This window comes from Burkholderia sp. Se-20373, assembly GCF_017104705.1.
Classification (GTDB): Bacteria; Pseudomonadota; Gammaproteobacteria; order Burkholderiales; family Burkholderiaceae; genus Burkholderia.
The window spans coordinates 1-55959 of record NZ_JAAGPH010000037.1 but is presented as its reverse complement, the minus strand read 5'-3'; the positions used below and the strand labels follow the sequence as shown (position 1 = coordinate 55959).

Genomic DNA, 55959 nt, shown 5'->3' with positions numbered 1-55959 from the left:
CCGCGGCGGCCGATGCAGTGCGCCGGCTCAGGCCGGATACGCATCGTCGACTTTCAGGTTCGCGAGCCGGAACAGCGTGCGCAGCGTCTGCGGATGAATGTCGCGGTGCGCGGCGAGCGACGTCAGCATGAAGTCGAGCACTTTCGCGTAGCGGAGCAGCACGAGGCAGCGCGCGAGATCGGGCGTGCGGCCGCGCATGTCCTCGGCGAGGTGAACCATTTCGGTGGACAACGAGCGTGCCATCTCGAGTTCCATCTGCTGCTTTTCGGTCCAGTCGGGCAACGGCTGTTCGAGCACCTTCGCGAGAAAGAGCTGGAACGACGTGTCGGACGAATTGGGCAGTGCATCCATGAAGGGCCTCGTTACTTGCTCGGATCGTTCGGGCGTGTCCGCTGGATGCGCCCGACGGTGGGTTCGTGTCCGCGCGGTGATCGGCGCGGCGGTTACCCGAACGGGATGCAGGTTTCGTACCAGCGGCGCGAGACGATTGTTGAGTATTGTTGAGCCGCGAGGCGATGAGGGCCGCGAGTCCCGCCGGTACTGGGGGGTGGAGGGGGCCGAGGAGGCGGTCTACCGGCGCGGCGCGATGCATATCGAGTACGCGGAGCGGTTCGCCGAGGCGAAATGCTTCACGGATGTAACGTAACGCCGGGATAAATTGCGTAGCGCGTTCCCCGGCCGTCTGACGAAACGGGCCGGCCCGCGCGTGCCGCCTGCGCCTGTCAAGCGTTCGGGCCGGCGGAAGCGTTGGGACAGGGCGTCCGCCATGCTCGGCGAAAGCCGCCGGCGAATGTGCCGGGTGTTTCAAATCCGAGACGGATTTACCCGTGGCGATCCGGTTGCGCGCCCCGTCCAACTGGCCCAGCGAATTGTCGGCCAATTGTCCATGGGCAGACGGCGCGCGTTTGCCAACAATGCCCCGATCATCCCTGCGAGGTTCGACATGAGCGTCCACGCCTTCTTCTCGGCCAACCTGCTGCTGGCCTACACGGCCTACTTCATCGGGACGGCCAGCCCCGGGCCGAGCAATCTCGCGATCATGTCGGTCGCCGCGAACCAGGGCCGCAAGGCGGCGCTCGCGTTCGCGCTCGGCGTCATTTCCGGGTCGATGTGCTGGGCGACGGTGGCGGCGCTCGGCGTGTCGGCCGCGCTGCTCGCGTGGTCGAAGCTGCTGGTCGCGATCAAGCTGTTCGGCGGGCTGTACCTGCTGTGGCTCGCGTTCAAGTCGGGACGCACGGCGTGGTCGGGCAACGCGGCGGCGTCGACGAACGCGGCGGGCGAGCAGCGGCTGTCGCGCTTCTACGTGCGCGGCGCGATGCTGCACCTGACCAATCCGAAAGCGATCCTCGTGTGGGTGTCGATCGTCGCGCTGTCGTCGAACGGCGCGAGCGCGTCGCACGGTGCCGTCGTGCCGGGCTGCATCGTGATCGGGTGCCTGGTGTTCGGCGGCTATGCGCTCGTGTTCTCGATGGACGGTGCGCGCCGGCTGTACGTGCGCGGCCGGCGTGCGATGGAAGCGTGTCTTGCCGTCGTGTTCGGCGTGGCGGGGATCAGGCTGCTGGTGTCGAACGTCTGACGCGGCAGGCCCGCGCGTCTAGCTCTGGCGGGTGGCGCGTCGCTTGGGCGAACGCACGGCGTCGCCCGGCTGCTCCGCCGGACGCGTGAACAGCGACACGATCGTCTGCCGGAGCCAGCGGTGCGCGGGATGGCTGTCCCAACGCTGATGCCAGATCACGCAGTAAGGCCGCGCGGGCATGCGCACCGGCGGTTGCCGCGACACCAGTGCCTTTTCGTGGATCGACAGATCGAGCAGCGTGGTCGGCAGCACGCCGATGAAATCCGACTCCCGGATGATCGCCAGTCATGGGCTCGCCTATAGTCACGAAAGACTTCGGTGTCGAGGCTTGCTTCACGCCGAACATGGACACGCCGGGTGCTTCTCGGTAACAGGGTGCAGACAATGAAAGATATCAATGTGCGGGGAGGGTCGTGATGGCGCGTTTTGTTCGTTCGCTGCTCTTGCTGACGGGGCTGTGTGCCTGCTCGTTTGCGTATGCCGTGGAACCCGGGGTGAACAATCCGTTGTTATCGGAATTGCGTCCGTGGTGCATCGGTCGCCTGATGTTCGACCGGCCCGTCTCGAGCGAGATCTCGGACGAGCGTTACGAGTACCGCGGCGAAAAGCTGGTGACGACGCACGATGTGTCAGCGGAGGACTACGATGCCAAAGTCGCGGCGCGCGAGAAGGAACTGCGTACCAAACAGCGGGTGAATCCCGTTGATCTGCAGGAGCAGACGGGACGCATGTCGCTGGAAAAGGCCTTCTCTCCGGTGCCACACTCGCGGGTTTTCGTCTTCAACGATGCCGTGGCGAAAGCTGTCGCCTTGCCGTTCGATACGGAAGGCTATCTGTTCGCGAACCACACGCTCGTCCGGACGACGAGCTTGATCGGTGCGGATGTGCTGGACCGGGCCGAAAGCATCTATGAGGATACCTACCGCCGTATCAAGGTGCGCGATAACTGGGCCGTGCCGACGGAATCCGGCTTTTGCTTCGATGGCGGGGTCGTCGCCGGCCCTTCAACTTACTCGGAAGAAGTGAGCCAGTCGTTCGCGTTGATGCCGGGTCGCCTGGCGCTGCTTGTGATCAAGCTGCGGGATGCGGTGGACGTCGATCTGGAGCAACCGCTCACCCGCAATCTACGCGCGCTGCGCGCGACACTCAATCGCATGCCGGGACGCTACAGCATCCTGCGTCAAGGCAAACGGCAGGTCGCCGGCATGGACGCGGAGGAGGTGCTGTTTGCGCTCAGGAATGGCGCGGTCACCGTCTATCGCTTCTACTTGCTCGCGCCGGGGAATCCCGCGACGGTGGAGCAGCCGCATACATCGGTCGAACTGCTGCTGGGCGCGCCCGCGCGCGACGACTTGCCACCGGAAAAGGCCACCTCGCCGGTGGACGAAGCGGGCGCGTTGCAAGTATGGGACACACTGCTGAACAGTCTGCGCGCGAGGCCTGGTGCGATCTGATCGGAGGCGGACGAGGTGGGGCGCGCACTCAACCCGACGACTCCGCCGCACTGACGCGCGGCGGAGGGCACCCGAATCAGAGCGGCTTCAGAAAATAAAGCCCGTATTGATGAACTTCGAGTGGTGATCCGACACGATCGAATCGAGCAGCTGCTTGCTGCTGTCGGTCTGCTTCGCCGCGACCATCGAGCGGATCGAGAACGCGCGCAGCGCGTCGCTCACCGACAGCGTGCCTTCCGCCGAATCCTTGCGGCCCGCGAACGGGAACACGTCCGGCCCGCGCTGGCACTGGCAGTTGATGTTCACGCGGCACACCTGGTTCACGAGCGGATCGACCAGCGCGCCGATCTGCGCCGGATCGGAACCGAAGATGCTGACCTGCTGGCCGTGATCCGACGTGGTCACGTAGTCGAGCGCGGTGTCCACGTCGTCGAACGTCGCCACCGGAATGATCGGCCCGAACTGTTCCTCGCGGTACAGCTTCATCCCTTCCGACACCGGGTACACGACGGCCGGATAGAACAGCGTCTTGCTGAACTCGCCGCCCGAATGGTTGACGACCTGCGCGCCCTTGGCCTTCGCGTCGTCGATCGCGTCCGTCATGTAGGCCGTGCGATGCATGCCCGGCAGCGGCGTGATGCTGACGCCTTTCTCCCACGGCATGCCGATCTTCAGCTGTTCGAGCGCGGCGGTGAAGCGCTTCAGGAATTCGTCGACGATCGAGCGGTGCACGAGCAGCATCTTCAGCGCGGTGCAGCGCTGGCCGTTGAACGACAGCGCGCCGAGCAGGCATTCCTTCACGGTGAGGTCGAGATCGGCGTCGGGCAGCACGATCGCCGCGTTCTTCGCGTCGAGGCCGAGGATCGCGCGCAGCCGGTGCGACTTCGGGTGCTGCTTCTTCAGGTGGTCGGCCACCTTGCTCGACCCGATCAGCGCGAGCACGTTGATCTTGCCCGACGCGAGCATGTGCGGCACGACCACCGCGCCCGGCGCATAGATCGTGTTGATCACGCCTTTCGGGAACGCATCGCGGAACGCGTCGAGCAGCGGCTCGAACAGCAGCGTGCCGTACTGGGGCGGCTTGAACACCACGGTGTTGCCCATCAGCAGCGCGGGGATCAGCGTCGCGAACGTCTCGTTCAGCGGATAGTTGTACGGGCCCATGCACAGCACGACGCCGAGCGGCGTGCGGCGGATCTGGCCGATCGTGCCTTCGGCGATCACGAAGCGCGAATTCGCGTTGTCGAGCTCCTTCAGCGCGTCGATCGTCTGCGTCATGTACGTGACGGTGCGGTCGAACTCCTTCTGCGAATCGGCGAGGCTCTTGCCGATTTCCCACATGATCAGGTTCACCACCCGCTCACGCTGCGCGACCATCCGCTTGATGAAGTCCTGCATGCACGCGATGCGCTGCTCGACTTTCATCGTCGGCCACTCGCCGCGGCCGGCGTCGTACGCGCGCACCGCGGCGTCGAGCGCCGCGTCGCTTTCCGTTTCGCCCATCACCGGGTAGCTGCCGATCTCGACCTGCTCGACGCTGCCGTCCGCCTGTCGCACGCACACGGGCGACAGCACGGTCTTGGTCGCGCCGTCCCACGGCCGCAACGCGCCGTCGACGAGCGACACGCGCTGGTGAATCGGCGAAGCGAGCCGGTACTCGGCGGGGATGTCCTGAAAGGCGGGAAACAGCTGCTGCAGGGAGGCGGAATCGGGCATGACGGTCTCGTTTGACGGGGTGTCCGGGAAGGACGGGCGATGCGAATCCTGAGCGGGAAATCCTCGATCCTGAATCGGCATCATGACGCGCGGACGACGACACGTCACGCGTGACCCTGGCCGATTCAACGACTGGAACCAGTTCCATTAAAAAGGAACGCCGGCGCGAATGCAAGAATTGCCGAATCGTCCCACATGCGTTGAAAGCATTTGGAAAGAGTGTTTCCGAATCCTTGGTATAAGCCGCCAACAGCGCGCGCAAACGTTTCAAACGGGCCGGTTTCAGCGGATAATGGCCCGGCGCGGCGAAGAAAAAAATGAAGTGAGCCTGAGAGCATAGGTAGTGAAAAACGGAAGAAGGTCCGCCGCGCTGCCGATGCGAGGTCGGCTGCCCGGAGCGCCGGGTCGGGGTTGCCCGGTCCGGCGCGCACCGGACTTCGAATATGCGCCGTCTGCTTCGACGGATGCTTCGTGATCCTCTCCAGTCCTTTCGTCGTCGTCTCCCGAATCCCGCCTGTTGCCTGGCCCGGCATCGCCTGATGCGGCCGAAGAATTTCTTTCGTTTTTATTACGGTCGAGTCGCTTAAAAGCGCTAAATGGAAGGGTATTCGTCAGGAATGCAGAGCGCCATGCGCATGCACGTTGCGGGCAGGCGACACGTTAAAAATTAACTAAAAACACGAATCATTCTCGTTTAATATTTCGCTCCGTTACGAGCCGTGACGGAGCGTCATGGCCGCTTTCGTGCCGGTCCTGCCGGCCGGCTGCCACCCGCCGCCGGCCGTTCACCGGCCCGTCGGCGCGACGAGGCGATCCCTGCGCGCCGCTGCTTGTTCACGGAAAAGCTGTCGCCAGCCCGATTCGCCGCGTGGTTCGCGCGTGGGCCGGATGCGTTTCCGTTCACCGTTTTCCCTCAGCCTCTATTTCAACGATGAAACTCAACAAGAGCGCTTGCCATGCGCTGCTGATCGCCACGTCGCTGGCCGGCGCACGCACCTCCTTCGCACAGGCGAGCGACGCCGCGGCGACCTTGCCCGCGATCTCGGTCAAGGCGACCGCCGAGCATGCGTCGTACGACGGCGGCCGCTCGCGTGCCGCCACCAAGACCGACATGTCGCTGATGGACGTCCCGCAGACGGTGAACGTCGTGCCGCACGCGGTGATCGAGGACCAGAACGCGACGTCGATGCAGGATGCGCTGCGCAACGTGCCGGGCGTCGGCTTCTCGGTCGGCGACGGCCAGCGCGACCAGATCACGATTCGCGGCTTCAACAGCATCACGGACCAGTACGTCGACGGCATCCGCGACGATGCGCTCTACTATCGCGACCTGTCGAACGTCGATCACGTCGAAGTGCTGAAGGGGCCGGCGGCCGTGCTGTACGGGCGCGGCTCGGCGGGCGGCATCGTGAATCGCGTGTTGAAGCGGCCGGACGCGAACCCGGTGCGCGACGTGGGCGTGACGCTCGGCACGCGCGGCGAGCGGCGCGGCGAATTCGACCTCGGCTGGAATGCGAACGACGCGGCGCGTTTCCGCATCACCGGCGCGGCCGAGAACTCGAACAGCTTCCGCGACCAGTTCCAGCTCAACCGCCAGGCGATCGCGCCGTCCGCGCAGTTCAAGCTCGACAGCAATACGGTGCTGAACGTCGAATTCGACTACCTGCACGACCGCCGCACGTCCGACCAGGGGCTGCCCGCGTATCTCGGCCGGCCGGTCGACGTGCCGATCAACACGTTCTACGGCTCGGCCGACGCGGCGAACAGCTCGTACAACGACGTCTCCGCGAAGAGCGCGACGGTGTCGCTCGATCATCGCTTCAACGATTCGCTGTCGTTCCATGGCGCGATCCGCGCGTACGACTTCTCGCTCGAACGCAAGAACTACGTGACGTACGAGCCGATCAAGACGGCCGCGCACCCGGTCGTCACGCTCGACCAGTCGACGCGCCAGCGCACCGACCACGGCATCGACGGGCTGTTCGAGCTCACGCAGAAGACGTCGCTGTTCGGCATGCGCCACGAGCTGCTTTACGGGCTCGAACTGTCGCAGCAGCAGAAGTTCGACACGATCTACAGCGTGTCGAAGGTCGCGACCTACGATCTGTTCAATCCGCAGCAGGTGGTGCTGCCCGGCGTGCCGACCGGCGCGCGGGCAAAGACGAACGCGTCGACCGTCGTCGGGCTCGCGGGGGTGTACGCGCAGGATTTGATTTCGCTCACCGAGCACTGGAAAGTGCTCGCGGGGCTGCGCTTCGACTACCTGAACCAGATCCGCCACGACTACACGTCGTCGAACGTCAACCTCGACCGCACCGATCACGCGTGGAGCCCGCGCGTCGGCCTGATCTACGAACCGCTCGACTGGCTGACGCTGTACGGGTCGTTCAGCCAGTCGTTCTCGCCGCTGGCCGATACGCTGATCAGCTCGGGCGCATTCTCGAACGGCGCCGCGCTCGCGCCGCAGAAGACCACCGCGTATGAACTCGGCTCGCGCTTCGACCTCGCCGGCAAGGCGACGGCCAGCGTCGCGCTGTTCGACATGCGCCAGACCAACCAGCAGATCGGCGACCCGGCGAATCCCGGCTATGCGCTGCCGATCGGCACGCAGCACGTGCACGGGATGGAGCTGGGCTTTACCGGCGAGATCGCGCCGAAGTGGTCGGTGTATGCGGGCTACGCGTACCTGAACGGAACGGTCGACGGCTCGGCGCAATCGACGGCGGCCGGTGTCGCCGTGTCGAGCAATACGCCGGGGCTGATGCCGCGCCACAGCGCGAACCTGTGGGTGAAGCGCGAGCTGCCGTACGGCTTCTACGCGGCGGCCGGCATGCAGTTCCAGTCGGCGCGCTACACGTCGGCGAGCGATCTCGTCACGCTGCCGTCGTTCACCGTGTTCAACCTGGGCGCCGGCTATCGCAGCAAGAAGGTCGACGTGACGCTGACGCTCGACAACCTGTTCAATCGCCGCTACTTCATCGCCGCGCACGGCAATGCGGATCTGTACAACATGCCCGGCGATCCGCGCACGCTGACCGCCACGGTGAAGTGGCACATGTAATGCACGCGATGCATGCGCCGGGTGACAATGCGGGGCTTCGTCACGATGCCCCGCCCCTCATTGCCCATGATCCGCCAATCGATTGATGTGTCGAACCTGACCGGCCGCGCCCGCGTGCTGTGCGCCGTGTTGTGGCTGGCTTGCGGCGCGGCCGCGGCGCATGCGCAGACGATCCCGGCCGACGCCGAACCCGAATGCCATTCGGTGTACGTCGGCCGTGCGATCACGTTGTCGGGCCGTTACGTAGTGGATTACAGCGACGAAGAGAGCGGGGAGGACGTGTGGTTCGAGGAGGACGACGCGTCGGCGCGGCGCCTGCCGGACCGTTCGCAGCGAGCGGGTGTGATCCGGTTCACGAACCAGCGCGATGCACGGCGCAGTCTGCGGCTGCCGGCGGCGCAACCCGAAGGCGTGTGCCGCTTCGACGGGCGTGCGACGCTCGTGATTCGCGATCTGGAAACCGTGTGCCCGGGGCTGGAGGAGCCCGATCACGCGCGGCTGGTGAAGGTCATGAAGGCCAGCCGGCCGACGCCACACGCGTGCGAGGCCACCGCGCCATGAGGCGGCGCGACCGCGCCGTTACTCGACGTCCTCGTCGTCCTCCAGATCGTCGCCATCCGCATCGGGATCCGGCGATGCATACGCGCTCGCCTGCTCGAGCAGCCAGCCGCGAAACAGCTCCAGCGGCTTGCTGTGGCTGAACTCCGTCGGATACACGAGGTAGTACGCGGAATCGCCGACCGTCGCCGCATCGCACGGCACCACCAGCCCGAGCTGCTGCAACTGTTCCTCGACGAAGAACTTCGGCACGAGCGCGATGCCGAGCCCGGCCGCGGCCGCGCTGATCAGCATCGTGTGCAGTTCGTAGCGCACGCCCTGCATCGTGCGGATGTCCTCGACGCCGTGCGTCTCGAACCACTGCGCCCACGCGCCGGGGCGCGTCGTCGAGTGCAGCAGCGGGTAGGCGAGCAGGTCCTCGACGCCGTGCACGGGCCCGTCGAGCAGCGCCGGCGAGCAGATCGGCACGACTTCCTCGCCGAACAGGTAGTCGGACGACGTGCCCGGCCAGGTCGGCTTGCCGTAGTGGATCGCGGCCTCGAAGTGCGTGTCCTCGAACGAGAACAGGTCGGTGCGGCTGCCCATGTTCACGCGCACGTCGGGCGTGCGGTCGTAGAAGCTCTTGATGCGCGGGATCAGCCAGTGCGACGCGAAGGTCGGCAGGACCGCGAGCTCCAGGTAGCCGCCGCCGCTGCCGTGCGCGATGATCGACAGCGTGTCGCGGTCGAGCGCCTCCAGCGCGCGGCGCACCTGCGTGCCGTACAGCTTGCCGGCGCGCGTCAGCACGACGCGCTGCTTCACGCGGGCGAACAGCCGCACGCCGAGGCTCGCTTCCAGCGTCGCGATCTGGCGCGATACCGCGCTTTCGGTCAGGAACAGCTCCTTGGCCGCGTGCGTGAAGCTTTCGTGGCGCGCGGCGGCTTCGAAAGCCACGAGCGCGCCCATGTTGGGGATCTTGAATTTGCGCATGATGTTCGATTCGTCTGACGATACGGCCCGTACGGCACAAGGCGGAACGCGGAGCAGGGGAGCGGCTGATAATTCCAAAAACTCATCACATATCAATTTAATCTCGCTTTACGCCCGGCTGCAACCCTTTGAATAATGCTCTCCACGCAAGGTCAGGCGCCCGTGGGGCGGCCGGCCGACGAGTTGCCGGCACGTTTGCCGGCGGTCCCCCGAGACGAGAATCCTGATGCGCAATCCGAATATCGAGAGCTTGCTGACGAAGCTGCTGGGACAGGCGAAGACCGACGCCCTGTTCTCGACCCTGAACATGCCGGCCATCCTCGAAGAATGGGAAGACGGCGTCGTGACGCGCGCGGAAATCGCGCAGGCGATGAACATGGCGCTGTTCGAAGGGCTGCTCGAGCGTTCGGCGAACGGCCGCGCGTACACGGCCGAAGCGGTCGAAAGCGGCGGCTCGGTCTATTTCGATCACGGCGCGCTGCGCACGGTGCGCTGGCCGCACACCGGCGCGCTGCCGCCGGGCGAGGCCGCGTTCACGCGCATCCTGCGTCCGCTCGGCTTCCGCCTGAACGGCCGTTACCCGCTCGACAAGCTCGGCATGACCGGCCGCGCGTATGCGCATGAAGATGCACCGGACGAGATCGCGCAGTTCTTCGTCAGCGAGCTGCATCCGGAACGTTTCTCGAAGGAATTCCAGCAGGCCGTGACGAACGTCGTCAGCACGTCGCGCGATCCGCTGTCGCCGGCGGCCGTCGCGCTGCTGTGGGAGGTCGAGCGCGAAGGCTGGCTGCCGCTGGACGCCGCGCACGCGCTGCTGCCGGAGATCGTCGGCGCGTTCGCGCGCCAGCACGACCTGCCGAACGAACTCGACTACGAAACGCTGCTGCTGGAATCGGCGGAAATGGCGTGGATCGCGACCGAAGGCAACGCGTTCAACCACGCGACCGACCGCGTCGCCGACGTGTTCAAGCTGTCCGACGACGAGAAGGCGAAGGGCCGGCCGATGAAGCCGGAAGTCGAGCGCTCGCGCTCGGGCCGCGTGTTCCAGACCGCGTATCGCGCGGATACCGTCGAGCGCGAATTCCGCACGCGCGACGGCGGCACGGTGAAGCGCAACGTGCCGGGTTCGTTCTACGAGTTCATCACGCGCAAGCGCACGTTCGACCAGGCGGCGCGCCGCTGGGTGACCGACCTGCGTTTCGATGCGGGCAACGCGCAGGGCATCTTCAAGATGACGGCGAACGCGGCGAAGTAACGAAAGGAAAGCGGGGGCTGCGCCGGCCGAGACGGTTGGCCGGCGCACGCACGAACCGCGGCATGAAGCGCCCTGCGAATGCGGGGCGTTTGCCATTTCGGGGATGGGCCGTCATGGACGCCACGGCCGGACGCGCGGGATCAAGCGCCCGAGAAAATCTCATCGAGCCGTGTCATATCCGCCGGTATGGGACGACAAACGTCTCGCCAGTCGAACCATCATTCATCGGCCGATTCGTCGTAGCACGTGTCACGGAGACGCCTTTCGATCATCGGGTCGATGGATTGGACGAGGCCTTGAGGTCAGCTGGCAGTTCATGACACACGCTCAGGAAACCCGTGCATGCGACACGGGCGCTTCCCGACGTCCTTTCTTGACAGGAGAACCCGGATGAACCCGATTCGCAAGCTCATGCTGTGTGGCGCCCTTCCGTTCCTGCTCGTTGCGGGTGCGGCACAGGCAGACGGTGGCGGCATTGGTCGCAGCGGCACCTACACGTCGCATACCAGCGACTGGACCATGATGATGATGGACAAGCTCACGCCCGAGCAGCGTACTCAGGCCATCGGTATCCAGCAGAAAATGATGGCGATGGAAATGCAGCACAACGAAGCGATGGCGAAGCTGCAGATGCAGCACGACAAGGACATGATGGCCTTGCAGAGCCAGTTGCTCGAACTCTACAAGGGGCACTAAGTGTCGCGAGCCCGGTGTCGAACACCGGGCTCGTCCGTCATGGCGTCGAACCTGTCATTGTGAAGTTTTTTGACGGGGCGCTTCGCCCGCGCGCTCGATGACCTGTCACGTTGCGCGATTGAACAGGCGGATCACGAGCAACAGGATCACTGCACCGATGAGCGCGATGACGATCGAGCCGAGAATCCCGCTGATGCCGATACCGAGCAATCCGGCGAGCCAGCCGCCGATCACCGCGCCCAGAATCCCGACGACGATGTCGATGAGCAGGCCGAAACCACCGCCCTTGACGAGCACGCCCGCCAGCCAGCCGGCGATGGCGCCGATGACCAGCCATATGATCAAGCCATGCATATCCATGAACGATTTTCCCTCTGGACTGGCGAAATTATTGTAAATCCGGCGGTCACGCTTTCACCTGCGGCCTCCGGCGCGCGGCGCAACACCGGCGGTTCCGGCGAACGTCCACCGGGCCCGTCGTGACGCGTTCATTGCGACGCGGCCGTTGCGGCGCTTGCCGCCTTGGCTTTCTTTGCCGCGTGGTGGTGGCCGATCGCGCAACCCGCGGCGGCACCCATTGCTCCGTGGTGCCCCGCGACGTGGCCGGCGACCCCGCCCACGGCCGCGCCCTTCAGGCATCCTGCTGCAAATCCCGGGATCGAAGCGGTCATCAAGGCGATGCAGGCGACCGAGATCGAAAGCAATTTCATTGTTTATCTCCCTGAAAAACGAGTTGTTTTGATCGACTCCGATCGAACGGGCACGCTCAGAAGACGTGCGTGATCAGAAAGAACAGCACCAGCAGCCCGACCGGCACGCCGAGCAGCCAGGCGATCAGGTATTTGCCCATGTCGTTGTCCTGGTGGCCGCGACGCCGTGGGCGCCGCGGCGGTTGCATTGAAGCGCGATCGACGCGCTATCGCGTTACAGCTCGCGGTCGAAATCCTTCAACTGCTTCTCGGCTTCATCGCGTGCGATGCCGTAGCGCTCCTGGATCTTGCCGGCCAGATACTCGCGATTGCCGTCGGCCACCTTCAGGTCGTCATCGGTCAACTTGCCCCACTTGGCCTTCAGCTTGCCCGAGAGCTGTTTCCACTGACCCTTGATCTTGTCCTCGTTCATCATGTGCTCCTTGTCATGCAGGGATAAAAGGCGCGGCGGCGTGCCGCGCCGGGAGGTCAGGCCTTCGCCTTCAGGCCGGATGCGTCGACGTGCTTCACGCCCTTGATCGCGCGTGTCACGGCGACAGCCTTCTTCACGGCGACCTTGGTCGGCAGCACGCCGGTGAGCGTGACGACACCGTCGACCGTCTTCACGCTGATGTCAGTGCTCTTCACGCCGTCCGTGGTCGCGAGCTCACCCTTCACCTTGGTGGTGATCCACGTGTCGGTGACGGGCTGGTTCGATTCGGCCGTCATGCCGCTGTCGGTGGACGAGGCTTGCGCCTGCGCATTCGTGAGCGGTGCGGCGCACAGCAGGAAAGCCGCGCTGGCGGCGAGCAGCGTCGAAAGGTGCGAGGTCTTGTTCATTGATGTTCTCCTTCGATTGGCGTGGTGAATGGATTGACTGCCGAGCACGGCGCGTGCCCGGATCAACCGGCGATCGGCGTGTCGTAGCCGGGCTCGCGCGGCGGCATGTCCGGGCGCGGCACGTCGGGCGGCAGCGGCACCGGCGGATCGGTGCCGGGCGGCGGTTCGGGCGGATTGTCCGGGGCCGGTTCGGGCCGCGTCGGATCGGGTGTCTGATGCAGCTTCATCGTGCTTCTCCTCTGCGGTTCGGAAGGCAGCGCATGAGCGCCGATGCAGTACCAGCGTACCGATGCAAACGGGCGTCGACATCGCGCAAATTCACCTGATCGGCTAGTGCGTTTGCACGGGGCGGCGAGAAGGGGGAGGTGGTGCGCCTGTCGGCACGGGACGTGCGGGAAGCAGGCGCAGTGGATGCCTCGGGGAAAGGCGGGACACCGCACGATGGGGCAGGCCGTGCGCATGTACTATGACGAATAGTGCATCCGCGTCTGTCGTGCACCGGTGCGGCACGCGATCATCGCCGCACGCGCCGGCCGGCGCGTGGTATCGACGAAGCGGCAACCGGGCCGGCAGTCATGCTGACGACAGGGACAACCATTCGATGAACGAACAGGTAAACGAACAGGCGCTGAAGTCGCATACCGACCGGCGCCAGCTGCACCAGATCATCGCGGGGCTCACCGAGGGCGTGATCCTGGTCGAGCCCGACCAGCGGATCGTCTGGGCGAACGAAGCCGCGCTCGCGATGCACGGCGTGACCGAGCTGAAGGCGCTCGGTGCGACCGTCACCGATTACCGCGAGCGCTTCCGGCTGCGTTACCGGAACAACCATCCGGTGCGCGACGGCCACTATCCGATGGATCGCGTGATCGCGGGAGAAGAGTTCAGCGACGTGACGGTCGAAGTGGAATCGGCCGCCGACGAAACCGTGAGCTGGGTCCACCGCATCCGCAGCCTCGTGCTGACGAACGCGGCCGGCGAGCCCGACTGTCTCGCGCTCGTGCTGCACGACGCGACCGAATGGGCGAGCGCCGAGGAACGCTTCGAGCGCACTTTCAACGCGAACCCTGCGCCGGCCGTGATCTGCCGGCTCGACGACCTGCGCTACGTGAAGGTCAACCAGGGCTTTCTGGACCTGACCGGCCACGCGCGTGACGACGTGCTCGGCCGCTCGGTGTACGAGATCGACGTGCTCGACCAGGCCGACCGGCGCGACCTCGCGATCGAGCGGCTCGGCGAAGGCGCGACGATCCCGCAGATGGAGGCCGTGCTGAAGCGCGCGGACGGCAGCACGAAGGCCGTGGTGGTCGCCGGGCAGCCGATCGACATGAACGACGAGGCGTGCATGCTGTTCACGTTCATGGATCTCGAGCCGCGCAAGCAGGCCGAGCGCGCGCTGCGGCAGAGCGAGGAACGCTTCGCGACGGCGTTCCGGATGGCGCCGGTCCCCACCGCGATCGTCACGGCCGACCGCTTCGAATTGCTCGACGTGAACGACGCGTTCGCCGCGATGACGGGCCATGCGCAGGACGACCTGCTCGGCAAATCCGCGGACGAGATCGGGCTATGGGCCGAGCGCGGCGCATGGCAGCGCATCGAAGGCCAGCTCGCGCGCGACGGCAGCGTGCGCAACGCCGACGTGCAGATCCGCACGCGCGAAGGCGACGTGCGCGATTGCGTCGTGTCGGCCGATCCCGTCGCGATTCACGGGCGCGACTGCCTGCTCGTCGCGCTGCTCGACATCAGCGACCGCAAGCGCACGGAGATGGAGCTCGTCTACGCGATCGAGACGGCGATGCAGGATGCGTCGTGGTTCAGCCGTACGCTGATCGAGAAGCTCGCGAACGTGCGGCGCGCGAATGCGCCGGATGCGGGCGCCCAGCTGTCGGACCTGACCGCACGCGAGCGCGACGTATTCGACCTGCTGTGCCATGGCCTGGCCGACAAGGAGATCGCCGGCCGCCTCGGGCTTGCGCCGAACACCGTGCGCAATCACGTCGCGACGATCTACGGGAAGCTCGACGTGCACAGCCGCGGCGAGGCGATCGTGTGGGCGCGCGAACGCGGGATCGTCGGCGCGGCCGATGCGAATGGCGCGCGTGGCGAGAAGGGCGGCGCGAAGGACAAGGACTGACGCCGTCGGTACGAATGCACCATGCGCGCTGGTGCATCCGCATCTGCCGCGCGCGGCCTGCGCTTGCGATCCTGTCCACTCGGCGGTGCGGCGCAGGCCGTCACGCCGCCGGCTCTCCCCCCACCATCGCAGGAGACGACCATGGACAGGAATCGCATCGAAGGCAAGCTCAAGCAGGTCAGGGGTTCGGTCAAGGAAGCGCTCGGCAAGGTCACGGGCGACCGCGAGACGGAAGCGGAAGGCGTCGCTGAACAAGAAGCCGGCAAGATGCAGGAGCAGGCCGGCGAGGCGGCGGATGCGGTGCGCAAGCAGACGGGTACCGATCGGCACTGACCGATGACGCGGCGCCCGCGGGCGTCGCGATGGCCGGCCGGGCCGTCATCGCAACGATGATGCGCCGCCGGCATGACCGCGGCCGGCCTTGAGGGCCGGGCGCCGGCGCGGCATTCCACGGTAGCGATTTACCCGCGGCCCACCGTCGCGTGGGCCGCGGGCCGCCCGCGAACGCGGCACTTGATGACAAATCCTCACAACATAGTTCCGATATTTCGTTTGCTGCACGGGTATTGGCTATCCACAATCCATTCACCTCTTTCGCGATGAAAGGCTCTTCGGAGACGGAGCCGCGGCGATCGACCGGCTGGCAAGGGCGTTGCATGACGCGCCGCAGGCGGACGACATGACCGGCACGCGGGAGGTTGCCGACGCGCGGCGATTCGCGCGTCGCATCCCGGCCCCCAGAACAAGGATTGTCATGACGTTCCGCATTCGTTCGCTTTCCGGCGTCGCATTGACCGCCGCGATCCTCGCGCTCCAGACCGGCGCGGCTCACGCGCAGGAGACGGTCGTCAAGGTCGGTGTGGCCGGCCCGCTGACGGGCGGCGGCGCCGCCTACGGCAAGGACATCGAGAACGGTGTGCGCATGGCCGTCGACGAAGCGAATGCCGCGCATACGACGGTGGGCGGCAAGCCCGTGAAGTTCGTCGTCGCGTCGCAGGACGACCAGAGCGATCCGCGCACCGGCGTGCAGGCCGCGCAGCAGCTCGCCGATGCGCAGGTGGCCGTCGTGATCGGCCACTTCAACTCGGGCACGACGCTGCCCGCGTCGAAGATCTACGCGAAGGCCGGCATTCCGATGATCACGCCGTCGGCGACCAATCCCGACATCACGCGCGCCGGGCTCGGCACCGTGTACCGCGTGATCGCGACCGACACGCAGAACGCCGGCAACGCAGGCGCGTATGCGGCGAGCGTGACCAAGGCGAAGCGCATCGCGATCATCGACGATCGCACCGCATTCGGCCAGGGCGAAGCCGACGAATTCGAGAAGTCGGTGAAGGCGAACGGCGGCACGATCGTCGCGCGCGAATTCACGAACGACAAGGCGGTGGACTTCAGCGCGCAGCTCACGAAGATCAAGAGCACCAACGCCGATCTCGTGTTCTTCGGCGGGCTCGACGCACAGGCCGCGATGCTCGTGAAGCGCATGCGCCAGCTCGGCATCCGCGCGCAGTTCCTCGCGGGCGGCGGCGTGATGAACGCGAACTTCATCAAGCTGGCCGGCAATGCGGCGGAAGGCGCGTCCGTGTGGGAATACGGGCAGCCGCTGGCGCGCCTCGCGAAGGGCAAGGAATTCGAAACGAAATTCAAGCAGAAGTACGGCATCGACATGCTCGCGTACGCGCCGTTCGCGTACGACGCGACGTGGATCGCGATCAACGCGATGCAGAAGGCGAACTCGACGAAGCCGGCCGATTTCAACGGCGCGCTGAAGGGCACGCGCTACGACGGCATCACGGGCACGATCGCGTTCACGAACACGGGCGACCTGAAGAACCCGAGCTCGACGCTGTATGAGGTGAAGAACGCCGCGTGGCAGCCCGTCACGACGAAATCGGCGGATTGAACGCCACCCGCGCGCGCGGACTTTCGCGGCGCTGCCGGACGTGCTGAAATGCCATCAGCGATCGGTGACGATCGCAGCGCACGCCGGTGTGGCAGCCGCACGAGTCTGCCCGCGCGACGCCGCGCGTGACGCGGCACGAACAACCCACGGGCGGGGCCGGCTGGCCGCGCCCCATCTGTGCAACTGGAGTCAGTCGTGAGTTCTCAAGTCGTCATCGTCGGCGGTGGTGTGATCGGCAGCTCGATCGCCTATTTCCTGCGCGCCACCGATCCCACGGTTTCCGTGACCGTGATCGAGCGCGACCCCACCTATGCGCGCTCGTCGTCGGCGTTGTCGGCCGCGTCGATTCGCCAGCAGTTCTCGACGCCGCTGTCGATCGAGATGTCGCTGTTCGGCATCGACTTCCTGCGCACGATCGGCGAGCGCCTCGAAGTGGACGGCCACCAGCCGTCGATCGACCTGCACGAAGGCGGCTACCTGTTTCTCGCGACGCCGGCGGGCGACGAGACGCTGCGCGAGAACCATGCGCTGCAGACGAGCCTCGGCGCGGATATCCGGCTGATGGATCGCGATGCGCTGCGCGCGAAGTTTCCGTGGCTGAACGTCGACGATCTCGTGTCGGGTGCGTATGGCGTGAGCGGCGAAGGCTGGTTCGACGGCTACGGGCTCGTGCAGGCGCTGCGCAAGAAGGCGCAGGCGCTCGGTGCGCGCTATGTGCCGTCCGACGTGAAGGACGTGGTGCGCGACGGCCGCAAGGTGACGCACGTGGTCACGGCCGACGGCGAACGCTATGCGTGCGACACGCTCGTGAACGCGGCCGGCGCGTGGACGCGCACGCTGTCGTCGATGATGGGCATCGACATCCCCGTGTATGCGCGGCGCCGCAGCATCTTCAACGTGTCGTCGCCGGCGAAGCTCACGGATTGCCCGCTGCTGATCGATCCGACCGGCGTGTATTTCCGGCCGGAAGGGCGCACGTATATCTGCGGGACGTCGCCGAGCCCGGATCGCGACCCGGACGACCTGCCGCTCGACGAAGTCGACCACGACCTGTTCGACGAGGTGATCTGGCCGACGCTTGCGAACCGCGTGCCTGAGTTCGAAGCGCTGCGCGTGGAGAACTGCTGGTCGGGGTACTACGAGTACAACGTGTTCGACCACAACGCGATCATCGGGTATCACCCGGAACTCGACAACGTCGTGTTCGCGAACGGCTACAGCGGCCACGGGCTGCAGCAGGGGCCGGCGACGGGGCGCGGTGTCAGTGAACTCATTCTGGGCGGGCGTTACGACACGCTCGACCTGTCGACGCTCGGCTGGGCGCGCGTGCTGGAGAACCGGCCGATCGTCGAAAAGAACGTCGTGTAGCGCGGCGTGACCCGCCCGGTGTGATGGGCGGGATTCTCCTTGTGTCTCACCTCATTGGCCCGACCGTGTCGGGCCTTTTTTGTTGCGCGTGCAATGACAGGGCGCGTGTCAGCCGACGCCGTAGACCGCGTCGCGCAGATCGAGCGTGTACGGGCCGTTCATCCCTTCGTAGAGCGTGTTCGACAGCGACACGACGGTGAGCCCGCGTGCGCGATCGACGAACCACGAATGACCGTAGACGCCGCCCCAGCGCCACGTGCCCGGCGACTCCGGCGACAGCGCCGCGCGCGGGTCGCGCAACACGGAGAACCCGATCCCGTAACCCGCGCCGGGCAGGTCGGGCAACGCGAGGTTGCCGGTGTGGATGCGGCCCATCTCGTCGACCAGCTCGGCCGGCAGAATGGCGCCGCCACCCGCCCGCAGCGTGTCCAGTACGTTCAGCACGTCACCGGCGGTGCCGACCATCCCGGCGCCGCCCGATGCGAACGCCTCCTCGTCGAGGGCGCGCGACGGCGAATACGTCACGCCGACGGAGCCTTCGTAGATGGGGACGGCTTCGTTCTCGGCGAGCCGGTGCGGCTGCGGCGTGTCGTTGACGTAAGGCGTCGCGAGCCGCGCGGCGTCGCGTGCGACGAATCCCGTGTCGCGCGTGCCGAGCGGGCGGAGCACCAGCACATCGACCGCATCGGCGAGCGGTTGTCCGGTGACGGCCTCGATCACCGCGCCGACCACGTCGATGGAGAGCGAATAGTTCCAGCCGGTGCCGGGTGTGTACTGCAACGGCACGCTCGCGATCCTGCGCATGTTTTCGGCGAGCGTGATCGATGCGCCATCGAGCCCGTCGGAGACGCCCGCGCGTGCATACGGGCCGGCCGCGTCGGCTTCCGCGTAGCGATAGCCGAGGCCGGCCGAATGCGTGAGCAGGTGGCGCACCTTGATCACCGGCACGCTGCCGTCACGCAGCGCCGGGCGGAACTCGGGCAGCCACTTCGTGACGTCGTCGTCGAGCGACAGCTCGTGCCGGGCAACGAGCGCCATGGCGGCCGCCGCGACGATCGGTTTCGTCACCGACGCGAGACTGAACAGCGTGTCCTCCCGCATCGGCGTGCGTGCTTCTCGGTCGGCGAAACCGGCCGCGCGGCGATAGACGAGCTCGCCGTCGCGTGCGACCAGGACGACCACGCCGACGAGGCGTTGCAATTCGAGTTGGCGGGACAGTACCGCATCGACGCGCTCGGCAAGCGCGGGATCGGCCGACGGCTGCTGTGATGATGCTCGGTTGGGGATCATCGAAGACTCTGTCGTGAAGGGGGAGCCGACATGGTAGGCGGCATGCGCCGGACGTGCCATTTATCCGTACGTGGAACAGGGCTTCGTGGGCGTCGTGCGCTGCAACGATCGGCGCGGACGGCCACGGGGCGGGCGATTCAGCCGGGGCCCGCCGCGGCTCCGTTGCAGCGCGGCGCGTCGGCCGGCGGCGCTCCGTCACGCCTGCGCCGGGCGGCCGAAAAAATAGGCCCCAAGCGGCGCGCGGCCTTCGTTAGAATCTGCTTTCGTCGAGAAAATAACGCAATTGCATGGGTGCAGCGCGGTATCGCATCACGGACACTGCTCGCCCAGATTCCATCGTTCATCTTTCACCGGAGGCGAGCATGCCAGGATTACTTCCCGATGTTGACCGCGAGGGGCTCCTCGAATATTCGGTGGTGTACACCGATCGCTCGGTCAACCATATGTCGCAGCGCTTTCAGGGTGTCATGCGCGACATCTCCGGCACGCTGAAGAAGGTCTACCACGCGAAGTCCGTCGTGATCGTCCCCGGCAGCGGGACGTTCGGCATGGAAGCCGTCGCGCGGCAGTTCGCCACCAACAAGAAGTGCCTCGTCATCCGCAACGGCTGGTTCAGCTTCCGCTGGTCGCAGATCTTCGACATGGGCAGCATTCCGTCCGAGACGACGGTGCTGAAGGCGCGCCCGGTCGAAGCGGGACGGCAGGCCGCGTACGCGCCGGCGCCGATCGACGAAGTGGTCGCCGCGATCAACGAACACAAGCCGGATCTGGTGTTTGCGCCGCACGTCGAAACCGCGTCCGGGATGATGCTGCCCGACGGGTATCTGCGCGCGGTGTCGGATGCCGTGCATGCGGTCGGCGGCATGTTCGTGCTGGATTGCATCGCGTCCGGCACGGTGTGGGTCGACATGCAGGCGAGTGGCGTCGACATCCTGATCAGCGCGCCGCAGAAGGGCTGGAGCGCGTCGCCGTGTTGCGCGATGGTGATGCTCGGCGAGCGGGCCCGCGAACGTATCGACGGCACGACCAGCACCAGCTTCGCGTGCGATCTGCGCAAGTGGCTGCAGATCATGGAGGCCTATGAAGGCGGCGGATTCGCGTACCACGCGACGATGCCCACGGACAGCCTCACGACGCTGCGCGACGTGATGAAGGAAACCGCGGCGTACGGCTTCGACAAGGTGAAAGAGGAACAGCTCGAGCTGGGCAAGCGGATTCGTGCGTTGCTGGCCGAGAAGGGTTTCCGGAGTGTGGCGGCGCAAGGGTTCGAGGCACCGGGTGTCGTGGTCAGTTATACGGACGACGACGGAATTCGAACCGGGAAGAAGTTTGCCGACGTCGGGTTGCAGATCGCGGCCGGCGTGCCGCTGATGTGCGACGAGCCGGAGGATTTCAAGACCTTCCGGCTGGGGTTGTTCGGGCTCGACAAGCTGCATGATGTCGATGGGGCGGTTGGGCGGTTCTCGGATGCGTTGAACCGGATTCTTTAAGGCGCTTGGCGGATCTGGCGAGGCAGTGGACGGTGGGGGGGCGCGCCCGTGGTCGGCTGTCTCGCTGGATCGATGGTCATGGTCTTGTCTGATGCGCGCGTTCGGGTTCAGGGTTCGATGGACTCATGCGCAGCGAGACCGGTCCATTGGTCCGTATGGCTAACCTGAAGGGTTTGCATGGCATACGTCGTTCGACAGGAAGTCCCGTCGGTATCCGACTACATCGGCATTCGTCTCGCCGCAGGGTTGAGCAGAAAGTCGGAACAGGCCGCGACGATCGGGCTGAAGAATGGCCTTTTCAGCGTCGTTGCCTACTGCGACAGCGATCCGGTTGGCATTGGCCGCGTAATCGGCGACGGCGGCTGCTTCTTCGAGATCGTCGATATCGCGGTGTTGCCCGCCCACCAGAAGAAGGGCGTGGGCGACCTGATCATGCGGGCACTCATGGGCTACGTTCACGAGCACGCGCCGCCGACCGCCTACGTCAGCCTGATGGCGGATCACGGGACACCGAAGTTCTACGAGCGCTACGGTTTTCAACCGTCGGTGTTGCCTGAGAAGGCGGGGATGTTTCTGCGGATCACGTAACGGTGGGACATCGTTTTTCCTGTCTCGGTGCGGCGGCCCAGTGTGCGCCGGTGCGCCTGCGCTAATTCACGCATACCGGCACCACCGGGTCGTTGCTGCCGGTATAGACGAATCCGTCTGATATCCATTGATTCGATTCGAGTCGATACCAAAGCCGCGTGGCGCCCCAGTTGCCATTCACGGAGTCGCCGTACTGGTGACAAGCGAGCTGCACGGTGCGCCCATTCTCGAGCGAACCGACGACCGGCGCCGACAATGAAGGCGCGCTGCGCAGATTCGCCGGACCCGGTGCCTGTACACGCGCGCTGACGGGCGTGGACGGATCACCGGAATCCGCGCTCCCGTAGTTGACCAGCCATGCCTGCGGGGAGACGCGTCGCTGATTGCGAACCGCGTATCCGGAATACGGCGAAGTGCCTTCGAAGAATTGCCAGCCGCCGATCGTCATGCCATTGACGGACACGTCATTGCCATCCTTGCTCAATGAAAAGTGAACATGCGGCCCTGTCGTCTGTCCGCCGCAGGGCAGGCCGTTTCCGACGCTGCCGAGATATTCCCCCTGGCGAACACGCGTACCGCTGTTCAGCGACGTCAGCTGGACCATGTGGTAATAAGTCGTCGCATAGCCATTGTCGTGAACCACCTTCACGATGGCGCTGCCGTCGCGCTCGCAGCTCTTGTAAAGATAGCCGTCTCGCGCCGCCAGCACGCGGCCGTTGCCACCCGAGAAATCGAGGGAGTTATACGGCCTGCTTTGTCCGGACCAGCCGTGTGCTCCGCCCGTCCAATACCACCCGGCATTCGGTTCCCACGGCAACGCAAGGCCCGGTTGCGGCAAGGCAGCCGACCGTGGTGCAAGCGATGCGCGTCTCGACGCCAGATTTTTCCGTTCGTCGGCCGCGAGCAGCGTGGGTGGCGCCGCATCGAGCAATGCTCCAAACTCGCTGCTGCCCTCCACACCCGAGATCCATCGGCCGTTCACGTTGCGCGCAATGAACAGCTTCGTGACGGGATCGCCGGATTCATCCTCGTGCAGGATTTGTGTCGCAGTGCCAAACACCCATCCGGAAACGTCGTCGGCTTTGATTGCCTCGACCAGGCTGTCGTCCGACCGGGCCGGCAGCTTCAACGTCCCGCCCGATCGGGATTGAAGCGCCTGCCCGATCGAGCGTTGCAACGACGTCTCGATTGGCGCCGCATGAGCGATTTCGGCAAGGCTGGCTGCAATCAGCAGGATTCCAATGGCGTATTGAATCGAATTCGAGGCGGAACGATCTAATGAATTGCGCATGGTTAAATGCACCGCGAAGTGGGTTTGCAAGAAGTTCACGACGGCGCCAGCAAGCCTACATCATTCGCCAGTCATTGCAAGGGAAATGAAATATATCCGGATGCGTTTTTAAATTGGATGCTTCGGATGAAATTGTTGATGCGATAGTTTCAAAGTGATTTGACCTCTCGGGAAACCGGAGATCGATTGATCTGGAATCACCTTGCGCGGTGGCCTCGAAGCGCCATCCAGGCCCAGCCTCGTGGCGAACCGCGTCGTGAGCTGCTTTGATCGACAAGGGATTCAATAGCCGATGAATTTGATTGGATTATTTATCGGAAAGAAACGATCGTAAGGCGATCTTGTTAATATCATTTACATATTCCTGACAAGCATAACAGTTTGATTTCAATCGGATCGAGATTTAAATTGAGCCGCGACAAAATAAATCATTTCGATTGATGAGTTTCCAGGAGGGGATGTGATGTATCGAATGCTGTTAGGCCGGCTGTTTGCCGGTGCGATCGTGCTTGCGACTGCGATGCCTGCCCGCGCGGAAAGCGCGACGGACGTTTCGCCCGTCTGCACGACCGTCCGGACCGAAACGAGCAAGGATTCGCTGTTGAGCCGGACGAGTTACTGCCAGAAAACCGAACCGCTCGTCTATGTCGCGACAGACGGCCAGAACAATGAGATCGGCCGGGTGGCGATTGAGGCCTATGCGTATTCCGATAATCCGTCGAACCAGCTCGCATGGCCGGTGACGTTCCGCTTCCGCACGCGCGTCCTGTCCGGCAATCCGCCCGGCCTGGTGATCAAGCCGATCGTCGAATGCGGCGCGGATTGTACGGTCGCGCCCAATGCCGGCGTGCCGCTCGCCCTTGGCGGGCTGTCCAACGAGCTATCGGTGATGATCACGCCCAACATGGGATCCGGTAATCCGCTCAGGGTCAGTCCGACGCTCGAGTACCGGGTGGCGAAATCGGGAGACTCGTTCGAGAACGGCGCAAGCATGAATCCCTACGCGGGCGTCGGCTACATTCCCAACATTCGATGCGACGTCGCGCTCGTCAAGAGCAACTCGCAAGGATGCATTTACGCGGACGCACCGGCCATCCTGCGTACCATCGTCGACACGAATCCCGACGTCAACGAATCCGCAATCCACATACGCGAGGCGCAAGCCGCCGGGCGTCCCGGCAAGTTCGTACCGAAGGGCGATGGCACGATCTTTCCGGCCTTCGAAGCCAGGCCGCTGACACGCACGCGCGACGCAGCATGGCGGCGGGCCAACCGGAGCGATTCCAAGGCGCAATGCATCGAGAAATTCGGCCCGGTCACTGGCCAGTGCACATTCACCGGTGATCCGGACGAAACGCCGAGCGATTGCGATTGCGACGAGTATCCGTTTGCGTCGACGGAGCAAGGCGCGTCACGAGAACCGGAAGTTTCGGTCAAGCGTATCGATGCGAGCGATAATCGGCGCGCAGGCGCTTTCCTCGGAAGTTTCTATTTGAACCAGCGCGTGATCGACCAGGAGGCGTTTTTTGTCGACGTCGGTTCTTCGCAGCCTGCTGCAAAACGTTGAGCCACGGGCGACGAAAACCGCATTCTTGCCGTGGTTCGCAGGCATCCTTCGAACCACGGCATGACCACTCCAGGCACCATGAGCAATCACGAGAACTTCCCCTTCTGGCTCAACCAGCCCTACGAACTCTGTCGACGGTCCGTGCCGGGCGCGATGCAATCCGAGACGATTCCGGTCGAGGATGCGCTGACGCGCGTGACGGCGGCGGACGTTTTCGCCCCCGAGAATGTTCCGCCCGTTCCGCTTGCTGCGGTCGAAGGCTATGCGATGCGCGCATCCGATACCGCGCATGCCGCGCAGGGTGCACCGGTCGAGCTCGAATTCCAGTTCAGCCGGCGCGCGCTTGCCTCGCCGGCCGGCAGTCCGGCGGCTCGCGCAATCGGCGCGCAGTGTGCGGTCGATGTCCCACCGTATTTCCCGCTGCCGGAAAATGCCGACGCCGTCGTCCCGAAAAGCGACCTCGAGGTTTCGTACCGTGGCGCTCGATCGTTTCTGCTGCTGCATGCGCCGCTATCCGCCGGCCAGCATGTGATCGCACCGGGCAGCGAATTTCGGCAAGGCAGCCTGCTCTTGCCCAGGGGCAGCCGGATAACCGCCGAACGGCAGATCGCGCTGACGGCCGCAGGCGTACGCGACATCGAGGTGACGAAACGGCCTCGCATCGGCGTGGTGATCGTCGGGTATGAGCAGTGCGCACCCCGCACCGTTCGCGAGCGCTGGCAGCGGCCCGACACGAGCGGACCGTACATCCGGGCGGTACTGCAGCGCTGGGGATACGAGGTGGGTTCGGTCGAGTACCTCGAGCCGCCGGACATGGCACGGCCGCCGCTTGAGGTGCAGCAGAACGAATACGCGTTCAAGAAGAAACTGGCCGAGTTCGCGCAGCGTTACGACCTGATCGTCGGTGCCGGACTGCCTGCCGTGCCGCCCTTTCGGAATCTGGGGCTGAATATGCCGTTGGTGTACGCCTACGACGAAACGACTGTCGACATCAAGCAAACGCCAGCCGATCGCTTCAACTTCGGACGCAGCGACAATCGCTCGCCGCCGAAGAAAACCATGCTGCCGTTCACGCGCCCGGACGGTACGCAAAGCGGGATGACGGTCCTGACCAGCTACGATCAGGCCACGCTGATCAACCTGTCGGGCCACACGGGTGCCGTGGCGATGCTGATGCACGCGATCATGCCGCGTGTGCTCGATTCGCTCGAGCACGCGGCAACACCGGGGCCTCATTGGGAGTCCGGCATCGTCGACCACGGCGTCGAGCGCGATGGTCAACTGAATGCGATGCGATGGGGCAATCTGCATCGCGGCGTCGACGGAAACCTGGTCGTCCGCCTGTTGCCGTCCGAACGCGACGGGCTGATCGGCGGCGTCGTTCGTGCCGATGTGCTCGTCGCGATCCCCGCTGCGGAGTTTCCCATGGCAGCCGGTTCGTCCGTGCTGTTCCTGCGTCTCGACCGCGACCTCGCCAGTGAACCGCCGCGCCCCGTGGCGGAAACATCCGTCGAGGCAGCCTCACCGGCGCCGGTGGTCGACGCCTGCGCGACGACCCGCGCTATCGACCACGCACGCGGCATCGATCTTCGCGAAACATGGCAACGGCTCGAAGCCGCGTTCGCCGCCGATGCGTCACGTCTGCCGGGTGGCCTCAACGGGCCGGCGTCCGACGACGAGATCGCAGCCTTGCAGACTGCGCTGGGAACGCAACTGCCTGACGCATTCGTCGACAGCCTGCGCATTCACGACGGCCAGGCCGATTCGGGGAATGAATTTTCCGGAAGTGATGCGCTGCTGAGCGCGCACGAGATCCTCGCGCAATGGCGTATCTGGAAAGGTCTCGTCGATGGAGGCGATTTTGACGGTATGGAATCGGAGCCGGATCCGGGCATCAGAGACGACTGGTACAACCTGAAGTGGATTCCGTTCACGCATGACGGCAGCGGCAATCATCTGTGTATCGACCTCGATCCCGCGGAAGACGGTTTCCCGGGGCAAGTGATTCGGGTCTGGCACGATGAGGCGCGGCGCGAGCGCATCGCCGGGAGCTTTTCGGCGTGGCTTGCCCGCGTCGCCAACGACGGGCGATCAAGCTGAGCATCCGCCGGCCATGATGACGGCGGGGTGTCGGCCGCTACATTGATGAGTATGCTCCAAGGGCAATGCCGGTGGACCCTTGGGCGAGCGCTTGTCTGCGCAGGGGATACAGGCGTTTCGTGCGCTACCGGGTCAGGCAGTACAAGACGTCAGGACACCCTTCCTCGTTCCTGCTTCCGTCGCTGTATGCAATCGCAACGAACCCGTGCCGCTCGTAAAACGCAGCAGCATCGCGATTCATCTGGAACGTGTAGAGCTGGAGCTTGCCAACCGTCTGCGACTTCACCGATTCGAGGAGCGCAGAACCAATCCCTTGTCGCTTGAATTCGGGGTGCACATACAACTGGTCAAGCCATGCCACGCCGTCCGTGACAACGTGCGCGGCCATGCCGACGATACGGTTATCGTTCACGGCAACGGTGACGTTGCCCGACGGCACAAGCATGGTGGCAACCCAATCGCGGACGGCGGCTTCCGAATGCGCAAGCGGCGCATACGATGCCAGCGTGTTGCGCGACCGTAGATAGACTTCGGCTACCTCCGCGGCATCATCTGAAATCGCTCGACGCAAGATCAAGGGCATGTATCTCCCGCTCCGAAGTCTTCAAAAGGTGCACCACGATAGCAGCACGGAATCGAACTTCCAATATTGCGCAGCATGCTGTTGAAACGAGAGAAACCGGGAGTTCAGCGCGACATATCGAGTCCGCGCTGCAACGAATCGGCAGCGCGATCGCATCACCGATTCGCAGCTTCAATCCCGGATTCCCGGGGGCCGACATTCCCGTATCATCTGTCCGATTCGCCGGGTTGCACGACCGGGCGATTCCGCACAAACGAGAGGACGAGCGATGAAGGTCGAAGGGCGCGGCCACGGTAAAGCGATCGGGCAAAACGCGGCGGCAGCCCCGAAGCGGGCCGGGATCGCACCGGTCACGAAGAGCACCGACCCGCGCGATTACCAGCATGCACCCGGCATCGCCGCGGTCATGCCGAAAGCCTTCCCCGACGGCTTCGTCGTCGCAGAGCACCGGCACTCCCGCGCACAACTCGTCTACACGACGACCGGCATCGCCGAAGTCGTCGCGTGCCAGTCGCTCTGGATGATCCCGCCGCATCGGGCACTCTGGATTCCGCCCGACCTGCCGCACGCGATGCGCGCCCACGGGCAGCTCGAAATGCGTACCGCCTACGTCGACCCGCAAGCGTACCGATCGGCAACCCCGGATCAGCCGAGCCTGGTCAACGTGTCGCCGCTGCTGCGTGAATTGATCGTGCGCGCGTCGTCTTTCCCGGTCGAGATCCCTCCCGACGGCCGCGACGATCTCGTCATCCAGCTCATGCTCGCCGAGATCGAATGGTCCCCCGAGCAACCGTTGCGGCTGCCGTCCGGCCAGGACCGGCGCCTTGCGCGAGTCTGCGACGCGATCCTGGCGAATCCGGCCGACCAGCGAACGCTGACGGAATGGGCCGATGAAGTCGGTGCATCGAGCCGGACCCTTGCCCGGCTGTTTACCGCCGAAACCGGCTTGTCGTTCAGCCAGTGGCGCCAGCAGGCCCGGATTTCGGCCGCGCGCCCGCTGCTGGCATCGGGCCGCTCCGTGATCGCCGTCGCAGCCGAACTCGGCTACGAAACCACGAGCGCCTTCTCGACCGTGTTTCGCCGGTTTGCCGGCATGACGCCGAGCGCTTACGCGAAACTGTCCGATTCCGCGTAGCAAACGTCTTTCCAGCAAACGCAGGGCGTGGTGCACACGCTTATCGTGTCGGTCATCGAATCACTCACCGAACGAGGTAAGCCGACATGACGCGACACGACATCGAATTCCAGTCCGAAGGTGCCACGCTGCGAGGCTGGTACTACGAGCCGGCGCAGCGCCTCGCCGATACCGCGACGTATCCGGCCATCGTGATGGCGCACGGCTTCTCCGGCGTAAAGGAACAGTATCTGGACCGCTATGCCGAGGTGTTCGCCGGCGGCGGCTTTGGCGTGCTGCTCTATGATCACCGGAATTTCGGCACGAGCGACGGCTACCCGCGGCAGGAGATCGACCCCGTGCAACAGAAGCGCGGCTATCGCGATGCGATCAGCTATCTGCTCACCCGCCCGGATGTCGACGCCGAGCGCATCGGTATCTGGGGCACCAGTTACAGCGGCGGCCACGTGCTCGAAGTGGCGGCGATCGACCGGCGTGTCAAATGCGTGGTGTCGCAGGTGCCGACGATCAGCGGGTATCAGTCGGCGTTGCGCCGTACGCGTTCCGATCTGGTGCCGGCGGCGCTGGCTCGCTTCGATGAAGATCGCAGGCAGCGATTCGCGGGCGGCGCGCCGGCGATGTTGCCGGCTGTCAGCGCCGATCCCGCGACCGCCTGTGCGATGGCCGGTGCGGATGCATACCGGTTCTTCACCGAGTCGGCAGCGCGGTTCGCCCCGAACTGGAAAAACGAAGTGACGCTGCGCAGCGCCGAGCTGTCGCGCGAGAACGAGCCGGGCCAGTATGTCGATCGCATTTCGCCCACCCCGTTGCTGATGATCGTGGCCGACCAGGATCTGCTGACGCCCACCGACCTTTGCCTCAACGCGTGGGGAAGTGCGCTGGAGCCGAAGCGACTGCTCATGATCAGGGGTGGACATTTCACGCCGTATATCGAGCACTTCGAAGCAACCAGCCAGGCGGCAGTGGAATGGTTCACGCTGCATTTGCGCGGCACGCGTTGATCGGGCCCGTTGCAGCGTTGGTCGTCTCCGCGGCTTGCATGAAGACCGACGCTGCCGGGTCTGACGACGACTGCGTTTGCAAGGACCTTGTCTCCCGCTTGTTGGCCCGACTGTGTCGGGCATTTTTTTCGATCGCGAGCGGGTGTGCCGGCGACGGCCACCTGTGGCAACATCGCGGTGATTTCCACATTCCATCCGGGTGCCGGCAGACCCATCTATCCGAGGGGGAGTCATGTTTGACCATGTCAAATTCGGCGTGACCGACTTTGCAGCCAGCAAGGCGTTTTACCTGAGCGCACTCGAGCCGCTTGGCGTCGTGGTGCAGGGCGAGGGCGAGCCGTCGTACGGCATCGAGATCTCTCCGCCGGGCAAGCCGTCGTTGTGCCTGTTCCAGACCTCGGAGAAACCGGCGCACCTTCACATCGCGTTCGTGGCCGACAACCGGCAGCAAGTCGACGCGTTCTATCGCGCGGCGCTGGCGGCCGGCGGGAAGGACCATGGCGCGCCGGGGCTGCGGCCGCACTATCACGCGAATTACTACGCGGCGTTCGTCATCGGGCCGGATGGACACAATATCGAGGTGGTGTGTCATCAGGCGCAGGGGTGAGCTGCACAAGCGTGTGGAACGCGGCGATCAATGGAGCGTCCATCTCACGCACCGAAGAACCCCGCGCTATCTCGTGAACCGCCCCGATGGGCGTCCTATCCGCGTATCGCCGGCTGCAACCGTTCATTCGACAGAAGCGGCCGGATCATCGACAATTCGCACCTATCAAAACATGAGAGAAGAGGGCGGGTGCATGCGCGGGTTCCGTAAAACGCTTGGGGTGATCCTGGGTCTTTCCGTCGTTGGCGTCACCGGCGTTCAAGCCGCTTCCGGCGAACTCGCATTCCCCCGTTTCACCCAGGCGCAGGGCCGGACGGACACCGACGGCCTCCCGCTGTCCGGCGTGAAACTCTGCGTGCTTCCCGACCGTGCGCCGTGCTTCGAGATGCCGCCCGCGCCGCTTCCCAATTCGCCGAAGGAGCTTTACCAGTTCGGGCTGACGCCGAGGTCCGAACGATTGCCGCTTGCGTCGGGCGGCTCGTGGGTATTCTTCTCGGGGATGTTCTCGGGCGGCGGCAGCGGGATGCTGGAGCGCGTGGCGATCCTGCGTTATGGCGCGAACGGCAAGATCGAGAACCTGATGCCGGAAGTCACCCAGACCGAGCTGGCCGACCGCGCGATGTGGAAGGTGCCGGACGTGTCGCCCTATCCGGTGTTCGTTCGGGCGGACTTCGTGTGGGCCGACAACGAGGATCATTTCGGCAAGCACTTTTTCGATGTCGACGCGTGGGTGTTCGATCCCGCCACCAGCCTGTACAGGAAGCGGTTTTCCTACCGGACGACCCGGCGCTATGACCGCGGCGAGGGCTCGGACCATGTGCTGGCCACCGAGCGTGCGGAAATCATGCGGCGCCTCGCCGCGAGCAAGTAGCCTGCGACAGGTGTGCCCGGTGCCCGTCGACACGCATGAGCGTTTTCGGCGGACCCCGCGAGTCGTTCAATGCAGGCGGTGCGTGAACCGCTACCGCTGCGCGTCCCCGTAAGTCTCCCTGCACACCTCGCGCAGCGCGTCGACGAGCAGATCCCGCGCCGGCGAACGCGACTCGGCGGCGCGGGTAAACAGCGCGATGGGCGGAAGCGTCCACACCAGCGAGTAAGGCACGATCGCCACCCCGGCGATCCGCACCAGTTCCTCCGCGATATCGGCGGGCACGATCGACACGGCCTCGTCACTCGACGCGATCATCTCGCCGATCAGCTTGGATGAATAACTCTCGACGATCGGAACGGGCGGCGCGATGCCGGCCGACAGGAACAGGTCGGTGACCTGTTCCCGCATCGGCGTATGCGGCGCGCCGAGAATCCAGTCGAGCGCGTGCAGCTTGTGCCAGTCGAGCGCGGTGCGAGCCAGTTTCGCGGCCAGCCGCCGGTTCGCGATCATGCGCGGCTGCTGCTGGTACAGCACTTCGAAGGAGACCTGGCCCAGGTCGATCGCCGACGACGCCCGCCCGATCACGATGTCGACGCTGTGATCCCTGAGCTGCAGCAGCAGTTGATCGCTGGTGCCTTCGTGAATCGTCACGGTCAGGCGCCGCTCCATGCGCGCCTGCAGCCGCTTGAGCGCCGCCGACAGCATCTGGCCGGAAATGAACGGAATCACGCCGATGTGCAGGTGGGCCGCATGCCCGGCGGCGACGGCCTCCATCTCGCGGGCGAGGTGGTCGAGATCCTTGATCATCGCCTTCGCCCGCTCGAGCACGACCGCGCCGAGCGCGGTGGGCCGCATGCCGCGCGACGAGCGCTCGAACAGCGGCGTGCCGAACATGCTCTCCAGCTCGGACAGCGCATTGGTCACGGCGGGCTGGCTGCTGGCCATGTGCTCCGCGACGCGCGTCAGCGACCCGTGCTGCTGGATCTGCAGCAACAGCACCAGGTGCCGCATCTTCAAGCGGGCGCCCAGCCGCCTGACCACGTCGTTTGCGTCAAAATTCATTGACTGGTCACGTATCCATCATGAAAAAGTGATGGACCGATATTAAAACAGAATCAACACCTTATGGCGGATCCCTAGAATCACCTTCGTGGATCGCGCCGGGACTGGCCTGGCGCCCGTGCCCGGATCGAAAAACATGAAACAGACTGAGACACAGCAGCAGGCAGCGTTCGACTATCACGAATTTCCGACCCCGGGAAAGATCTCGGTCGTCGCCAGCAAGCCGCTCGTGACCCAGCGCGATCTCGCGCTGGCGTACACGCCGGGCGTGGCGGGCGTGTGCGAGGCCATCGCCGCCGATCCGCTGCAGGCGCACCGGTTCACGAGCCGCGGCAACCTGGTGGGCGTGATCACGAACGGCACGGCCGTGCTCGGCCTGGGCAACATCGGCCCGCTCGCGTCGAAGCCGGTCATGGAAGGCAAGGCGGTGCTGTTCAAGAAGTTCGCGGGGATCGACGTTTTCGACATCGAGATCAACGAAACCGATCCGGACAAGCTGGTCGACATCATCGCCGGCCTCGAGCCGACCTTCGGCGGCATCAACCTCGAGGACATCAAGGCGCCCGAGTGCTTCACGGTCGAGCAGAAGCTGCGCGACCGCATGAAGATCCCCGTCTTCCACGACGACCAGCACGGCACCGCCATCACCGTCTCCGCCGCGTTCATCAACGGGCTGAAGGTGGTTGGGAAGTCCATCAAGGAAGTGAAGGTCGTGACGTCGGGAGCCGGCGCCGCCGCGCTGGCCTGCCTCGACCTGCTGGTCGACCTCGGGCTGCCCGTTGAAAACGTGTGGGTGACCGACATCGAGGGCGTCGTCTATCGCGGCCGCACCACGCTGATGGACCCGGCGAAGTCGCGCTTCGCGCAGGAAACCGATGCGCGCAAGCTGGCCGACGTGATCGGCGGCGCGGACGTGTTCCTGGGCCTGTCGGTCGGCGGCATCCTGACCGCCGATATGCTGAAGGCGATGGCGCCGCGCCCGCTGATCCTCGCGCTGGCCAACCCCACGCCGGAAATCTTCCCGGAACTGGCGCATGCGACGCGCGACGACGTCGTGATCGCGACGGGCCGCTCGGATTACCCGAACCAGGTCAACAACGTCCTCTGCTTCCCGTACATCTTCCGCGGCGCGCTCGACGTCGGCGCGACGACGATCACCCGCGAAATGGAGATCGCCGCGGTTCACGCGATCGCGGGGCTGGCCGAGGAAGAGCAGAACGAAGTCGTCGCGGCGGCCTACGGCGCGTACGACGTGGCGTTCGGCGCGCAATACCTGATTCCGAAGCCGTTCGACCCGCGCCTGATCGTCCGTATCGCGCCGGCCGTGGCCAAGGCGGCGATGGACGGCGGCGTGGCGAAGCGCCCGCTGACCGATCTCGACGCGTACGTCGAGCAACTGCAGCAATTCGTCTACCACTCCGGTGCATTCATGAAGCCGCTGTTCGCGACGGCGCGCCGGCTGGTGCGCGACGGCGGCAAGGCGCGGATCGTCTTTACCGAAGGCGAGGACGAGCGCGTGCTGCGCGCGGTGCAGGTGATCGTCGACGAGAAGCTGGCGCGGCCGATCCTGGTCGGGCGTCCCGAGGTGCTGCTGGCGCGCATCGAGCGATTCGGCCTGCGGATCCGGCTCGGTCAGGATGTCGAAGTAACCAATCCGGAATATGACGAGCGTTTCCCGCAGTACTGGACGAAGTACTGGGAGCTGCGCTGCCGGGACGGCATCTCGAAGGAGATGGCACGGGTCGAGATGCGGCGCCGCCTGACGCTGATCGGCGCGATGATGGTGCGGCTCGGCGATGCGGACGGGATGATCTGCGGGACGGTGGGCGAGTATCACAACCACCTGCGGTTCGTCGACGAGGTGATCGGGAAGAAGCCGGGGGCGTCGACCTATGCGGCGATGAACATCCTGTTGCTCGACCAGCGGACGGTCGCGCTGGTGGATACGCACGTCAACGACAATCCCGACGCGGAGCAGATCGCGGAATTCACGATCGCCGCGGCGCGCCAGATGGAATGGCTGAACCTGACGCCGAAAGCGGCGTTGCTGTCGCGGTCGAACTTCGGGTCGGGGAGCGCGGCGTCGGGCGTGAAGATGCGCCGGGCGCTGGAGATCGTCCGCGAGCAGGCGCCGGACATCGAGGCAGACGGCGAGATGCATGGCGACTGCGCGCTGGATGAGGGGTTGCGGGCGAAGTTGCTGCCGATGTCGCCGCTGAAGGGCGCTGCCAACCTGCTGGTTTGTCCGAACGTCGACGCCGGTAACATCGCGTACAACCTGCTGAAGACCGAAGCGGGCAGCAATGTGGCGGTGGGGCCGTTCCTCCTGGGCGTCAACGCGCCGGTGAACATTCTGACGTCTAGCGCGACCGTGCGGCGGATCGTGAACATGGCCGCGTTGACGGTGATCGAGGCCAACCGGAATGTGGCCGATTGATTGATGTTGGCGGGGCGGCTGTGGTCGCCCCGCGCGTTCACGTATCGATACGCAGTGCGTGATGCGGCCGGCGCGGGTACGGACCAAGCGTTCGTCGTCGGCAAACCCGGCGAACGGCTGCAAGTACCGCAGGCGGCACGTTGTCGAAACAATCGCCCGGATTGAATGCCGCGCGACGGCGTGCGCGCCAAACCACGCATCACCGTCCCCATCGGCGGGCGCGCCGCCTCCCCCATGTGATGACCAAACCGCAAGACCTAGTGCATAGATATCGTTTGCCGCGGCCTTAATGACTATCGACAATCGTGGCTCGATTTCGCCGCCGTGGTGCCAGAAGCGCCGTGGTGGCCGGCATCGGGCGGCTATCCCGGCCGTCCCCGCCATCCAGCTCACGACGACATGTACGCGTTCACTCCCTCATTCCAGAATCCCGCCGGCTCGCCGATCCGCGAACTGTTCAAGTACCTGTCCGAACCGGGCATGATTTCCTTCGCGGGCGGCTATCCGGCCAGCGACCTGTTCGACGTCGACGGCCTGAACGCGGCCGCCGAGCGCGCGTATGCGCAGCCCGTGCGCTGCCTGCAATACGGCCCGACCGACGGGCTCGCCGAACTGAAGCAGCAATTGATCGCGCTGATGGGGCGGCGCGGCGTGACGTGCACGGCGGCCGAACTGCTCGTCACGACCGGTTCGCAGCAGGGCCTCGACCTGCTGCTGCGCGTGATGGTGTCGCCCGGCGACGTCGTGCTGACCGAGCAGCCGGCTTACCCGGCGACGCTGCAGGCGATGCGTCTGCAGCAGGCGCGCATCGTGACGATTCCGGTCGACGGCGCGGGCCTCGATGTCGATCGTCTCGGCGAACAGCTCGCGTCCGGCGCGATCGCGCAGCCGAAGCTGCTCTACACGGTCCCGACCTTCGCGAACCCGACGGGCGCGACCCTCACGCGCGAGCGCCGGCTGAAGCTGCTGCGCCTTGCGGTGCAATACCGTTTCCTGATCATCGAGGACGATCCGTACGGCGACCTGCGTTTCGCGGGCGAAGCCGTGCCGTCGATGCTGGCACTCGCCGATGAAGTGGACGGCGCGCGCGACTGGATCGTGCATTTCGCGAGCCTGTCGAAGATCGTCGCGCCCGGGCTGCGCGTGGGCTGGACGATCGCGCCGGCCGAGATCGCGCGGCGCTGCGTGATCGCGAAGCAGACGGTCGACCTGTGCAGCACGCCGTGGACCCAGGCGGCGGCCGCCGAGTATCTGGCCGACGGTGCGCTCGAACGCCATCTGCCGCGCATCACGGCCGCGTACCAGCGCAAATGCGACGCGATGTGCGACGCGTTGCGCGACGGCCTCGGCGATGCGATCGAATTCCATCGTCCCGAAGGCGGGATGTTCGTGTGGGCGCGGATCGGCGCGGTGTCGTCGGACGTGCTGCTGCAACAGGCGATCACGAACAAGGTCGTGTTCGTGCCGGGCAAGGCGTTCTTCGCGGACAACGTCGACGCGGCCTCGCTGCGCCTGTCGTTCGCCGCGCCGGACGTCGATGCGATCCGGGAAGGCGTGGCGCGTCTCGTGCGTGCATATGGTGCGGCGCTCGCCGCGTGAGGAGACATCAACGTGAACATCACCGTCAACGACACCGTATCGATGAGCATCGCGCCGGGCGCGGGCGATGACCGGCCGGTTGCACACCGGTCGTCGCAGATCAGCGCGGGGCCGCAGTATGTGGCCGACGTGCTCGGCCGCTTCGGCGCGGAGCCGGCGGCCGACCTCGGCGACGCGGCACCGGTCGTACTCGGCTACAACTGAGCCGCCCGGCGACGGCCGGCGCGCCACACGCGTGCCGTCGCCGCTGCAAACGGTTAAGCTGGCGCGATCGCAACCTGCACGATCGCCGCTTCGTCATGCCTGACTCCACTTCCGAATCGCTCGCGCAAACCTACGAGCGCCTGTGGTCCTGCCTCGAATCCGGCGTGAGCGCGCAACGCTCGCCGTTCACGATGCTGCAGGCCGCGACGCTCGGCGTCGACGGCGCGCCGAAGGTGCGCACGATCGTGTTGCGTCAGGTGAGCCGCGCCGATCGCGTGCTGTCGTTTCATACCGATGCGCGTTCGGAGAAGGTCGCGGAGCTGCGCCGCGATCCGCGCATCGCGCTCGTCGCCAGCGATCTCGATGCGCTCGTGCAGATTCGCGTGGAAGGTGCGGCATCGATCTGCGACGACGAAGCGCAGCGGCGCGCGATCTGGCAAGCGAGCCGTCCGCATACGCTGCTGCTGTATCGCGCACCGTTGCCGCCGGGTACGCCGGTCGCGTCGCCGGAAGCCGCGCATGTCCCGGCGAGCCAGGGTGCCGCATCAACCGATGACGGCTACGACAATTTCTGCCTGCTCCACGTGACCGTGACGCGTATCGACTGGCTCGAACTCGCGCGCACCGGCCATCGTCGCGCGGTATTCGACCTGCACGAACGCGGCTACGACGGCCGCTGGGTCGCGCCCTGACGCGGCCGACGCCCGCTCAAGGGCGCCTGTCCGACACCACCTGCGCGGCCATCCACTCGCGCATCACGACGATCGCATCGTCGTCGCGCCGCTCGGCCGGATACACGAGATAGAACCCCACCGACAGCGGAAACGCGAAATCGAACGGCTTGCACAGCCGGCCCGCGGCGATGTCGCGCTCGACCAGCGGATCGGTGGCGAGCGCGATGCCCTGGCCGGCGACGGCCGCATCGATCGCGAGCGACGTCTGGTTGAAGCGCAGCCCCTTGTGCGGATCGAGGTCGACGGGTTCCGGCATCGCGGCGAGGAACTCGGGCCACAGGTCGTGCGCGTCGTGCAGCAGCACGTGGCCCGCGAGCGCGCGCGGCGACGCGGGCGCGGCCAGCAGCGCGGGGCTGCAGACCGCGCACACGTCGAGCGGGAACAGCGCATGCGTGGCGAGATGCTTGCCGAACGGCGGCTTGCCGTAGCGGATCGCGAGATCGACGCCGTCGTGGCGGAACGTCGCCATTTGCGAATCGGCGATCACGCGCACGTCGTAGTCGGGATGCGCTTCGGTGAACTGCGCGAGCCGCGGAATCAGCCATTTCGACGCGAACGACGGCGTCGTGCTGATCGTCAGCGCGGCGCGCCGCTTCACGAGCTTGTCGGTCGCATCGGCGATCGCGTGCAGCGCGCGCTGCACGTCGGAGAAATACGCGGCGCCGTCGTGCGTCAGCGCGAGGCCGCGCGGCAGGCGTTCGAACAGCTTCAGGCCGAGCACGTCCTCGAGATGGCGCACCTGCTGCGCGACGGCGCCCTGCGTGACGCCGATCTCGTCGGCGGCGGCGCGGAAATTGAGGTGCCGCGCGGACACTTCGAATGCGCGAAGCGCGTTCAGCGGCGGCAGGCGGGAAGGGCGAGGCGGCATCGTCAGGCTGTAGGAAAACTATCGGCTGGAGGCAGAATTACTGGTTCGACAGTCGTGATGGATGCGCCTACATTACCACCATGGCGCGCCGAACGGCGGCAGCGCGGCGGCAGGATTCGAACGAGGAGCATATCGTGACTGTAGAAAAAGTAGCGTTGATCACGGCGGCAGGCAAGGGCATGGGCGCGGCGATCGCGCGTGAGCTGGCGGCGACGGGCTATCGCGTCGCGCTGATGTCGCCGTCGGGCAGCGCGGTGGCGCTCGGCGAGGAACTGGGCGGGTTCGGCATCCAGGGCTCGGTGACGGAAGAAGCCGACATCGACCGGCTCGTGCAGGAAACGGTCGCGCGCTACGGCCGCATCGATGCGGTCGTGAACAACACCGGGCACCCGCCGAAGGGCGAGCTGCTGGCGATCACCGACGACAACTGGCATGCGGGGCTCGACCTGATCCTGCTGAACGTGGTGCGCGTGATGCGCCGCGTGACGCCGATCTTCCAGAAGCAGGGCGGCGGCGCGGTGGTCAACATCTCGAGTTTCGCGGCGGATGCGCCCGAGCAGCCGATGCCGGTTTCGTCGGCGCTGCGCGCGGCGCTGAGCGCGTGGACGCGGCTTTACGCGGAACGCTACGCGGCCGAGAACATCCGGATGAATGCGGTGCTGCCGGGCTTCATCGACAGCTGGCCGGAAACGCCGGAGATCGTCGCGCGCATTCCGGCGGGCCGCTTCGGCAAGACCGGCGAGATCGCGAAGACGGTCGCGTTCCTGCTGTCGGACGGCGCAGGCTATATCACCGGACAGAACATTCGCGTCGACGGCGCGATCGTGAAGGCGCTCTGAGCGGCGCGCGGGCGAGCGGCCGTAGAAGCCCGGCCGCTCGCCGCGCAGCCGCTACGAACGCGTACAAATCAGACAAATACCTGATACATCAGACCTTTCAAATGGGCGACGCCGCGTGACGCGGGCGCGCCGGATTGAAAGCGAAGGCGCTCTTCCCGCGCGCGGCATGTTCACTTTCCACTTCACGAAAGGAGATGCCGAACGATGTCGTCCACACCGTTTTCCCCGATGCGTCGCCACCTGCTGGCCACCTCCGTGGCCGCCGGGGTCTCGGCGATGCTGCCCACCGCGCTGCATGCGGCGACCGGCGCGACCGGCATACGCCCGTTCACCGCGCACATTCCCGATGACGCCGTGGCCGACCTGCGCCGCCGCATTGCCGCGACGCGCTGGCCGGGTCGCGAGACCGTTGCCGACGAATCGCAAGGCGTGCGGCTCGCCCGCATGCAGGCATTGCTGCGTTACTGGGGCACCGACTACGACTGGCGCAAGGGCGAGGCGCGCCTGAACGGCTTTCCGATGTTCATCACGGAAATCGACGGGCTCGACATTCATTTCATTCACGTGCGCTCGCGGCACGAGAACGCGATGCCGATGATCATGACGCACGGCTGGCCGGGCTCGATCTTCGAGTTGCTGAAGGCGATCGGCCCGCTGACCGATCCGACCGCGCACGGCGCGAGCGCGGACGATGCGTTTCACGTCGTCGTGCCGTCGTTGCCGGGCTTCGGCTTCTCGGACCGGCCGACGCAGACCGGCTGGGGTTCCGACCACATCGCGCGCGCATGGGGCGAGCTGATGGCGCGGCTGGGCTATACGCGCTTCGTGTCGCAGGGCGGCGATTGCGGGTCGGTGATCTCGCACCGGATGGCGATGCAGCGCGTGCAGGGCCTGGCCGGGATTCACGTGAACATGCCGGCGACGGTGCCGCCGGATATCGCGACGCTGCTCGCGACCGATGCGCCCGCGCCGGCTTCGCTGTCGCCGAAGGAGAAGGCCGCGTACGAGAAGCTCGCGACGTTCTATCGCGACAACTGCGGCTACTCGGCGATGATGGTCACGCGGCCACAGACGGTCGGCTATGCGCTCGCCGATTCGCCTGCGGGGCAGGCGGCGTGGATGGTCGACAAGATCTCGCAGTGGACGTACAGCGGCGGCGTGCCCGAACGCTCGATTCCTCGCGACGAGATTCTCGACGACATTTCGTTGTACTGGCTGACGAACACCGCGACGTCCGCCGCGCAGATCTACTGGGAGGATCACTCGAACAACTTCAACGCGGTGGATATCTCGCTGCCGGCCGCGATCACGGTGTTTCCGGGCGAGATCTACCAGGCGCCGCGCAGCTGGGCCGAGCGCAGTTATCACAACCTGATCTACTTCAACGAAGTCGACAAGGGCGGGCATTTCGCGGCATGGGAGGAGCCGGAACTGTTTGCGCGCGAAGTGCGCGCCGGGTTCCGGCCGTTGCGGCGCGCGTAAGCGGAGCTGCCTGCGATTCGATGTGTCGTGCCGACAGGCTGTGACGATGGTGCGCCGAACAAGTCAATCGGCGCACCATCGAAGCCTGGGTCAGGTCACTTCCTGAACGAATCCTGCGGGACCGGAACCGGGCTCCAGATCTCCGCATCCGACGCGTTGGCCGTGAAGGTCCAGATGTACGTGCCCTTCGTCACGTTTCTCCATTGGAGGTCGAAGACCAGTTGCGAATTGCTCACGTTTTCGATGTAGCCCGATTGCGCGTCGTCCGATTGCGGATCGAATTGCCATTGCTGAGAGGCCGACGCGTTGTTTTTCTTGTAGGTGTTCAGGGTAAGGTATTGCTCGGCGGATACCGTTCCGCAGTCGATGGCGAGCGTGGGGTCGCTGTGCAGCGTGATTCCGCCATCCGGTTGGAAGTCCCACTCGGTATACAGGTTGTCCGCACTGGTGGGAAGGAGCACCAACCGGTTGCCTTTGACGCGATCGGTGACGCCGATGAGCCAGCTGTTGTCGGCCGAGTAATAAATTTTTGCCATTTTTTCCTCTGAGCGGTAATTGGATCAGTCGATAAATGAACGTTTCTTTCCCGACAGCAGCCTCACGTGGAAATCATCCTTGCACACGACCCTCGATGTATCGGCATATATTCGACGAAAAATCGTCGGTGCTTGATTGGCAAGGTTTAATGATGGGCTTCTGCCTGGGACAAACATTAGGCCCGCCACATCGCTGAATCAATTACATGCGATTACACGAAGGGTCGCTACCGTGTCGGGGACGGGGCGGCCTGAAATGCCGGCCCGATGAATCGCACACGATTGAATGACATATCGATGAAATCGATCCTTCCGGATCGAAACATTCCATCGTAATTATCTGATTTGAAAGCGATTTTGATAAAAATCAAAGATATATCGCGTGAATGATCTGGTGGTTTGAAACCCTCAATACAATGATTCGCGGCACAAAGGCAATTCGGCCCTTTCGCAGTTTCGTTCGATGAAAAAATACGATCCGAGGTTTCGCGATGACGAATAACGACGTGCGCGAGTCGCGCCCGCCCGGCAACGGCATGCGGCCGCTCGAAGGCAAAAGGGGCATCGTCGTCGGCTTGGCGAACGAGCAGAGCATCGCCTGGGGATGTGCGCGCGCCTTTCACGCAGCGGGGGCCGAGCTGGCCGTGACCTGGCAATCCGAGCGCGCGTTGCCGTACGTCGAGCCGCTGCTGGAGCAACTGAGGCCGGCGATCGCGATGCCGCTCGATGTGGGCCGGACCGACCAGATGCGCGACGTGTTCGACACGATCGGCGAGCAGTGGGGCCGCCTCGATTTTCTGCTGCATGCCGTCGCCTATGCACCGAGGGCCGACCTGCACGGGCGGGTCGTCGACAGTTCGCCGGAAGGGTTCGCACTCGCGATGGATACCTCCTGCCACTCGTTCATCAGGATGGCGAAACTTGCCGAGCCGTTGATGACGTCCGGCGGCAGCCTGCTGGCGATGACCTATATCGGCGCCGACCAGGTCATCGCCGAATACGGCGTGATGGGGCCGGTCAAGGCGGCGCTGGAGGCTACCGTTCGCTATCTGGCCGTCGAATTGGGGCCGGCAGGCATCCGCGTGCATGCGGTGTCGCCCGGTGCGTTGCCCACGCGGGCGGCCTCCGGGTTGCCGAACTTCGATCACCTGCTCGACGACACCGCACGGCGTGCGCCATTGCGCCGGCCGTTCGACATCGACGACGTCGGCGCGCTGTGCACCTTTCTCGCCAGCGATGCCGCACGCGCGATGACCGGCGGCGTTCACTACATCGACGCGGGAATGCACGTGCTCGGCTGACGCGAGACGGCCGCTCCCGGAATGCGTCGGGATTCACCTTGCCCCTCTGGAGAACAGTGTTATGGATGCTGCCACGCAACTGGCGCGCAGTCACGAGATCGCCGCGGAGATTGTCCATGTCCTGCAAAAGCGCACGCAGCACGCGCTGGAACAGTACGGGAAGCGGTTGAGCGAAGCATTCGACGGCAGCGACAGCCCCGGCCACGACCCGGGCGCCGCCCCGTTCGCCGCACCGCTCTCGCCGTTGAGCGCATGGCATTACGCGGTCGACGCCGTCCAGCGCGCGCTGCTGTTCTGGGACACGCTGCGCGAGCGCGGCACGCAATACGTCGAGCGCACGGCCCAGGGGCTCAAGCCGGTGCTGCATTTCGACTACGACGTGGTGCTCGACGGCCGGCAGTTCGAGCGCCCCGTCAATTACGCACTCGTTCACATCCGGCCGCCGGAAGGGGTGATCGTCGACGCCGCCAAGCGGCCCTACCTGATCATCGATCCGCGCGCGGGGCATGGCCCCGGTATCGGCGGCTTCAAGGACGATTCGCAGGTCGGCGTGGCGTTGCGCGCGGGACATCCGGTGTATTTCGTCGTGTTTTTCCAGGAGCCCGAGCCCGGCCAGACGCTGCTCGACGTGTGCGCGGCGGAACAGGCGTTCGTCCGGAAGGTGCGCGAGCGGCATCCGAACAGCCTCAAGCCGGCCATCGTCGGCAACTGCCAGGGCGGCTGGGCCGCGATGATGCTCGCGAGCTCGTCGGCGGGCGATACGGGCCCGATCGTCATCAACGGCGCGCCGATGTCGTACTGGAGCGGCGCGTGGAGCGACGGGCCCGGCGACAATCCGATGCGCTATGCCGGCGGCCTGCTCGGCGGCACCTGGCTCGCGTCGTTCGCGTCGGATCTCGGCAACGGCAAGTTCGACGGCGCGTATCTCGTGCAGAACTTCGAGAACCTGAACCCGGCGAACACGTGGTGGGACAAGTATTACCACGTGTACGACCACATCGACACCGAGCCGCCGCGCTTCCTCGAGTTCGAGCGCTGGTGGGGCGGCTACTACCTGATGAACCGCGAGGAGATCGAATGGATCACGCGCAACCTGTTCATCGGCAACAAGCTCTGGTCCGGCGAGGTGCGGGACGGGGCGGGCAAGGCGTTCGACCTGCGCGAGATCCGTTCGCCGATCATCCTGTTCGCGTCGATGGGCGACAACATCACGCCGCCGCAGCAGGCGTTCAACTGGGTCGCGGACATTTACGGCAGCACGGAGGAGATCAAGTCGCGTGGGCAGGTGATCATCGGCTTGATGGAAGAGGATGTCGGGCATCTGGGCATCTTCGTGTCGGGCAAGGTCGCGAAGAAGGAGCACGCCCAGATCGTCAGCGTGCTGGATGCCGTCGAGACGCTGCCGCCCGGCCTCTATGTGATGTCGATCGAGGAAGTGAAAGGCGCCGACGGGAAGGTCGCTTACGAGGTCACGTTCGCCGAGCACCGTCTCGAAGAGATCGCGCAACACTTCAACCGCTTCGGGCGCAAGGACGAGCATGCGTTCGAGGCGGTCGCCGAGCTGTCCGAATTCACGCAGCGCGCCTATGAACTGTTCATGCAGCCGTTCGTGCAGCAGGCCTCGAACGAAACCACGGCGCGCCTGCTGCGCGATTTTCATCCGCTGCGCTTTCAGCGCTGGGCGTTTTCGGATCTGAACCCGTGGCTTGGCTGGCTGAAGCCGGCTGCCGACACGGTCAACGCGCATCGCCAGCCGGCCGACGATATCGAACCGTGGCGCAAGCTCGAGCGTCGCGGTTCGGACGTCGTCAGCGCATCGCTCGATTTTTTCCGCGCGATGCGCGATGCCGGCACCGAGTCGCTGTTCTTCACGCTGTACACGCAGCCCTTCATGCTTCATTTCGCGGAACAGTATCGCGACCATCATGCCGCGTCGTCGGTGGCGACGGACCCTCGCGACCTGCCGTTCGTGAAGGACGCGCTCGCGTCGATCGATCGGGGCGGCTACACCGAAGCGGTGGCGCGTGCAGCCTTTCTGCTCGAACGCAGCGGCGAGCCGTTTCCGCTGGCGCAGCTGGCGACCGAGCGCGAACTCGCCGAAACCTACGCCGAGTATCTGCCGGACCTGCCGCCCGACCAGTGGCGGCGCATCTATGGCGAGCAGGAAATCATCGCGACCTACGCGCCGCAGCAGGCCGTTGCCACGCTGCCGGCGCTGCTGGTCCGGCCGGAGGATCGCCGGCGGCTGCTGACGTTGCTGGACAAGTTGCTGGGCGATCCGCGCGTGCAGAGCGCGTCGGTGAGCGAGCAGCAGTGGGCGGCCCTGCAACGCATCCGCGCGGTGCTGGGCGCGTCGCCCGCGAAGCGGCCGGCCAAGGAGCCGGTAGCGGCCCTCGATCGTGTGCAGTGACGGACAGCCAGGAACCGCGATGGAAAACAGACACGAGAAATATCTCCGCCTCATCGAACACTGCCGGACGCTGGCGCCGATGCCGACGGCCGTCGCGCACCCATGCGATCGAAGTTCGCTCGAGGGGGCGCTGGAGGCGGCGCGCAAGGGGCTGATCGAGCCGATCCTGGTCGGCCCGCGGGCCCGTATCGAAGCGACCGTCGCGGCGTGCGGGCTGTCGATCAGCGATCACGAGATCGTCGATGCGCCGTACAGCGAGGCGTCGGCAGCGGCGGCGGTGCGGCTCGTTCGCGACGGGCGGGCGGCTGCGCTGATGAAGGGCAGCCTGCATACCGACGAGCTCATGGCCGAAGTGGTGCGTCACGATGCCGGATTGCGCACCGGCCGGCGTATCAGCCATTGCTTCGTGATGGACGTGCCCGCGCATGCCGATCCGCTGATCGTGACCGACGCGGCGATCAATATCGCACCGACGCTCGAAGAAAAGGTCGACATCCTGCAGAACGCGATCGACCTTGCGCATGCGCTGGACTTTCCGCAGGTGCGCGTGGCGATCCTGTCGGCGATGGAGACGGTCAACCCGAAAGTGCCGTCGACGCTCGAAGCCGCCGCGCTGTGCAAGATGGTGGACCGGCGGCAGATCACCGGCGCGCTCGTCGACGGCCCGCTTGCGCTCGACAACGCGATCGATCCCGAGGCCGCGCGCATCAAGCAGATCGATTCACCGGTGGCCGGGCACGCGAACGTGCTGATGGTGCCCAACCTCGAAGCAGGCAACATGCTCGCCAAGAGCCTGTCGTTCCTGGCCGGCGCGGATGCCGCGGGGATCGTGCTCGGCGCGCGCGTGCCGATCATCCTGACGAGTCGCGCCGATTCGTTGATCACCCGGCTGGCTTCATGCGCGGTCGCGATGCTCGTCGCGAATGGGCAGCGTGAAGCGGCCACGCACGCGGGGTGATGCCATGGCAGACGTGATTCTGGTGTTGAACGCCGGCTCGTCGAGCATCAAGTTTTCCGCGTTCGACGTGCAGGGCGACACGCTCGGGCTGATCGTGCACGGCCAGGTCGAGGGTCTTTACACGGCCGCCGCGCACTTCAGCGCCGTCGACCATCACGGGGAACATCACGAACAGCAATGGGCCGGCGGCGAGACGTTCGGCCATCACGAAGGGCTCGAGCAGATCGCCGCGTTCCTGGAGGCTCACCAGGAAGGGCACCGTCTCGCGGCGGTGGGCCATCGTGTCGTGCATGGCGGACAGCGCTTCAGCGGCCCGGTGCGCGTCACGCCCGAGATCGTGGCCGAGCTGGACAAGCTCACGCCGCTCGCGCCGTTGCATCAACCGCACAACCTGACGCCGATTCGCATCCTCGAAACGGTGCAGCCCGGCATCGAGCAGGTGGCCTGCTTCGACACGGCATTCCACCGCACGCAGCCCGCGGTCACCCAGGCGTTCGCGCTGCCCGAGTCGATCACCAGCCGGGGCGTGCGCCGCTACGGCTTCCACGGGCTCTCGTACGAGTACATCGCGAGCGTGCTGCCCGACGTCGCGCCACAGGCGGCGCGCGGGCGAACGGTCGTCGCCCACCTCGGCAACGGCGCGAGCATGTGCGCGCTCGTTGCAGGGAAGAGCGTCGCGAGCACGATGGGATTCACCGCCGTCGACGGGCTGCCGATGGGCACGCGCTGCGGCAACCTGGACCCGGGCGTCGTGCTCTTCCTGATGGACGAACTCGGGATGGACGTGCGCGCCGTCGAGGATCTGATTTATCGGCGCTCCGGGTTGCTCGGCGTGTCCGGTATCTCGAGCGACATGCGCACGCTGCTCGCGAGCGACGATCCGCATGCGCGCTTCGCGATCGAGCTCTACATCACCCGCATCGCGCGCGAACTCGGATCGCTCGCCGCCGCGATGGAAGGCATCGACGCGATCGTCTTCACGGCGGGGATCGGCGAGCACGCGGCGGCGATTCGCGAAGGGGTGATGCGCCGTGCGGCCTGGCTCGGCGTCGAGATCGACGTCGACGCGAACCAGGCCGGCGGGCCGCTGCTCACGACGGCGTCGAGCCGCGTGTCGGCGTGGGTGATCCCGACCAACGAAGAACTGATGATCGCGCACCATACGCGCCGGCTGATCCGGTGACGGCGGTCGAATCAAGCAAGGAGCCGTCATGGCCGAACTGTTGCTGGTCAATGTCGAAGAGCACGCACGCGACGACGAGGTCGGCGCGTTCCTGACCCGGTATGGATTCCCGCTGTTCGATTCGATCGAGCGGGTGCCGGCCGGGATCGGTAACCCGATCGCGCTGCTCAGGTTCAGTACGCTGTCGTCGGTGGCGCTCTACACGCTGCGCGCGCGGATCGATCACCTGTCGTGGCGGGGACGGTCGATACGTGCGCATATCCTGCCGGATCGGAAGGTGTGAACGGATTCTCATGTCAGCGTGGTTGAAGGGGGAATGCGGGCCGATTCCGCTGCAAACATGCCTCTCCAGCACGATTTTTGAATCGCCGTGTGTCGTGTTCACGCACAGATACGTTGGGATACAAAGCCTCTGGATGGATCGGATATAAATCCGGTGAAGCGATTCACACGGCGGCGCAGTGCCAGCGCCGCCGCCGCGAACGCCGATTCCCGAGTGCCCGCACGAGCCGTGGGCCCCCAACCTTCGCGATCGACAATGGAGAACGAGTCATGCCTGAAACCGTGAACACCCGCCGCCGCCTGATCCTCGGTACGACGCTGGCAAGTCTGAGCCTCGCCGACCTCGGCTTCAGCGCCCTTGCGCATGCGCAGTCGGCGCCCGATGCGGCGCCCGCCAAGCGCACGGCCGGCGTCGCGTCGCTGGGCACGATTCACCAGATCGACGCGGGTGTGCTCAACGTCGGGTATGCGGACCTCGGGCCGAAGCACGGCCCCGTCGTGTTTCTGCTGCACGGCTGGCCGTACGACATCTACAGCTACGCGGAAGTCGCGCCGCTGCTCGTCGCGGCCGGCTATCGCGTGATCGTGCCGTACCTGCGCGGCTACGGGTCGACGACGTTCCGTTCGGCCGACACGGTGCGCAACGGCCAGCAGGCCGTGACGGCCGTCGACATCGTCGCGCTGATGGATGCACTCAAGATCGACCGCGCGGTGTTCGGCGGCTATGACTGGGGCGCGCGTACCGCCGACATCATTGCGGCACTGTGGCCGCAGCGCGTGAAGGCGCTGGTGTCGGTGAGCGGCTACCTGATCGGCAGCCAGGCGGCGAACGCCACGCCGCTGCCGCCGCAGGCCGAGTTCCAGTGGTGGTATCAGTTCTATTTCTCGACCGAGCGCGGCGAACTCGGCTACACGCAGAACCGCGATGCGTTCAACAAGCTGATCTGGCAACTCGTGTCGCCGAAATGGCAGTTCTCCGACGAAACCTATGCGCGCACGGCCGCGTCGTTTCGGAATCCCGATCACGTTGCCGTCGTGATTCACAACTATCGCTGGCGCCTCGGGCTCGCGAAGGGCGAAGCGCAGTACGACGACATCGAGCGCCGCCTCGCGGCCGGGCCGGCGATCACCGTGCCGACGATCACGATGGAAGGCGACGCGAACGGCGCGCCGCATCCGGCGCCGGCCGCGTACGCGAAGAAGTTCACCGGCAAGTACCAGCACCGCACGATCACCGGCGGCATCGGCCACAACCTGCCGCAGGAAGCACCGCAGGCGTTCGCCGATGCGATCCTGCAAGTGGAGCACCTGTGATGCGGGCGCGCGTGGGCGTGGTGCGCCGCGGCATGCGACGCACGGTCGTCGCGGGCGTGCTGCTGGCCGGCGCGTGGTCGGCCAGCGGTCCGGCCGCATTCGCGGAGCAGCCGAAACCGGCCGCCGCCGCCTCGCCGATCTATGGCGTGACGATCCCGCCCGGCTACCGGAAGTGGGAAATGGTCGCGCCGGCCGAGGAAGCCGCGCCGCTCGATGAACTCCGTGTGGTGCTCGGCAACCCCGTCGCGATCCGTGCGCTCGAACAGGCGACGCTGCCGTTCCCGGACGGCACGATCCTCGTGAAGCTCGCGTACAAGCGCAAGCAGTCAGACGAGTTCGCGCCGGCCACGGTGCCGGGCCAGGCGACGACCGTGCAGGTGATGGTGAAGGACTCGCGCCGCTATGCGTCGACGGGCGGCTGGGGTTTCGGACGCTTCATCAATGGCGTACCGGCCGATATCGGCCAGCATCAGACGTGCTTTGCGTGCCACCAGGCGCGTGTGAAGAACCACGACTACGTGTTCACGCGGCTTGCGCCGTGACGTGCGTGGTGTGATGGGTTCGACGGAAAGGCGTGCCATGCGTGGCACGCCTTTTTTTCATGGTGGGCGGGCTTGGGGACAGCGAACGATGCGGCAGCCCGGTTTGTATCGCACTGTATCTGCGGCCGTTCCTGAAAAACTGGCATGCAGAAAGCCCCGGTTTCGGAAACATCGCAGATACGTGCGCGGGTTCTACTGTCGACATGCAGGAAACGTTCGATGCCAGACGATCGGGATCGGATGCCGAATGATCGACTGACCTACCTCTCTCAAGGAGAACCCTCATGAAAGCCGCTCGAATCCTCGCCGTTGCCGTCCTCGCTGCTATCCCCGCCCTGTCGTTCGCCGATACCGGCCACGGCCTCACGCGCGCCGACGTGCGCGCCGACCTCGTCCGCCTGGAGAAGGCCGGCTACCGCCCGGCCGGCAGCGAAGCGAACTACCCGAACGATATCGCGGCCGCGGAGAACGCCGTCGCCGCGCAGCAGGTCGCGCGTTCCGACCAGAACGGCCCGTCGAAGTCGCAAGGCGACAATGTGGCCGATGCGTCGACGCCGGCCGGCCATCACGACGCGTCCCAGTCGCGCTCCGCACGGAATGCCGCCGACGACCTGTACGCGCATTCGTGATGGGCTGCCGCGCTTGCCTCAGGCGGGCGCGGCCACCCCTGCAGCACCACATGTGACAAACACAACAGAGCAAGGAGCATGACGATGGCCGGTTCGATGAAACGCGTTCTGGTATCCGCCGCGGTGATCGGCGGACTGTTCGGTGCGGTGGCCGCACAGGCCGCGCCGAAGGAAGATCTGAAGGGCACGAACGTCGTGCTCGTGCACGGCGCGTTTGCCGACGGGTCGAGCTGGAACCGCGTGATTCCGCTGCTCGAGGCGCGCGGGCTGCACGTGGTGTCGGTGCAGAATCCGCTGAGCTCGCTCGCCGACGATGCCGCCGCGACGAAGCGCACGGTCGACGCGCAGAAGGGGCCGGTCGTACTGGTCGGCCATTCGTGGGCCGGCGTCGTGATCAGCGAGGCGGGCAACGACGACAAGGTGAAGTCGCTCGTGTACGTCGCCGCGTTCGCGCCCGACAATGGCCAGTCGATCGCCGACGTCACGCAGGGGCTGCCGGCGCCTGCGTGGGCCGGTGAGCTGCGCAAGGACGCGGGCGGTTTCGCGACGCTGTCGGACCAGGCGATCGCACAGGATTTCGCCCCCGACCTGCCGCCCGCGCAGCAGCGCATCGTTGCGGCGACGCAGGGGCCGTGGTATGGCGGTTGTATCTCGGAGAAGGTGACGCAGGCCGCGTGGCATGCGAAGCCGTCGACGTTCGTCGTCGCGACGCAGGACAAGATGATCGATCCGACGCTGCAGGAAGCGATGGCGAAGCGGATCGGTGCGACGGTCACGCGCGTGAACGGCAGCCATGTGTCGATGCTGAGCCAGCCGAAGGCCGTGGCCGACGCGATCATCGCGGCCGCCGAACGCGCGAAGCAGGATACGCAGTGAGTGAACGCGGCGCCGCACTTTCGTGAGGAAGCGCGGCGCCACGCGTGAGTGTGATGTCCTTCCACCAGGAGAAGTCATGACGGAACTCTGGCAACTGCCCGCAACCGAACTCGCGAAGCGCGTGCGGCATCGTGACGTGTCCGCGCGAGAAGTGGCCGATGCGGTGCTCGACCGTCTCGAGGCGGTGAATCCGGCGATCAACGCGGTGATCGAACACCGGCCCGACGATGTCCGGCGGCAAGCCGACGAAGTCGATCGCGCGATCGCGCGCGGCGACGATCCGGGGCCGCTCGCGGGCGTGCCCGTCACCGTGAAGATCAACGTCGACCAGGCGGAATTCGCGACGACCAACGGCACGCGCCTGCAGGAGAACCTGATCGCGCACGCCGACAGCCCGGTGGTCGGCAACATCCGAAAGGCCGGTGGAATCCTGCTCGGCCGCACCAATTCGCCGACGTTCGCGTTGCGCTGGTTCACGTCGAATCTCGTGCATGGCCACACGCGCAATCCGCGCAATCCGTCACTGACGCCGGGCGGATCGAGCGGTGGCGCGGCGGCAGCCGTGGCCGCCGGGATCGGCCCGCTTGCCGTCGGCACCGACATCGGCGGCTCGGTGCGTTACCCGGCCTACGCATGTGGCGTGCATGGCATTCGTCCGTCGCTCGGTCGCGTGCCGGCGTTCAATGCATCGTCGCCCGAGCGGGCGATCGGCGCGCAGCTGATGTCGACGGCGGGGCCGATTGCACGCACGATCGACGATCTCTCGCTCGCGTTGCGTGCGTTCGCCGCACCGGACCCGCGCGATCCGTGGCACGTGGCGGTGCCGTTCGACGGGCGCGAGGTGCCGAAGCGCGCGGCGCTGTGCGTGCGGCCGGGTGGCTTGCAGGTGGTACCCGAGGTCGAGGCCGCATTGCGCGATGCCGCGCGGCGATTGATCGATGCCGGCTGGACCGTCGACGAGATCGACGACACACCGCCGATGCGCGAGGCGGCACTGTTGCAGGAGCAACTCTGGCTCGGCGACGGCTTCGACGCGTTGACGGGCGCGGTCGTGAATGACGGCGATCCTGGCGCGGCTGCCGTGGTCGAGGCGGTGCGCGGCAAGGTGCGCGACCTGCCGGCCGACGTGATCAGCCGCGCGCTCGTCCGGCGCACGACGCTGACGCGGCAGTGGCGGCTGTTTCTCGACGAATATGCGGTCGTGTTGCTGCCGGTGTCGTCGGAGTTGCCGTTCCCGGACGATCTCGATCGGCAAGGGCAGGACGGGTTCGATCGCGTGTGGGAAGCGCAGCTCACGTTGCGCGCGCTGCCGGCGATGGGGCTGCCGGGGTTGGTCGTGACCACGGCGCTCGTGAATGGCGTGCCGGTCGGCGTGCAGGTGGTTGCCGCGCATCATCGCGAGGATCTGTGCCTGTTCGCGGGGCGCGATATCGAAGCGCGCGGCGTGCCGATTGAGCCAGTTGATCCGCTGTCATGATGCGACCGCGCTGCCAATTCGCGGGGTATCGCCGCGTATTCGGCAGCGCATTCGGCAGAGATTCAGGGCGATTGCTTCAGCCGGATTGGCCGGATGTCGTCCTTCTTGAGCATTACGCAGTTTCGCCCGGCGTCGAGCGCCTTGTTTCTGGATTTCTTGAGATCGTCCGGATCGCTTGAGAATCGTTCCTCGAGAGCGTCGGTGACCCCTGGTATGAATTCATCCGCGCACAACAGGCGGATGTCACCGAACGCGTAGCGGACGTACGCGCGGATGATCGGCAGACCGGACGGTGTGACCGGAATTCCTACCCGTTCGAGGCTGGCGCGCGCATCCTTGTTGAGCAATTCGAAACTCTGAAGCGTCGTGTTGTAGACGCCAGTCTTTTCCAGTGCACGGGTGCCGATGCCGGTCGAGAGCGACGTCAGGGACCAAGTGACGAGCACATAAAGCACGAATGCGATGCCGACAGCAACGTACTTGATGGCCGTGGTCGCCGGCTTGCTGCGCGCTGCCATACCGATCGCCATCAGACCTGGAAGGAAGCCCACGAGCGTTAGGGGAAGCAGTATGGTGAGTGCCGAATAGGCCTTCGCGTTTGTGCTCATATCGCCGGCGAACGATTCAATGGTCAAGAATCCAGCGCTGCTCGAAACTGCGGCGATGGTAATGAACAAGGACAACCCGGCGGCTTTACCCAACGTCCGCAACTTTCCATTCGCCATCGATGCTTTCTCGATGCGCCACCCGAGAAGCGTTGCCACGACGCAGAACGTGAAGGTACCCAGTAGAAGAAACCCGATCGACAAATTGTCGGTCAAGGTCGACGCGATGATGACCAGTGTCATCCAGGCGAGAACGGACGCCAGTATGACGATCGACGTACTCCTGGAGAGTATGCGTACATCCTTGTTTATGACCAAAAGAAACAGCAGGAAGATCGATGGCGTACACAGAACAAACAGCAGCGCGGAAACCAGAAGAAGCGTTCCGATGAGCAATGCGAGTAGTCCTGACGTGGACGAGATCGAATCGAGAAATAACGTGTGCCAGCCGATCCTATCGAGGTAAATCCACAGCGTGAGTCCGGGGAGAACGAGCAGCAGGAGAGAAAATTTGGCGATCAGTTCGACGGCGTCCTTGCCGTAGTCGAGAAGCTTCTTGAAGCGTTCCAGGTAGACGGTCCATGGAATCGCGGATGGTGACGTACTCATTTTGGCCCTTTGGTTTTTTATCGGAATACGCATTCTAGGGTGTCGTGCAGTGGTTATCGATATTGCGCGTTGGCAGTCCGCGCAATTTTGCACAGCTCGTTTGAATGTTTCCTGGTTGGCAACGTGACGCATGGAATATCTCCAATCGTTGCGTCTGAGATGAACCCGCCCTAATCGCTTCGCTCTCCCCGACACGCCTCCATGCGCTGCCCCGGCGCTGATCATGCGCATCTGCCATTGCATTCCCCGTGCCGCTGATTAGGAAATGAATTTTTATTGGTTCAGCTTGCCCGGCCGCAATCGCATAGTGGCGCTGACGGCTATAGACAGCACGCAAGCTGCAACGGCCGCATTCCCGGTGTCTTTGATCATACGAATCAACGAAAACAAGGAAGTGTCATGACGGTTGCATTGGAAGAACGAACCGCTGCGCAGCAGGCGCTCGAAGACGCGCGCGCGGCGGCTACGGCGGCCGGCACGCCCTATGCGGGCGGCGTCGCGCCGGAAGCGGCATGGGCGCTGTTCTCCGCCGGCGATGCATTGCTGGTGGACGTACGCACTGCCGAGGAACGGAAATTCGTCGGCCACGTGCCGGAATCGCTGCATGTGCCGTGGGCGACGGGCACGAGCCTGACACGCAACCCGCGCTTCGTGCGCGAACTGGAAGCGAAGACCGGCAAGGAGGCCGTCGTGCTGTTGCTGTGCCGCAGCGGCAACCGCTCGGCGCAGGCGGCCGAGGCGGCGACGAAGGGCGGCTTTACGCAGGTATTCAACGTGCTCGAAGGGTTCGAGGGCGACCTCGACGAGCGGCAGCATCGTGGCGGCAGCAATGGCTGGCGTTTCCGCGGGCTGCCGTGGGCGCAGGACTGATTCACGGCCGTTACGGGGAGAACGCAGCATGGCCGCATTCGACATCGACGACATCGTTCAATCGCTGCAGACCGTGCGCCGCGCATGGCGCGAGAAGCAGCGGCGCTCGCTGGAACCGGGCGGGCGCGATCTGCCGGCGCGGGAGGCGCTCGCGCAGATCATCGGCGCGCTGAAAGGCGTGCTGTTCCCGATGCGGCTCGGACCACCCGACCTGCGCCAGGAGAGCGAGAACTTCCACGTGGCCCACGCGCTCGACGCCGCGCTGAATGCGCTGCTCGCGCAGGTGAAGCTGGAATTGCGCTACGCGGCGCGACAGCGCAATGCCGACGGGCCGACCGATAACGTCGATGACGTGGCGTCGACGGCCGTGCAGGCCTTCGCCGCGCGCTTGCCCGAGATTCGCCGGCTGCTCGACAGCGACGTGCTGGCCGCGTTCCATGGCGATCCGGCGGCCGGCAGCGTCGACGAGGTGCTGCTGTGCTACCCGGGCATCCTCGCGATGATCCATCACCGGCTCGCGCACGAGCTGTACGGGCTCGGCCTGCCGCTGCTCGCGCGGATCATCGCCGAGCAGGCGCACGCGGAAACGGGCATCGACATTCATCCGGGCGCGCGCATCGGCGCGGGCTTCTTCATCGACCACGGCACGGGTGTCGTGATCGGCGAGACGGCGATCATCGGCGAGCGCGTGCGCGTGTACCAGGCCGTCACGCTCGGCGCGAAGCGCTTTCCGCGCGACGCGGCGGGCCATCTGGAGAAGGGGCTCGCCCGCCATCCGATCGTCGAGGACGACGTGGTGATCTATGCGGGCGCAACGATCCTCGGCCGCGTGACGATCGGGCGCGGCGCGGTGATCGGCGGCAACGTATGGCTCACGCAGGACGTGTCGCCCGGCGAAAACGTCACGCAGGCCGTGCTGCGCAGTGAAGCGAACGCCGCGCCGCGCGCGGCGGCGCGCGTCGCCTAGGAGGCGCGATGAGCGACCTCATCCATCACTTCGGCGCCAACGTGCGCAAGCTGCGCGAGGCGCGCACGTGGTCGCAGGAGCAACTGGCCGAGCATGCGGGGCTGAACCGCTCGTATGTCGGCGAGATCGAGCGCGGCGAGGCGATCGCGTCGATCGTCACCGCCGACAAGATCGCGCGCGCGTTCGACGTGTCGATCTCGACGCTGCTGCCGGGTGCGTACGTCACCTGAGGCTGCCTCGTTTCATTTCCCTTTCGGTTGCACGCGACCTGACGGCTATAGCATGTTGAGCCGGCAGGTGCGTGCTTCCGATAATCACCGAGCGTCATAAGCAATCCCGTTTTTCATCTAAAGAACCCGGAGCCACACATGTCGACCGTTGCAAGCGGCACGGCCGCGCTGAGCGATCACGCCGCCCGCCAACTAGCGAACGCTACCAAGACCGTCCCCCAGCTTTCCACGATCACGCCGCGCTGGCTGACCCACCTGCTGCAATGGGTGCCGGTCGAGGCCGGCATCTACCGGCTGAACCAGGTGAAGAACCCGGAAGCCGTGCGCGCCGCGTGCACGCAACTCGAGGACGAAAGCGTGCTGCCGCAGACCTTCGTGCCGTACGAGGAACAGCCGCGCGAGTATTTCCTGAACGCGGTGAGCACGGTGCTCGACGTGCATACGCGGATCTCCGATCTTTACAGCAGTCCTCACGACCAGATCAAGGAACAGCTGCGCCTGACGATCGAGACGATCAAGGAGCTGCAGGAAAGCCAGCTGATCAACAACCCCGACTACGGCCTGCTGGCCAACGTGACCGACGAGCAGCGGATCTTCCCGCTGACGGGCGCGCCGACGCCGGACGATCTCGACGAGCTCCTGACCAAGGTGTGGAAGGAGCCCGCGTTCTTCCTCACGCACCCGCTGGCGATCGCCGCATTCGGCCGCGAATGCACGCGGCGCGGCGTGCCGCCGCCGACGGTCAGCCTGTTCGGTTCGCAGTTCCTCACGTGGCGCGGCATTCCGCTGATTCCGTCGGACAAGGTGCCGGTCGCGGACGGCAAGACCAAGATCCTGCTGCTGCGCGTCGGCGACAAGCGCCAGGGTGTGGTCGGCCTGTATCAGCCGGGCGTCGCGGGCGAGCAGGGCCCGGGCCTGTCGGTGCGCTTCATGGGGATCAACAACCAGGCGATCGCGTCGTACCTGATCTCGCTGTATTGCTCGCTCGCGGTCCATTCGCCGGATGCGCTGGCTGTCCTCGATGACGTCGAAATCGCCAAGTTCCATGACTATCCCGACACCTACCGTTAATCCCGGCCTGGCCGGCGGCGATGCGCACGCGCTGCCGCATGCGCCGCTGCCGGCCGGCTTGCCCGACCCCGCGACGCTCGCGCGGCTCGCGTCCGAGTTCTTCGCGACGCCGCCCGGGCAGGCTACCGC

At 65.5% G+C, this 55959-nt stretch carries 56 protein-coding genes; 39 read left to right on the top strand and 17 right to left on the bottom strand.

Annotated elements, in window-relative coordinates:
* Positions 1–27: 27 nt before the first annotated feature.
* A complete protein-coding gene (locus G3N96_RS15165) occupies positions 28–351 on the bottom strand; it encodes a DNA-binding protein (RefSeq protein WP_069259119.1) in 324 nt (107 codons plus the stop codon).
* Between the two features lie 592 nt (positions 352–943).
* On the opposite strand from G3N96_RS15165, the gene G3N96_RS15160 reads away from it, so the two are divergent.
* Positions 944–1576, top strand: coding sequence for a LysE family translocator (locus G3N96_RS15160; RefSeq protein WP_206137682.1), 633 nt, complete (start codon positions 944–946; stop codon positions 1574–1576).
* Positions 1577–1594: 18 nt separating this feature from the next.
* Here G3N96_RS15160 and G3N96_RS15155 read toward each other — a convergent pair whose 3' ends face one another.
* A complete protein-coding gene (locus tag G3N96_RS15155) occupies positions 1595–1828 on the bottom strand; it encodes a hypothetical protein (protein ID WP_206137681.1) in 234 nt (77 codons plus the stop codon).
* 164 nt (positions 1829–1992) lie between these two features.
* Between G3N96_RS15155 and G3N96_RS15150 the strand changes: the two genes are divergently transcribed.
* Positions 1993–3030 (top strand): T6SS immunity protein Tli4 family protein, encoded by a 1038-nt coding sequence (locus G3N96_RS15150; RefSeq protein ID WP_206137680.1) that lies wholly within the window; start codon positions 1993–1995, stop codon positions 3028–3030.
* 87 nt (positions 3031–3117) lie between these two features.
* On the opposite strand, the gene G3N96_RS15145 is transcribed toward G3N96_RS15150, so the two are convergent.
* Entirely contained in the window at positions 3118–4746 is a 1629-nt protein-coding gene (locus G3N96_RS15145) for an NADP-dependent glyceraldehyde-3-phosphate dehydrogenase (RefSeq protein WP_206137679.1), read from the bottom strand.
* 931 nt (positions 4747–5677) lie between these two features.
* Here G3N96_RS15145 and G3N96_RS15140 point away from each other — a divergent pair.
* Positions 5678–7807: a TonB-dependent siderophore receptor gene (locus G3N96_RS15140; protein ID WP_206137678.1), complete on the top strand. Its 2130-nt coding sequence runs from the start codon at positions 5678–5680 to the stop codon at positions 7805–7807.
* A 27-nt stretch (positions 7808–7834) separates the two neighbouring features.
* On the top strand, positions 7835–8368 hold the full coding sequence (locus G3N96_RS15135; RefSeq protein WP_241022650.1) for a hypothetical protein: 534 nt from the start codon (positions 7835–7837) through the stop codon (positions 8366–8368).
* Positions 8369–8386: 18 nt separating this feature from the next.
* Here G3N96_RS15135 and G3N96_RS15130 read toward each other — a convergent pair whose 3' ends face one another.
* A complete protein-coding gene (locus G3N96_RS15130; protein WP_124581626.1) occupies positions 8387–9334 on the bottom strand; it encodes a LysR family transcriptional regulator in 948 nt (315 codons plus the stop codon).
* Positions 9335–9560: 226 nt separating this feature from the next.
* Between G3N96_RS15130 and G3N96_RS15125 the strand changes: the two genes are divergently transcribed.
* Together G3N96_RS15125 and G3N96_RS15120 are read left to right on the top strand one after the other, a co-directional pair.
* Positions 9561–10589, top strand: coding sequence for a DUF1338 domain-containing protein (locus G3N96_RS15125; RefSeq protein WP_206137677.1), 1029 nt, complete (start codon positions 9561–9563; stop codon positions 10587–10589).
* A gap of 390 nt (positions 10590–10979) precedes the next feature.
* Positions 10980–11285 carry a hypothetical protein gene (locus G3N96_RS15120; RefSeq protein ID WP_206137676.1) on the top strand — a complete coding sequence of 102 codons (306 nt, stop codon included), beginning with the start codon at positions 10980–10982 and terminating at the stop codon, positions 11283–11285.
* Positions 11286–11390: 105 nt separating this feature from the next.
* Here the strand turns inward: G3N96_RS15120 and G3N96_RS15115 are convergent, their stop codons facing one another.
* The 6 genes from G3N96_RS15115 to G3N96_RS15095 form a co-directional block, all read right to left on the bottom strand.
* Positions 11391–11645, bottom strand: a complete 255-nt coding sequence (locus tag G3N96_RS15115) for a GlsB/YeaQ/YmgE family stress response membrane protein (RefSeq protein ID WP_206137675.1) — start codon at positions 11643–11645, stop codon at positions 11391–11393.
* Positions 11646–11773: 128 nt separating this feature from the next.
* A complete protein-coding gene (locus tag G3N96_RS15110) occupies positions 11774–11995 on the bottom strand; it encodes a hypothetical protein (protein WP_124581633.1) in 222 nt (73 codons plus the stop codon).
* 56 nt (positions 11996–12051) lie between these two features.
* On the bottom strand, positions 12052–12183 hold the full coding sequence (locus tag G3N96_RS39705; protein WP_256941090.1) for a hypothetical protein: 132 nt from the start codon (positions 12181–12183) through the stop codon (positions 12052–12054).
* A gap of 26 nt (positions 12184–12209) precedes the next feature.
* Entirely contained in the window at positions 12210–12407 is a 198-nt protein-coding gene (locus G3N96_RS15105; RefSeq protein ID WP_039354235.1) for a CsbD family protein, read from the bottom strand.
* Positions 12408–12463: 56 nt separating this feature from the next.
* Complete coding sequence (locus G3N96_RS15100; protein WP_039354238.1) at positions 12464–12814, bottom strand: BON domain-containing protein; 351 nt, start codon at positions 12812–12814, stop codon at positions 12464–12466.
* A gap of 62 nt (positions 12815–12876) precedes the next feature.
* Positions 12877–13041 carry a hypothetical protein gene (locus tag G3N96_RS15095; protein WP_179243696.1) on the bottom strand — a complete coding sequence of 55 codons (165 nt, stop codon included), beginning with the start codon at positions 13039–13041 and terminating at the stop codon, positions 12877–12879.
* A 374-nt stretch (positions 13042–13415) separates the two neighbouring features.
* Between G3N96_RS15095 and G3N96_RS15090 the strand changes: the two genes are divergently transcribed.
* From G3N96_RS15090 to G3N96_RS15075, 4 genes are all read left to right on the top strand, one after another.
* On the top strand, positions 13416–14948 hold the full coding sequence (locus tag G3N96_RS15090; protein ID WP_206137674.1) for a helix-turn-helix transcriptional regulator: 1533 nt from the start codon (positions 13416–13418) through the stop codon (positions 14946–14948).
* Between the two features lie 141 nt (positions 14949–15089).
* Positions 15090–15281, top strand: coding sequence for a CsbD family protein (locus G3N96_RS15085; RefSeq protein WP_124581637.1), 192 nt, complete (start codon positions 15090–15092; stop codon positions 15279–15281).
* 421 nt (positions 15282–15702) lie between these two features.
* Positions 15703–16854: a branched-chain amino acid ABC transporter substrate-binding protein gene (locus G3N96_RS15080; protein ID WP_174915752.1), complete on the top strand. Its 1152-nt coding sequence runs from the start codon at positions 15703–15705 to the stop codon at positions 16852–16854.
* Between the two features lie 195 nt (positions 16855–17049).
* On the top strand, positions 17050–18222 hold the full coding sequence (locus G3N96_RS15075; RefSeq protein ID WP_206137673.1) for an FAD-binding oxidoreductase: 1173 nt from the start codon (positions 17050–17052) through the stop codon (positions 18220–18222).
* A 108-nt stretch (positions 18223–18330) separates the two neighbouring features.
* Here G3N96_RS15075 and G3N96_RS15070 read toward each other — a convergent pair whose 3' ends face one another.
* Entirely contained in the window at positions 18331–19512 is a 1182-nt protein-coding gene (locus tag G3N96_RS15070; RefSeq protein ID WP_206137672.1) for a serine hydrolase domain-containing protein, read from the bottom strand.
* A gap of 362 nt (positions 19513–19874) precedes the next feature.
* On the opposite strand from G3N96_RS15070, the gene G3N96_RS15065 reads away from it, so the two are divergent.
* Positions 19875–21002, top strand: coding sequence for an aminotransferase class V-fold PLP-dependent enzyme (locus G3N96_RS15065; RefSeq protein WP_206137671.1), 1128 nt, complete (start codon positions 19875–19877; stop codon positions 21000–21002).
* Between the two features lie 177 nt (positions 21003–21179).
* Positions 21180–21590, top strand: coding sequence for a GNAT family N-acetyltransferase (locus G3N96_RS15060; protein ID WP_071333191.1), 411 nt, complete (start codon positions 21180–21182; stop codon positions 21588–21590).
* Between the two features lie 61 nt (positions 21591–21651).
* On the opposite strand, the gene G3N96_RS15055 is transcribed toward G3N96_RS15060, so the two are convergent.
* On the bottom strand, positions 21652–22881 hold the full coding sequence (locus G3N96_RS15055; RefSeq protein ID WP_206137691.1) for a peptidoglycan DD-metalloendopeptidase family protein: 1230 nt from the start codon (positions 22879–22881) through the stop codon (positions 21652–21654).
* A gap of 463 nt (positions 22882–23344) precedes the next feature.
* On the opposite strand from G3N96_RS15055, the gene G3N96_RS15050 reads away from it, so the two are divergent.
* Together G3N96_RS15050 and G3N96_RS15045 are read left to right on the top strand one after the other, a co-directional pair.
* Positions 23345–24448 (top strand): NucA/NucB deoxyribonuclease domain-containing protein, encoded by a 1104-nt coding sequence (locus tag G3N96_RS15050; RefSeq protein WP_241022649.1) that lies wholly within the window; start codon positions 23345–23347, stop codon positions 24446–24448.
* Positions 24449–24508: 60 nt separating this feature from the next.
* Positions 24509–26548 carry an SMI1/KNR4 family protein gene (locus G3N96_RS15045; RefSeq protein WP_241022648.1) on the top strand — a complete coding sequence of 680 codons (2040 nt, stop codon included), beginning with the start codon at positions 24509–24511 and terminating at the stop codon, positions 26546–26548.
* 124 nt (positions 26549–26672) lie between these two features.
* On the opposite strand, the gene G3N96_RS15040 is transcribed toward G3N96_RS15045, so the two are convergent.
* On the bottom strand, positions 26673–27131 hold the full coding sequence (locus G3N96_RS15040; RefSeq protein ID WP_206137670.1) for a GNAT family N-acetyltransferase: 459 nt from the start codon (positions 27129–27131) through the stop codon (positions 26673–26675).
* A 268-nt stretch (positions 27132–27399) separates the two neighbouring features.
* On the opposite strand from G3N96_RS15040, the gene G3N96_RS15035 reads away from it, so the two are divergent.
* From G3N96_RS15035 to G3N96_RS15020, 4 genes are all read left to right on the top strand, one after another.
* Positions 27400–28266 carry a helix-turn-helix transcriptional regulator gene (locus G3N96_RS15035; protein ID WP_206137669.1) on the top strand — a complete coding sequence of 289 codons (867 nt, stop codon included), beginning with the start codon at positions 27400–27402 and terminating at the stop codon, positions 28264–28266.
* A gap of 86 nt (positions 28267–28352) precedes the next feature.
* The gene (locus tag G3N96_RS15030) at positions 28353–29267 is read left to right on the top strand and encodes an alpha/beta hydrolase (RefSeq protein WP_206137668.1); all 915 of its coding nucleotides are present in this window, start codon (positions 28353–28355) and stop codon (positions 29265–29267) included.
* A 232-nt stretch (positions 29268–29499) separates the two neighbouring features.
* Positions 29500–29874, top strand: a complete 375-nt coding sequence (locus tag G3N96_RS15025; RefSeq protein ID WP_206137667.1) for a VOC family protein — start codon at positions 29500–29502, stop codon at positions 29872–29874.
* Between the two features lie 193 nt (positions 29875–30067).
* Positions 30068–30745, top strand: coding sequence for a hypothetical protein (locus G3N96_RS15020; RefSeq protein ID WP_206137688.1), 678 nt, complete (start codon positions 30068–30070; stop codon positions 30743–30745).
* 90 nt (positions 30746–30835) lie between these two features.
* Here the strand turns inward: G3N96_RS15020 and G3N96_RS15015 are convergent, their stop codons facing one another.
* Positions 30836–31807, bottom strand: coding sequence for a LysR substrate-binding domain-containing protein (locus G3N96_RS15015; RefSeq protein WP_206137666.1), 972 nt, complete (start codon positions 31805–31807; stop codon positions 30836–30838).
* Positions 31808–31943: 136 nt separating this feature from the next.
* Here G3N96_RS15015 and G3N96_RS15010 point away from each other — a divergent pair, with 136 nt between their 5' ends.
* The 4 genes from G3N96_RS15010 to G3N96_RS14995 all read left to right on the top strand — a co-directional run bounded on the left by G3N96_RS15010 (position 31944) and on the right by G3N96_RS14995 (position 36739).
* Entirely contained in the window at positions 31944–34244 is a 2301-nt protein-coding gene (locus tag G3N96_RS15010; RefSeq protein WP_089457583.1) for an NADP-dependent malic enzyme, read from the top strand.
* A gap of 399 nt (positions 34245–34643) precedes the next feature.
* The gene (locus G3N96_RS15005) at positions 34644–35843 is read left to right on the top strand and encodes a PLP-dependent aminotransferase family protein (protein ID WP_206137665.1); all 1200 of its coding nucleotides are present in this window, start codon (positions 34644–34646) and stop codon (positions 35841–35843) included.
* Between the two features lie 12 nt (positions 35844–35855).
* Entirely contained in the window at positions 35856–36047 is a 192-nt protein-coding gene (locus tag G3N96_RS15000; protein ID WP_206137664.1) for a hypothetical protein, read from the top strand.
* Between the two features lie 95 nt (positions 36048–36142).
* On the top strand, positions 36143–36739 hold the full coding sequence (locus G3N96_RS14995; protein WP_206137663.1) for a pyridoxamine 5'-phosphate oxidase family protein: 597 nt from the start codon (positions 36143–36145) through the stop codon (positions 36737–36739).
* A 16-nt stretch (positions 36740–36755) separates the two neighbouring features.
* Here G3N96_RS14995 and gcvA read toward each other — a convergent pair whose 3' ends face one another.
* On the bottom strand, positions 36756–37649 hold the full coding sequence (gcvA, locus tag G3N96_RS14990; RefSeq protein WP_124581669.1) for a transcriptional regulator GcvA: 894 nt from the start codon (positions 37647–37649) through the stop codon (positions 36756–36758).
* 134 nt (positions 37650–37783) lie between these two features.
* Between gcvA and G3N96_RS14985 the strand changes: the two genes are divergently transcribed.
* A complete protein-coding gene (locus tag G3N96_RS14985; RefSeq protein ID WP_039354670.1) occupies positions 37784–38488 on the top strand; it encodes an SDR family oxidoreductase in 705 nt (234 codons plus the stop codon).
* A 204-nt stretch (positions 38489–38692) separates the two neighbouring features.
* Complete coding sequence (locus G3N96_RS14980; RefSeq protein ID WP_206137662.1) at positions 38693–39970, top strand: epoxide hydrolase; 1278 nt, start codon at positions 38693–38695, stop codon at positions 39968–39970.
* A gap of 95 nt (positions 39971–40065) precedes the next feature.
* On the opposite strand, the gene G3N96_RS14975 is transcribed toward G3N96_RS14980, so the two are convergent.
* Positions 40066–40506 (bottom strand): hypothetical protein, encoded by a 441-nt coding sequence (locus G3N96_RS14975; protein ID WP_206137661.1) that lies wholly within the window; start codon positions 40504–40506, stop codon positions 40066–40068.
* Between the two features lie 536 nt (positions 40507–41042).
* Between G3N96_RS14975 and fabI the strand changes: the two genes are divergently transcribed.
* The 11 genes from fabI (at position 41043) to G3N96_RS14920 (ending at position 51478) form a co-directional block, all read left to right on the top strand.
* Positions 41043–41807, top strand: coding sequence for an enoyl-ACP reductase FabI (fabI, locus tag G3N96_RS14970; protein ID WP_206137687.1), 765 nt, complete (start codon positions 41043–41045; stop codon positions 41805–41807).
* A gap of 61 nt (positions 41808–41868) precedes the next feature.
* Positions 41869–44217 carry a DUF3141 domain-containing protein gene (locus G3N96_RS14965; RefSeq protein ID WP_206137660.1) on the top strand — a complete coding sequence of 783 codons (2349 nt, stop codon included), beginning with the start codon at positions 41869–41871 and terminating at the stop codon, positions 44215–44217.
* 19 nt (positions 44218–44236) lie between these two features.
* Positions 44237–45175 (top strand): phosphate acetyltransferase, encoded by a 939-nt coding sequence (locus G3N96_RS14960; protein WP_206137659.1) that lies wholly within the window; start codon positions 44237–44239, stop codon positions 45173–45175.
* A 4-nt stretch (positions 45176–45179) separates the two neighbouring features.
* Positions 45180–46358 carry an acetate/propionate family kinase gene (locus tag G3N96_RS14955; protein WP_206137658.1) on the top strand — a complete coding sequence of 393 codons (1179 nt, stop codon included), beginning with the start codon at positions 45180–45182 and terminating at the stop codon, positions 46356–46358.
* A gap of 28 nt (positions 46359–46386) precedes the next feature.
* A complete protein-coding gene (locus G3N96_RS14950; RefSeq protein WP_089428318.1) occupies positions 46387–46641 on the top strand; it encodes a hypothetical protein in 255 nt (84 codons plus the stop codon).
* Between the two features lie 269 nt (positions 46642–46910).
* Positions 46911–47954, top strand: a complete 1044-nt coding sequence (locus G3N96_RS14945) for an alpha/beta hydrolase (protein WP_206137657.1) — start codon at positions 46911–46913, stop codon at positions 47952–47954.
* Positions 47954–48496, top strand: coding sequence for a cytochrome P460 family protein (locus G3N96_RS14940; protein ID WP_206137656.1), 543 nt, complete (start codon positions 47954–47956; stop codon positions 48494–48496). The genes G3N96_RS14945 and G3N96_RS14940 overlap by 1 nt, the downstream gene beginning before the upstream one ends.
* 41 nt (positions 48497–48537) lie before the next feature.
* Complete coding sequence (locus G3N96_RS14935; protein WP_206137655.1) at positions 48538–48747, top strand: hypothetical protein; 210 nt, start codon at positions 48538–48540, stop codon at positions 48745–48747.
* Between the two features lie 33 nt (positions 48748–48780).
* Entirely contained in the window at positions 48781–49125 is a 345-nt protein-coding gene (locus G3N96_RS14930; RefSeq protein ID WP_206137654.1) for a DUF4148 domain-containing protein, read from the top strand.
* An 84-nt stretch (positions 49126–49209) separates the two neighbouring features.
* Positions 49210–50001, top strand: a complete 792-nt coding sequence (locus G3N96_RS14925; RefSeq protein WP_206137653.1) for an alpha/beta hydrolase — start codon at positions 49210–49212, stop codon at positions 49999–50001.
* Positions 50002–50077: 76 nt separating this feature from the next.
* A complete protein-coding gene (locus G3N96_RS14920; protein WP_206137652.1) occupies positions 50078–51478 on the top strand; it encodes an amidase family protein in 1401 nt (466 codons plus the stop codon).
* 62 nt (positions 51479–51540) lie between these two features.
* Here G3N96_RS14920 and G3N96_RS14915 read toward each other — a convergent pair whose 3' ends face one another.
* Positions 51541–52725, bottom strand: coding sequence for a hypothetical protein (locus tag G3N96_RS14915; RefSeq protein ID WP_206137651.1), 1185 nt, complete (start codon positions 52723–52725; stop codon positions 51541–51543).
* A 366-nt stretch (positions 52726–53091) separates the two neighbouring features.
* On the opposite strand from G3N96_RS14915, the gene G3N96_RS14910 reads away from it, so the two are divergent.
* The 4 genes from G3N96_RS14910 (at position 53092) to G3N96_RS14895 (ending at position 55830) form a co-directional block, all read left to right on the top strand.
* Entirely contained in the window at positions 53092–53562 is a 471-nt protein-coding gene (locus G3N96_RS14910; protein ID WP_124581702.1) for a rhodanese-like domain-containing protein, read from the top strand.
* 28 nt (positions 53563–53590) lie between these two features.
* Positions 53591–54529, top strand: coding sequence for a serine O-acetyltransferase EpsC (gene epsC / locus G3N96_RS14905; protein WP_206137650.1), 939 nt, complete (start codon positions 53591–53593; stop codon positions 54527–54529).
* Between the two features lie 8 nt (positions 54530–54537).
* A complete protein-coding gene (locus G3N96_RS14900; RefSeq protein WP_011356215.1) occupies positions 54538–54759 on the top strand; it encodes a helix-turn-helix transcriptional regulator in 222 nt (73 codons plus the stop codon).
* 138 nt (positions 54760–54897) lie between these two features.
* On the top strand, positions 54898–55830 hold the full coding sequence (locus G3N96_RS14895) for a family 2A encapsulin nanocompartment shell protein (RefSeq protein ID WP_006479760.1): 933 nt from the start codon (positions 54898–54900) through the stop codon (positions 55828–55830).
* Positions 55831–55959: the final 129 nt, after the last annotated feature.

Coding starts and splice junctions, on each gene's coding strand:
- G3N96_RS39705 (WP_256941090.1), bottom strand. CDS start 12,183: ATGCAACCGCCGCGGCGCCCACGGCGTCGCGGCCACCAGGACAACGAC.
- G3N96_RS14960 (WP_206137659.1), top strand. CDS start 44,237: ATGGAAAACAGACACGAGAAATATCTCCGCCTCATCGAACACTGCCGG.
- G3N96_RS14900 (WP_011356215.1), top strand. CDS start 54,538: ATGAGCGACCTCATCCATCACTTCGGCGCCAACGTGCGCAAGCTGCGC.
- G3N96_RS15105 (WP_039354235.1), bottom strand. CDS start 12,407: ATGAACGAGGACAAGATCAAGGGTCAGTGGAAACAGCTCTCGGGCAAG.
- G3N96_RS15115 (WP_206137675.1), bottom strand. CDS start 11,645: ATGGATATGCATGGCTTGATCATATGGCTGGTCATCGGCGCCATCGCC.
- G3N96_RS15145 (WP_206137679.1), bottom strand. CDS start 4,746: ATGCCCGATTCCGCCTCCCTGCAGCAGCTGTTTCCCGCCTTTCAGGAC.
- gcvA (WP_124581669.1), bottom strand. CDS start 37,649: ATGCCGCCTCGCCCTTCCCGCCTGCCGCCGCTGAACGCGCTTCGCGCA.
- G3N96_RS15110 (WP_124581633.1), bottom strand. CDS start 11,995: ATGAAATTGCTTTCGATCTCGGTCGCCTGCATCGCCTTGATGACCGCT.
- G3N96_RS15165 (WP_069259119.1), bottom strand. CDS start 351: ATGGATGCACTGCCCAATTCGTCCGACACGTCGTTCCAGCTCTTTCTC.
- G3N96_RS14895 (WP_006479760.1), top strand. CDS start 54,898: ATGTCGACCGTTGCAAGCGGCACGGCCGCGCTGAGCGATCACGCCGCC.
- G3N96_RS15030 (WP_206137668.1), top strand. CDS start 28,353: ATGACGCGACACGACATCGAATTCCAGTCCGAAGGTGCCACGCTGCGA.
- G3N96_RS15040 (WP_206137670.1), bottom strand. CDS start 27,131: ATGCCCTTGATCTTGCGTCGAGCGATTTCAGATGATGCCGCGGAGGTA.
- G3N96_RS14945 (WP_206137657.1), top strand. CDS start 46,911: ATGCCTGAAACCGTGAACACCCGCCGCCGCCTGATCCTCGGTACGACG.
- G3N96_RS15015 (WP_206137666.1), bottom strand. CDS start 31,807: ATGAATTTTGACGCAAACGACGTGGTCAGGCGGCTGGGCGCCCGCTTG.
- fabI (WP_206137687.1), top strand. CDS start 41,043: ATGCGGCCGCTCGAAGGCAAAAGGGGCATCGTCGTCGGCTTGGCGAAC.
- G3N96_RS14915 (WP_206137651.1), bottom strand. CDS start 52,725: ATGCGTATTCCGATAAAAAACCAAAGGGCCAAAATGAGTACGTCACCA.
- G3N96_RS15125 (WP_206137677.1), top strand. CDS start 9,561: ATGCGCAATCCGAATATCGAGAGCTTGCTGACGAAGCTGCTGGGACAG.
- G3N96_RS15020 (WP_206137688.1), top strand. CDS start 30,068: ATGCGCGGGTTCCGTAAAACGCTTGGGGTGATCCTGGGTCTTTCCGTC.
- G3N96_RS15005 (WP_206137665.1), top strand. CDS start 34,644: ATGTACGCGTTCACTCCCTCATTCCAGAATCCCGCCGGCTCGCCGATC.
- epsC (WP_206137650.1), top strand. CDS start 53,591: ATGGCCGCATTCGACATCGACGACATCGTTCAATCGCTGCAGACCGTG.
- G3N96_RS14955 (WP_206137658.1), top strand. CDS start 45,180: ATGGCAGACGTGATTCTGGTGTTGAACGCCGGCTCGTCGAGCATCAAG.
- G3N96_RS15100 (WP_039354238.1), bottom strand. CDS start 12,814: ATGAACAAGACCTCGCACCTTTCGACGCTGCTCGCCGCCAGCGCGGCT.
- G3N96_RS14940 (WP_206137656.1), top strand. CDS start 47,954: ATGCGGGCGCGCGTGGGCGTGGTGCGCCGCGGCATGCGACGCACGGTC.
- G3N96_RS15160 (WP_206137682.1), top strand. CDS start 944: ATGAGCGTCCACGCCTTCTTCTCGGCCAACCTGCTGCTGGCCTACACG.
- G3N96_RS14980 (WP_206137662.1), top strand. CDS start 38,693: ATGTCGTCCACACCGTTTTCCCCGATGCGTCGCCACCTGCTGGCCACC.
- G3N96_RS15035 (WP_206137669.1), top strand. CDS start 27,400: ATGAAGGTCGAAGGGCGCGGCCACGGTAAAGCGATCGGGCAAAACGCG.
- G3N96_RS15150 (WP_206137680.1), top strand. CDS start 1,993: ATGGCGCGTTTTGTTCGTTCGCTGCTCTTGCTGACGGGGCTGTGTGCC.
- G3N96_RS15130 (WP_124581626.1), bottom strand. CDS start 9,334: ATGCGCAAATTCAAGATCCCCAACATGGGCGCGCTCGTGGCTTTCGAA.
- G3N96_RS15080 (WP_174915752.1), top strand. CDS start 15,703: ATGACGTTCCGCATTCGTTCGCTTTCCGGCGTCGCATTGACCGCCGCG.
- G3N96_RS15010 (WP_089457583.1), top strand. CDS start 31,944: ATGAAACAGACTGAGACACAGCAGCAGGCAGCGTTCGACTATCACGAA.
- G3N96_RS15055 (WP_206137691.1), bottom strand. CDS start 22,881: ATGCGCAATTCATTAGATCGTTCCGCCTCGAATTCGATTCAATACGCC.
- G3N96_RS15025 (WP_206137667.1), top strand. CDS start 29,500: ATGTTTGACCATGTCAAATTCGGCGTGACCGACTTTGCAGCCAGCAAG.
- G3N96_RS14965 (WP_206137660.1), top strand. CDS start 41,869: ATGGATGCTGCCACGCAACTGGCGCGCAGTCACGAGATCGCCGCGGAG.
- G3N96_RS15135 (WP_241022650.1), top strand. CDS start 7,835: ATGCGGGGCTTCGTCACGATGCCCCGCCCCTCATTGCCCATGATCCGC.
- G3N96_RS15070 (WP_206137672.1), bottom strand. CDS start 19,512: ATGATCCCCAACCGAGCATCATCACAGCAGCCGTCGGCCGATCCCGCG.
- G3N96_RS15120 (WP_206137676.1), top strand. CDS start 10,980: ATGAACCCGATTCGCAAGCTCATGCTGTGTGGCGCCCTTCCGTTCCTG.
- G3N96_RS15050 (WP_241022649.1), top strand. CDS start 23,345: ATGTATCGAATGCTGTTAGGCCGGCTGTTTGCCGGTGCGATCGTGCTT.
- G3N96_RS14995 (WP_206137663.1), top strand. CDS start 36,143: ATGCCTGACTCCACTTCCGAATCGCTCGCGCAAACCTACGAGCGCCTG.
- G3N96_RS14920 (WP_206137652.1), top strand. CDS start 50,078: ATGACGGAACTCTGGCAACTGCCCGCAACCGAACTCGCGAAGCGCGTG.
- G3N96_RS15060 (WP_071333191.1), top strand. CDS start 21,180: ATGGCATACGTCGTTCGACAGGAAGTCCCGTCGGTATCCGACTACATC.
- G3N96_RS14950 (WP_089428318.1), top strand. CDS start 46,387: ATGGCCGAACTGTTGCTGGTCAATGTCGAAGAGCACGCACGCGACGAC.
- G3N96_RS15085 (WP_124581637.1), top strand. CDS start 15,090: ATGGACAGGAATCGCATCGAAGGCAAGCTCAAGCAGGTCAGGGGTTCG.
- G3N96_RS15090 (WP_206137674.1), top strand. CDS start 13,416: ATGAACGAACAGGTAAACGAACAGGCGCTGAAGTCGCATACCGACCGG.
- G3N96_RS14925 (WP_206137653.1), top strand. CDS start 49,210: ATGGCCGGTTCGATGAAACGCGTTCTGGTATCCGCCGCGGTGATCGGC.
- G3N96_RS15095 (WP_179243696.1), bottom strand. CDS start 13,041: ATGAAGCTGCATCAGACACCCGATCCGACGCGGCCCGAACCGGCCCCG.
- G3N96_RS14910 (WP_124581702.1), top strand. CDS start 53,092: ATGACGGTTGCATTGGAAGAACGAACCGCTGCGCAGCAGGCGCTCGAA.
- G3N96_RS14975 (WP_206137661.1), bottom strand. CDS start 40,506: ATGGCAAAAATTTATTACTCGGCCGACAACAGCTGGCTCATCGGCGTC.
- G3N96_RS15140 (WP_206137678.1), top strand. CDS start 5,678: ATGAAACTCAACAAGAGCGCTTGCCATGCGCTGCTGATCGCCACGTCG.
- G3N96_RS15045 (WP_241022648.1), top strand. CDS start 24,509: ATGACCACTCCAGGCACCATGAGCAATCACGAGAACTTCCCCTTCTGG.
- G3N96_RS14930 (WP_206137654.1), top strand. CDS start 48,781: ATGAAAGCCGCTCGAATCCTCGCCGTTGCCGTCCTCGCTGCTATCCCC.
- G3N96_RS15065 (WP_206137671.1), top strand. CDS start 19,875: ATGCCAGGATTACTTCCCGATGTTGACCGCGAGGGGCTCCTCGAATAT.